The sequence below is a fragment of the Streptomyces kanamyceticus genome (assembly GCF_008704495.1).
In the GTDB taxonomy this organism is placed as follows: Bacteria; Actinomycetota; Actinomycetes; order Streptomycetales; family Streptomycetaceae; genus Streptomyces; species Streptomyces kanamyceticus.
This window is the reverse complement of record NZ_CP023699.1, coordinates 6,448,115-6,505,785: the sequence shown is the minus strand read 5'-3', so window position 1 is coordinate 6,505,785 and position 57,671 is coordinate 6,448,115. Positions and strand designations below refer to the sequence as shown.

The 57,671-nt window shown below is 71.6% G+C and carries 45 protein-coding genes (2 of these 45 running past the window's edge); 20 read left to right on the top strand and 25 right to left on the bottom strand.

All coding sequences use genetic code 11. The annotated features are described in order from the left end of the window. The 8 genes from CP970_RS28035 to iolC all read right to left on the bottom strand — a co-directional run. Window positions 1-1,528 carry the 5' portion of an alpha/beta fold hydrolase gene (locus CP970_RS28035; RefSeq protein WP_055543796.1) on the bottom strand. 1,190 nt of this gene lie to the left of the window's left edge, so the window shows 1,528 of its 2,718 coding nt (coding positions 1-1,528); the start codon lies at window positions 1,526-1,528; its stop codon lies off the left edge, out of view. A 140-nt stretch (window positions 1,529-1,668) separates the two neighbouring features. Then, complete coding sequence (locus tag CP970_RS28030; RefSeq protein ID WP_055543781.1) at window positions 1,669-3,105, bottom strand: APC family permease; 1,437 nt, start codon at window positions 3,103-3,105, stop codon at window positions 1,669-1,671. A gap of 386 nt (window positions 3,106-3,491) precedes the next feature. After that, entirely contained in the window at window positions 3,492-3,836 is a 345-nt protein-coding gene (locus CP970_RS28025) for a 5-carboxymethyl-2-hydroxymuconate Delta-isomerase (protein WP_055543782.1), read from the bottom strand. 135 nt (window positions 3,837-3,971) lie between these two features. Beyond that, entirely contained in the window at window positions 3,972-5,483 is a 1,512-nt protein-coding gene (gene mmsA, locus CP970_RS28020; RefSeq protein WP_055543783.1) for a CoA-acylating methylmalonate-semialdehyde dehydrogenase, read from the bottom strand. Between the two features lie 17 nt (window positions 5,484-5,500). Continuing rightward, the gene (gene iolD, locus CP970_RS28015; RefSeq protein WP_055543784.1) at window positions 5,501-7,399 is read right to left on the bottom strand and encodes a 3D-(3,5/4)-trihydroxycyclohexane-1,2-dione acylhydrolase (decyclizing); all 1,899 of its coding nucleotides are present in this window, start codon (window positions 7,397-7,399) and stop codon (window positions 5,501-5,503) included. Continuing rightward, complete coding sequence (iolB, locus tag CP970_RS28010) at window positions 7,396-8,202, bottom strand: 5-deoxy-glucuronate isomerase (protein ID WP_055543785.1); 807 nt, start codon at window positions 8,200-8,202, stop codon at window positions 7,396-7,398. The genes iolD and iolB overlap by 4 nt, the downstream gene beginning before the upstream one ends. 29 nt (window positions 8,203-8,231) lie before the next feature. Continuing rightward, a complete protein-coding gene (locus tag CP970_RS28005) occupies window positions 8,232-9,089 on the bottom strand; it encodes a Cgl0159 family (beta/alpha)8-fold protein (RefSeq protein ID WP_420855544.1) in 858 nt (285 codons plus the stop codon). 374 nt (window positions 9,090-9,463) lie between these two features. Continuing rightward, window positions 9,464-10,399: a 5-dehydro-2-deoxygluconokinase gene (gene iolC / locus CP970_RS28000; protein ID WP_150494872.1), complete on the bottom strand. Its 936-nt coding sequence runs from the start codon at window positions 10,397-10,399 to the stop codon at window positions 9,464-9,466. Window positions 10,400-10,563: 164 nt separating this feature from the next. Here iolC and CP970_RS27995 point away from each other — a divergent pair, with 164 nt between their 5' ends. The 5 genes from CP970_RS27995 (at window position 10,564) to CP970_RS27975 (ending at window position 16,183) form a co-directional block, all read left to right on the top strand. Then, on the top strand, window positions 10,564-11,463 hold the full coding sequence (locus CP970_RS27995; RefSeq protein WP_055557145.1) for a sugar phosphate isomerase/epimerase family protein: 900 nt from the start codon (window positions 10,564-10,566) through the stop codon (window positions 11,461-11,463). Between the two features lie 119 nt (window positions 11,464-11,582). Beyond that, the gene (locus CP970_RS27990) at window positions 11,583-12,452 is read left to right on the top strand and encodes a helix-turn-helix domain-containing protein (RefSeq protein WP_055557149.1); all 870 of its coding nucleotides are present in this window, start codon (window positions 11,583-11,585) and stop codon (window positions 12,450-12,452) included. A 705-nt stretch (window positions 12,453-13,157) separates the two neighbouring features. Continuing rightward, entirely contained in the window at window positions 13,158-13,355 is a 198-nt protein-coding gene (locus CP970_RS27985) for a helix-turn-helix transcriptional regulator (protein ID WP_098242651.1), read from the top strand. Window positions 13,356-13,499: 144 nt separating this feature from the next. Continuing rightward, the gene (locus CP970_RS27980) at window positions 13,500-13,820 is read left to right on the top strand and encodes a heavy-metal-associated domain-containing protein (protein WP_150494072.1); all 321 of its coding nucleotides are present in this window, start codon (window positions 13,500-13,502) and stop codon (window positions 13,818-13,820) included. Between the two features lie 104 nt (window positions 13,821-13,924). Then, window positions 13,925-16,183, top strand: a complete 2,259-nt coding sequence (locus tag CP970_RS27975; RefSeq protein ID WP_055552438.1) for a heavy metal translocating P-type ATPase — start codon at window positions 13,925-13,927, stop codon at window positions 16,181-16,183. A gap of 486 nt (window positions 16,184-16,669) precedes the next feature. Here the strand turns inward: CP970_RS27975 and CP970_RS27970 are convergent, their stop codons facing one another. Together CP970_RS27970 and recD2 are read right to left on the bottom strand one after the other, a co-directional pair. Further along, the gene (locus CP970_RS27970; protein WP_191094959.1) at window positions 16,670-17,968 is read right to left on the bottom strand and encodes a citrate synthase; all 1,299 of its coding nucleotides are present in this window, start codon (window positions 17,966-17,968) and stop codon (window positions 16,670-16,672) included. A 178-nt stretch (window positions 17,969-18,146) separates the two neighbouring features. Then, window positions 18,147-20,408: an SF1B family DNA helicase RecD2 gene (recD2, locus tag CP970_RS27965; RefSeq protein WP_191094958.1), complete on the bottom strand. Its 2,262-nt coding sequence runs from the start codon at window positions 20,406-20,408 to the stop codon at window positions 18,147-18,149. Between the two features lie 309 nt (window positions 20,409-20,717). On the opposite strand from recD2, the gene CP970_RS27960 reads away from it, so the two are divergent. Beyond that, complete coding sequence (locus CP970_RS27960; protein ID WP_055555443.1) at window positions 20,718-21,257, top strand: DUF937 domain-containing protein; 540 nt, start codon at window positions 20,718-20,720, stop codon at window positions 21,255-21,257. Window positions 21,258-21,281: 24 nt separating this feature from the next. On the opposite strand, the gene CP970_RS27955 is transcribed toward CP970_RS27960, so the two are convergent. From CP970_RS27955 to CP970_RS27945, 3 genes are read right to left on the bottom strand one after another with little or no spacing between them, the layout of a single operon-like run. Next, a complete protein-coding gene (locus CP970_RS27955; RefSeq protein ID WP_055555441.1) occupies window positions 21,282-22,118 on the bottom strand; it encodes a sugar phosphate isomerase/epimerase family protein in 837 nt (278 codons plus the stop codon). Further along, on the bottom strand, window positions 22,115-23,272 hold the full coding sequence (locus CP970_RS27950; RefSeq protein WP_055555438.1) for a dihydrodipicolinate synthase family protein: 1,158 nt from the start codon (window positions 23,270-23,272) through the stop codon (window positions 22,115-22,117). The genes CP970_RS27955 and CP970_RS27950 overlap by 4 nt, the downstream gene beginning before the upstream one ends. Then, complete coding sequence (locus CP970_RS27945; protein ID WP_055555436.1) at window positions 23,269-24,444, bottom strand: Gfo/Idh/MocA family protein; 1,176 nt, start codon at window positions 24,442-24,444, stop codon at window positions 23,269-23,271. The genes CP970_RS27950 and CP970_RS27945 overlap by 4 nt, the downstream gene beginning before the upstream one ends. Before the next feature lie 154 nt (window positions 24,445-24,598). On the opposite strand from CP970_RS27945, the gene CP970_RS27940 reads away from it, so the two are divergent. Continuing rightward, entirely contained in the window at window positions 24,599-25,645 is a 1,047-nt protein-coding gene (locus CP970_RS27940; RefSeq protein ID WP_055555434.1) for a LacI family DNA-binding transcriptional regulator, read from the top strand. A 91-nt stretch (window positions 25,646-25,736) separates the two neighbouring features. On the opposite strand, the gene pdxR is transcribed toward CP970_RS27940, so the two are convergent. After that, the gene (pdxR, locus tag CP970_RS27935; RefSeq protein WP_055555432.1) at window positions 25,737-27,251 is read right to left on the bottom strand and encodes a MocR-like pyridoxine biosynthesis transcription factor PdxR; all 1,515 of its coding nucleotides are present in this window, start codon (window positions 27,249-27,251) and stop codon (window positions 25,737-25,739) included. Between the two features lie 29 nt (window positions 27,252-27,280). Here pdxR and CP970_RS27930 point away from each other — a divergent pair, with 29 nt between their 5' ends. From CP970_RS27930 to CP970_RS27905, 6 genes are all read left to right on the top strand, one after another. After that, a complete protein-coding gene (locus CP970_RS27930) occupies window positions 27,281-27,892 on the top strand; it encodes a LysE family translocator (RefSeq protein ID WP_055555430.1) in 612 nt (203 codons plus the stop codon). A gap of 80 nt (window positions 27,893-27,972) precedes the next feature. Next, window positions 27,973-28,545, top strand: coding sequence for a Uma2 family endonuclease (locus CP970_RS27925; protein WP_055555427.1), 573 nt, complete (start codon window positions 27,973-27,975; stop codon window positions 28,543-28,545). A gap of 87 nt (window positions 28,546-28,632) precedes the next feature. Further along, window positions 28,633-29,643 carry a bifunctional helix-turn-helix transcriptional regulator/GNAT family N-acetyltransferase gene (locus CP970_RS27920; protein ID WP_055555425.1) on the top strand — a complete coding sequence of 337 codons (1,011 nt, stop codon included), beginning with the start codon at window positions 28,633-28,635 and terminating at the stop codon, window positions 29,641-29,643. 31 nt (window positions 29,644-29,674) lie between these two features. Then, window positions 29,675-30,475, top strand: a complete 801-nt coding sequence (locus CP970_RS27915) for a sugar phosphate isomerase/epimerase family protein (protein ID WP_055555423.1) — start codon at window positions 29,675-29,677, stop codon at window positions 30,473-30,475. Window positions 30,476-30,891: 416 nt separating this feature from the next. Beyond that, window positions 30,892-32,769, top strand: a complete 1,878-nt coding sequence (locus CP970_RS27910; protein ID WP_055549384.1) for a glycoside hydrolase family 3 protein — start codon at window positions 30,892-30,894, stop codon at window positions 32,767-32,769. A gap of 162 nt (window positions 32,770-32,931) precedes the next feature. Continuing rightward, window positions 32,932-33,585 (top strand): hypothetical protein, encoded by a 654-nt coding sequence (locus CP970_RS27905; protein WP_055549386.1) that lies wholly within the window; start codon window positions 32,932-32,934, stop codon window positions 33,583-33,585. A 36-nt stretch (window positions 33,586-33,621) separates the two neighbouring features. Here CP970_RS27905 and CP970_RS27900 read toward each other — a convergent pair whose 3' ends face one another. From CP970_RS27900 to CP970_RS27870, 7 genes are all read right to left on the bottom strand, one after another. Then, complete coding sequence (locus tag CP970_RS27900) at window positions 33,622-35,058, bottom strand: alpha/beta hydrolase family protein (protein ID WP_055549388.1); 1,437 nt, start codon at window positions 35,056-35,058, stop codon at window positions 33,622-33,624. Window positions 35,059-35,147: 89 nt separating this feature from the next. Beyond that, on the bottom strand, window positions 35,148-35,555 hold the full coding sequence (locus CP970_RS27895; RefSeq protein ID WP_055549391.1) for a hypothetical protein: 408 nt from the start codon (window positions 35,553-35,555) through the stop codon (window positions 35,148-35,150). Between the two features lie 136 nt (window positions 35,556-35,691). Then, window positions 35,692-39,417 carry an ABC transporter ATP-binding protein gene (locus tag CP970_RS27890; RefSeq protein ID WP_079043640.1) on the bottom strand — a complete coding sequence of 1,242 codons (3,726 nt, stop codon included), beginning with the start codon at window positions 39,415-39,417 and terminating at the stop codon, window positions 35,692-35,694. Between the two features lie 144 nt (window positions 39,418-39,561). Then, window positions 39,562-40,488 carry a serine hydrolase gene (locus CP970_RS27885; RefSeq protein ID WP_055549394.1) on the bottom strand — a complete coding sequence of 309 codons (927 nt, stop codon included), beginning with the start codon at window positions 40,486-40,488 and terminating at the stop codon, window positions 39,562-39,564. A gap of 148 nt (window positions 40,489-40,636) precedes the next feature. Then, window positions 40,637-42,325: a thiamine pyrophosphate-binding protein gene (locus CP970_RS27880; protein ID WP_055549396.1), complete on the bottom strand. Its 1,689-nt coding sequence runs from the start codon at window positions 42,323-42,325 to the stop codon at window positions 40,637-40,639. After that, on the bottom strand, window positions 42,322-43,314 hold the full coding sequence (gene speB / locus CP970_RS27875; RefSeq protein ID WP_055549398.1) for an agmatinase: 993 nt from the start codon (window positions 43,312-43,314) through the stop codon (window positions 42,322-42,324). Before speB ends, CP970_RS27880 begins: the two co-directional genes overlap by 4 nt. 77 nt (window positions 43,315-43,391) lie before the next feature. Next, window positions 43,392-44,858 (bottom strand): sodium:solute symporter, encoded by a 1,467-nt coding sequence (locus CP970_RS27870; RefSeq protein ID WP_055549400.1) that lies wholly within the window; start codon window positions 44,856-44,858, stop codon window positions 43,392-43,394. 178 nt (window positions 44,859-45,036) lie between these two features. On the opposite strand from CP970_RS27870, the gene CP970_RS27865 reads away from it, so the two are divergent. After that, the gene (locus tag CP970_RS27865; RefSeq protein ID WP_224058756.1) at window positions 45,037-46,521 is read left to right on the top strand and encodes a PucR family transcriptional regulator; all 1,485 of its coding nucleotides are present in this window, start codon (window positions 45,037-45,039) and stop codon (window positions 46,519-46,521) included. A 98-nt stretch (window positions 46,522-46,619) separates the two neighbouring features. Continuing rightward, on the top strand, window positions 46,620-47,408 hold the full coding sequence (locus CP970_RS27860) for a phosphatase (protein WP_055551895.1): 789 nt from the start codon (window positions 46,620-46,622) through the stop codon (window positions 47,406-47,408). Here the strand turns inward: CP970_RS27860 and CP970_RS27855 are convergent. The 4 genes from CP970_RS27855 to CP970_RS27840 form a co-directional block, all read right to left on the bottom strand. Next, window positions 47,369-48,361: a cation diffusion facilitator family transporter gene (locus tag CP970_RS27855; RefSeq protein WP_055551892.1), complete on the bottom strand. Its 993-nt coding sequence runs from the start codon at window positions 48,359-48,361 to the stop codon at window positions 47,369-47,371. The genes CP970_RS27860 and CP970_RS27855 overlap by 40 nt on opposite strands. A gap of 20 nt (window positions 48,362-48,381) precedes the next feature. Beyond that, a complete protein-coding gene (locus CP970_RS27850) occupies window positions 48,382-49,242 on the bottom strand; it encodes an acyl-CoA thioesterase (RefSeq protein WP_055551890.1) in 861 nt (286 codons plus the stop codon). 36 nt (window positions 49,243-49,278) lie between these two features. Continuing rightward, the gene (locus CP970_RS27845; protein ID WP_055551888.1) at window positions 49,279-50,436 is read right to left on the bottom strand and encodes an acyl-CoA dehydrogenase family protein; all 1,158 of its coding nucleotides are present in this window, start codon (window positions 50,434-50,436) and stop codon (window positions 49,279-49,281) included. A gap of 85 nt (window positions 50,437-50,521) precedes the next feature. Continuing rightward, window positions 50,522-51,115 carry an SACE_7040 family transcriptional regulator gene (locus tag CP970_RS27840; RefSeq protein WP_055551887.1) on the bottom strand — a complete coding sequence of 198 codons (594 nt, stop codon included), beginning with the start codon at window positions 51,113-51,115 and terminating at the stop codon, window positions 50,522-50,524. Window positions 51,116-51,257: 142 nt separating this feature from the next. Between CP970_RS27840 and CP970_RS27835 the strand changes: the two genes are divergently transcribed. The 5 genes from CP970_RS27835 to CP970_RS27815 all read left to right on the top strand — a co-directional run. Continuing rightward, window positions 51,258-52,874, top strand: a complete 1,617-nt coding sequence (locus CP970_RS27835; protein ID WP_055551886.1) for a carboxyl transferase domain-containing protein — start codon at window positions 51,258-51,260, stop codon at window positions 52,872-52,874. Between the two features lie 41 nt (window positions 52,875-52,915). Next, entirely contained in the window at window positions 52,916-54,871 is a 1,956-nt protein-coding gene (locus CP970_RS27830; RefSeq protein WP_055551884.1) for an acetyl/propionyl/methylcrotonyl-CoA carboxylase subunit alpha, read from the top strand. Then, a complete protein-coding gene (locus CP970_RS27825; RefSeq protein ID WP_055551882.1) occupies window positions 54,868-55,812 on the top strand; it encodes a hydroxymethylglutaryl-CoA lyase in 945 nt (314 codons plus the stop codon). Before CP970_RS27830 ends, CP970_RS27825 begins: the two co-directional genes overlap by 4 nt. A 7-nt stretch (window positions 55,813-55,819) precedes the next feature. Beyond that, on the top strand, window positions 55,820-56,974 hold the full coding sequence (locus CP970_RS27820; RefSeq protein ID WP_055551880.1) for an acyl-CoA dehydrogenase family protein: 1,155 nt from the start codon (window positions 55,820-55,822) through the stop codon (window positions 56,972-56,974). A gap of 177 nt (window positions 56,975-57,151) precedes the next feature. Then, window positions 57,152-57,671, top strand: partial view of an ABC transporter substrate-binding protein gene (locus CP970_RS27815; RefSeq protein WP_055551878.1) — the 5' end (the start) only. It continues 545 nt past the right edge of the window; only the first 520 of its 1,065 coding nucleotides appear in the window; the start codon lies at window positions 57,152-57,154; the stop codon falls past the right edge of the window.

Below are 57,671 nucleotides of genomic sequence, written 5' to 3'. Positions count from 1 at the left end.
CGAGGGCGAGGCGCAGCTTGTGGCCCCTCTGCACCTCGTGGTCGACGGCGGGCAGCGTCAGCTCGACGTCCTTGCCCTGCTTGGTGCCCTCGACCCGGATGGGGGCGACGAGTTGGGAGGGCAGCACCTGCTGCTTGCCGCCGGGCCCGATGTCGTACACCTTCGCGAAGAGCACCGTGTCCTCGCCGGAGGACTTCAGGTGGACCCGCACCGTGGGCGTTCCGGTGATGCGCAGGTCCTTGTCGAGCGTCTTGGAGTCGAACTTGGCGTACTGCCCGGGGAAGTCCAGGGAGACGCCGACGCCGAGCGAGGAGAGCTGGGAGAGGCCGCCGCCACCGAGGCCCGGCAGGGCGGAGATCGCGGGCGGGCTCGCGCCCGCGGGGTTGTCGAAGGTCTGCTCGCGGCCGCCGAGGGCCACCTCGCGCGGTCCACCGGTCAGGCCCGGGTAGCGGTCACCGCTCGCGCCGCGCAGGGTGGCCGCGCCGTCGGTGGAGTCGATGCCGCCGGTGCGCGTGACGCGGAAGGCGGGGCCGGTGTCGGCGCTCTTGTCGTCCTTCAGATAGCGGTCGAACCAGGAGCCGACGCGCTTCTCCACGCGGCCGCGTTCGCTGTCGCCGCCGTCGTGGCCGCCCGCGATCCAGTCGACGGACACGGGCGCGTGGTTGGCGCGGATCGCCTTGGCCATGGCGTCGGCGTGGCCGAGCGGGAAGAGGGAGTCGGTCTGGCCCTGCGCGATGTACGTGGGCACCTTGATGCGGTCGGCGACGGCGGACGGGCTGCGTCCGGCGAGCAGCTCGCGCGCCCGCGCGTCGGGCTTGCCCGCCTCGGCGACCCGGTCGTACATCTCGCACAGCCGCTTCTCGAACTGGTCGCAGCCGCCGCCGGTGTTGACGAAGATCCCGGCCCAGAGCTTCTTGAAGACGCCGTCGGGGAACAGCGCGTCCGCGAGGTTCCAGTAGGTGATCTGCGGGGCGATGGCGTCCACCCGGCGGTCGTGTCCGGCGGCGAGGAGCGAGACCGCGCCGCCGTACGAGGCGCCGGTGACGCCCACGCGCGGATCGCCCTTCCCGTCCAGCTGGATCTCGGGCCGCTTCGCCAGCCAGTCGATCAGCCGGGACACGTCGGCGACCTCGCCCTCGGGGTCGTTCAGCCCGATCTTCCCGGTGGACCTGCCGAAGCCGCGCGCGGACCACGTCAGGACGGCATAGCCCTCGCGGGCCAGGTCCTCCGCCTGCTCGCGCACGTCGGCCTTGCTGCCGCCGAAGCCGTGGCCGATGAGGACGGCGGGGCGCTTGGCGGTGGTGTCGCCCGCCGTGAAGTACGAGGTGTCGATGCGGACGCCGCCCCGGCCGCCGTCGGTGTCGATCATCAGGTCCGAGCGGTGCACGGCGGGGTCCTCGTCCGAGGCGACCGCCGTCCACGTGCCCACACCGGCGAGCACCGCGACGGCGGCCGCCGCGGCGAGCAGCCTGCGCCTGCCGTGCCGTGCGAGGGGCCTGAGCCTGGCCCTGGGCAGTCGTAGATCCATGTCGTCAACCGTACGGGCGGTGACTGACATCCGGGGCAGCCGTCGGTCTGAACCCCCGTGCCTCCCGCGGGAGTAGTCCCAGCGCCCCGCGTACCGCGCTCGTGGTACGCGCTCGTCCGCAAGCGCCGGACGGGCTGGATTCAGCCCAGCTCCTCCTCCGGAATGCTCACCAGCCACCGCGTCTCCCGCCTCGGCCGCAGGTACAGCGCCCAGTACAGGGTGGCCGCCAGCACGATTCCGCCGGTCCACAGGAGGTACGGGACTTCCTGTTGGCTCAGGATGTACGCGAGTACGGCGATGAGCACCACCGGCACCGCGGGCCACAGCGGCATGCGCCAGGCGGAGCGTTCGCCGTGCGAGCCGCGTCGGGCGAGGAGTGCGGCGACGGCCACCAGGAGGTACATGCCGGTCACCGAGACACCGGTCACTCCGTAGAGCGTGTCCAGGTTGACGAAGCAGAGGACGGCTCCGGGGACGCCCACCAGGAGCGTGGCCACCCAGGGCGCGCCGGTCCCGCCGAGCCGCGCGAGCGCCTTGTTGACCGGCGCGGGCCACGCCTTGTCGCGGGCGGACGCGAACAGGACGCGGGAGTTCTGGATGACCATGACGATGCCCGCGTTGATGATCGCGAGGGCCACGCAGAGGCTGACGAACGTGCCGACCGCCGAGTTGGACCAGGCCGTCACCATGCCGCTGATGTCGCCCTCGGTCAGCGCCGTCAGGCTCTGAGCGCCCATGGTGATCGCGATCACCGGGACCAGGATGATCACCGAGGAGATGGCGAGCGTGGTGAGGACGGTGCGCGCGACGTTGCGGCGCGGGTTCTCCAGCTCTTCGGAGAGGTAGACCGCCGTCGAGAAGCCCTGCGTGACGAAGAGCGCGATGGCGAGGCCGGAGACGATCAGCATGGCGGTGACGGTGTCGACCCCGCCGGAGCCTCCGGAGCCCGGTCCCGACGCCACCGTCAGGTCCACCAGGCTGCCCGGGCCCCGCTCGGCGTGCGCGAAGCCGAGTACGGCGACCACTCCGGCCGCGATGACTTCCAGGACCAGGAAGACGCCGGTGATCCAGGCGTTGGCGCGCAGGTCGAGCAGGCCCGCGAGGGTGGCGAGGATCATGACGCCCGCGCCCGCGTAGGACGGGTCGAGGTGGATGACGGGGGCGAGGTAGTCGGCCGTGCCCATCGCGATGACGGGCGGGACGATCATCACGACGAGCAGGGAGAGGACGAAGACCAGCCAGCCCGCCAGGCGCCCCGCCATCGTCGAGACCATCGCGTACTCGCCGCCCGCGCTGGGGATCAGCGTGCCGAGCTCCGAGTAGCAGAACGCGACGCCGACGCAGAGCAGCGAGCCGATGGCGATGGTGAGCGCGGTGGCGGTGCCGAGCGAGGAGAAGAGGTCGGGCACGACCACGAAGAGCGTGGAGGCGGGCGTCACGCAGGACAGCGTGAGGAGGGTGCCTCCCACGACGCCGATGGAACGCTTGAGCTTCTGGGGGCCACCCGGATCGGCCGGTGCCGCCGAGGAGGGGGCCTCGGTGACGGCGGGCGTGGGCGGGCGAAGCGTATCGGTCATGAAGCGCGGTTCCGATCGACTCGTGCGGCAGGTGCTGCGGCGGGAGCGCTATCGCCTCCGAAGGCTGTTGAGCGGTGTGTTCCAGTGACTCCCGGCGCGTCATCGAACCCCGGCGGTATCCGGAACGTCAACGGTCATTTGCCTACGGAATCCGCAGCGGCCCACATGCCCAAGTCGCCTGGCTTTCCCAAGAGTTTGCCCCCTGGTGTTGCAATGGGCATGCGAACACCGAAGATGACCTTGGCTTTACAGGCACGTGAACGCAGAAGCATTAGCTGCCCGAATTGCACCCTGTGCACGGGAACCGCAAAGGAGTCGTTAAAAAAGAAACGGCACCGTCCGGAATTCGGACGGTGCCCTCGCACACTCGGTGACGACCGTATGACTCAGTGCGTCGGATGCAGCCGGTAGGACGGGTCCAGGTCGCGGACCTCCACCGAGTACGTCGCGCCCTCGACGCCCGACAGATGCTTGCCGAGCAGCGCCAGCACGTCCTCGGAGAGCCTCGCCTTCGCCCCGCCCGTACGGCCCGCGAGCAGGCCCACCGTGACGTGTACGAAGGGGGCGCCCGGCGCCCCGTCCACGAAGGCCGCCGAGGGGCGGCAGAACGTCTTGCCGACCCCCACCGAGTCCACCCGCTCCACGACCAGCGGATGCAGCTCCGCCACCAGGGCGGGCAGATCCAGGACGCCGGACAGGGTGTCGGCGTAGTCGATGTCGATGTGCGGCATGCTCACGGCCTCTCATGTAGTGCACACGCATCGTAGAACGGTGAACCAACGGCAGAGCCCCCGGCCGGGGTGGCCGGGGGCTCTGGAGCCGGTGAGGGGGGTGCGGCTCAGTGGTTGCGACTCAGTGGTTGCGACTCAGTGGTTGCGCGGGAAGCCCAGGTCCACCCCGGCCGGCGCGTCCGACGGGTCGGGCCAGCGCGTGGTGACGACCTTGCCGCGGGTGTAGAAGTGCGTGCCGTCGTTGCCGTAGATGTGGTGGTCGCCGAAGAGCGAGTCCTTCCAGCCACCGAAGGAGTGGTAGCCCACCGGCACCGGGATCGGCACGTTCACGCCGACCATGCCCGCCTCGATCTCCAGCTGGAAGCGGCGGGCCGCGCCGCCGTCCCGGGTGAAGATGGCCGTGCCGTTGCCGAACGGCGAGGCGTTCATCAGCGCCACGCCCTCTTCGTAGGTGTCCACGCGCAGGACGCACAGCACCGGGCCGAAGATCTCGTCCTTGTACGCGTCCGCCGTCACCGGCACCCGGTCGAGCAGCGAGAGCCCGATCCAGTGGCCGTTCTCGTGGCCCTCGACGGTGTAGCCGGTGCCGTCCAGGACGACCTCGGCGCCCTGGGCCGCCGCGCCCGTGACGTACGAGGCGACCTTGTCGCGGTGGGCGGCCGTGATCAGCGGGCCCATCTCGGAGGCCGGGTCGTTGCCGGGGCCGATCTTGATCTTCTCGGCGCGCTCCTTGATCTTGGCGACGAGCTCGTCGGCGACCGCGCCGACGGCGACCACGGCAGAGATGGCCATGCAGCGCTCGCCCGCCGAGCCGTAGGCGGCCGAGACCGCGGCGTCGGCGGCCGCGTCCAGGTCGGCGTCCGGCAGGACCAGCATGTGGTTCTTGGCGCCGCCGAGGGCCTGCACGCGCTTGCCGTTGGCGGAGGCGGTGGTGTGGATGTACCGGGCGATGGGCGTCGAGCCGACGAAGGAGACGGCCGAGACGTCCGGGTGCTCCAACAGCCGGTCCACGGCGACCTTGTCACCGTGCACGACGTTGAAGACGCCGTCGGGCAGACCGGCCTCGCTCAGCAGCTCCGCGATCTTCATCGACGCCGACGGGTCCTTCTCCGACGGCTTCAGGACGAAGGTGTTGCCGCACGCGATGGCCAGCGGGAACATCCACATCGGCACCATGGCGGGGAAGTTGAACGGCGTGATGCCCGCGACGACGCCGAGCGGCTGGCGGATGGACGACACGTCCACGCGGCTCGCCACCTCCGTCGACAGCTCGCCCTTCAGCTGCACGGTGATGCCGCAGGCCAGGTCGACGATCTCCAGACCGCGGGCGACCTCGCCGAGCGCGTCCGAGTGCACCTTGCCGTGCTCGGCGACGATCAGCTCGGCGATCGCGTCGCGGTTGGCGTCCAGCAGGGCGCGGAACTTGAAGAGGATCGTGGTGCGCTTGGCGAGCGAGGAGGTGCCCCACGTCGCGAAGGCCTCGCGGGCGGCGGCGACGGCCGCGTCCACCTCGCCCACCGACGCGAAGGCGACCTGCGTCGTGACGGCGCCGGTCGCCGGATCGGTGACCGGGCCGAACGTTCCGGACGCGCCCGCAGCCCCTTCGACGGACTTTCCACCGATCCAGTGATTGACGGTCTTCGTCATGACAAGCATCCCTACTCTCACAGGTGGCGGCGTCGGGCAGTGACGTGCCGGTCGTACTCTTCCCTGGCCTTGACCGCCGACACGCGGGTCGCGGTCTCGGCCACGGGCACATCCCACCACGCCTGTGCCGGGGGCGGGCCCGACACTGTGTCTGCCGTTTCCGTCTCCACATAGACACATGTGGGACGGTCTGCCCCGCGCGCTTCGCGCAGCGCCTCGCGCAGGTCACGGATGGTCTTGGCGCGCAGGACCCACATGCCGAGTGAGGCCGCGTTGGCGGCGAGATCGACGGGCAGGGCGTCCCCCGTGTACGTCCCGTCGGGCGCGCGGAAGCGGTAGTCGGTGCCGAAGCGCTCGCCGCCCACGGACTCCGAGAGCCCGCCGATGGAGGCGTAGCCGTGGTTCTGCAGGATGACGACCTTGATCGGGATGTTCTCCTGGACGGCCGTGACGAGCTCCGTCGGGTTCATCAGGTACGTGCCGTCGCCGACGAGGGCCCACACGGGCCGCCCCGGCGCGGCGAGCGCGACGCCGATCGCCGCCGGGATCTCGTATCCCATGCAGGAGTAGCCGTACTCGACGTGGTACTGCCGTGCCGAGCGCGCCCGCCACAGCTTGTGCAGGTCGCCGGGGAGCGAGCCCGCCGCGTTGATGATCACGTCCTCGTCGGTGACCAACTCGTCGAGCAGACCGAGCACTTGGGGCTGGGTCGGGCGCACGTCCGGCTCGTCCGTCGCGTACGCGGCGTCGACGCGCTGCTCCCAGCGCCCCTTGTCGCCCGTGTACTCCGCGATGTAGCCGGGCTCGACGCGGTGGCCGCGCAGCGTGCCCGTGAGCGCCTGGAGCCCGGCCCGCGCGTCCGCGATCAGGGTGGCGCCCGCCAGCTTGTGGCCGTCGAAGGGCGCGATGTTGAGGTTGAGGAAACGCACCCCAGGACGCTCGAAGAGGGTGCCCGACGCGGTGGTGAAGTCGCTGTAGCGGGTACCGACGCCGATCACCAGGTCGGCGGCGCGGGCCAGTTCGTCGGCGGTCGCCGTGCCGGTGTGACCGACGCCGCCGACGTCCGCGGGGTGGTCGAAGCGCAGCGAGCCCTTGCCCGCCTGGGTGGAGGCCACGGGGATCCCGGTCGCGTCGACGAGCTCCCGCAGGGCGTCCTCGGCCGCGCTGTGGTGCACTCCGCCGCCCGCGATGATCAGCGGCCTGCGCGCCTCGCGCACCGCCCGTACGGCGTCGGCCAGTTCCCGCGGGTCGGGCACGGGCCTGCGCACGGTCCAGGTCCGCTCGGCGAAGAACTCCTCCGGCCAGTCGTACGCCTCCGCCTGGACGTCCTGCGGCAGCGCGAGCGTGACGGCGCCGGTCTCCGCGGGGTCGGTGAGCACGCGAAGCGCGGCGAGCGCGGCGGGGATCAGCGCCTCGGGGCGGGTCACGCGGTCGAAGTAGCGCGACACCGGGCGCAGGCAGTCGTTGACCGACACGTCGCCCGCGTACGGCACTTCGAGCTGCTGGAGCACCGGGTCCGCGGGCCGGGCCGCGAAGGTGTCGCCGGGCAGCAGCAGGACGGGCAGCCGGTTGACGGTGGCGAGCGCGGCGCCGGTGACGAGGTTGGTGGCACCGGGGCCGATGGAGGTGGTGACCGCGTGGGTGGACAGGCGCCCGGACTGCCGGGCGTATCCGACGGCGGCGTGCACCATGGCCTGTTCGTTGCGCCCCTGGTGGAACGGCATCTCGTCGGCGTGCTCCACGAGCGCCTGCCCGATGCCCGCCACGTTGCCGTGCCCGAAGATGCCCCAGGTCGCGCCGATCAGCCGCTGCCTGGTGCCGTCGCGCTCGGTGTACTGACGCGACAGGAAGCGCACGAGCGCCTGCGCGGTGGTCAGCCTGACGGTCCTCGCGGAGCCCTTGGGGGTTGCCGTCATCGATATCCCTCCGTGTGATCGGGGTGGAAGCAGATCCGCCACTCCCTCTCCTCACCGGGTCCCGCCATCACGTTCAGGTAGTACATCGGGTGACCCGGCTGGGCGATGGAGGGCCCGTGCCAGCCGTCGGGCACCAGGACCGCGTCGCCGGAGCGGACCTCGGCGAGGACGTCGGTGCCGCCTTCGCGGGACGGGAACACCCGCTGGTACCCGAAGCCGCCCGCCCCCTCGATCTCGAAGTAGTAGATCTCTTCGAGCTCGGCCTCGACGCCGGGGCGGTGCTCGTCGTGCTTGTGCGGCGGGTACGAGGACCAGTTGCCGCCCGGCGTGACGACCTCGACGGCGATGAGCCGGTCGCAGTCGAAGGCGTCCGCGGACGCGAAGTTGCGCACCTCGCGGGCGCAGCCGCCGCTGCCGCGGCTCTCCACTGGTACCTCCGGCGCGGAGCCGTAGCGGGCGGGGAGTCGACGCTCGCACTTCGCTCCTGCCAGGGCGAAGCGGCCTCCCGCGCCGGAGGCGATCTGGATCTGGGCATCGCGGGGGAGGTAGGCGAAGTCGCTGACTCCGCTGAACACGCTCTCCCGGCCCAGCAGTTCGATGATCTCGTCTTCCGCCCGCACCGTACAGCCGCCGGTCAGCGGCAACACGATCCATTCACTCTCACCGGTGGCGAAGGAGTGCGTCCCGCCGGGCCCGAGCTCCAGGATCCGCAGCCGCGAGTAGGCCAGGGCGGCGGCCCGCTCGGGATCGATGTCGAGGGCGTACGGCCCTGCGGCGGCACTCCCCTTCGGTACGTACGTCATGCGGACCTCACTTGACCCTTCCTACCCGGCTAGAGCAGACCTACGGCGGTGTCGACCGCCCCCGCCACGTCCCCGTCGGGCGGGTAGAGCAGGGACCTGCCCGCGACGAGTCCCCGCACGGTGGGCAGTTGCAGGGCGCCGCGCCACTTCTCGTACGCGGCGTCCTGATCATCCCCAATGTCCCCGCCGAGCAGCACGGCGGGGAGCGTCGAGGTCTCCATGACGTGGGCCATGTCGTCGGGGTTCTCGGTGACGGGGACCTTCAGCCAGGTGTACGCCGATGTGCCGGCCAGGCCGGAGGCGATGGCGATCGACGTGGTGACGGCGGACGCGCTCAGGTCGTTGCGGACGGGGCCCGCGCCGCCCTCGCCCCGCCGGGACATGAACGGCTCCACGAAGACCGGGAGCCGACGCTCCGCCATCGCGTCGACGGCGCGCGCGGCGGAGTGCAGCGTGGTCAGTGACCCCGGGTCGGCGTAGTCGACGCGGAGCAGCAGCTTGCCCGCGTCGAACCCGAGCCGTTCGATGTCCTCGGCCCGGTACCCCGTGAACCGGTCGTCCAGCTCGAAGGAGGCCCCCGCGAGCCCCCCGCGGTTCATCGACCCCATGACGACCTTGCCGTCGAGGGCCCCGAGCAGCAGCAGATCCTCAAGGATGTCGGCCGTCGCGAGCACACCGTCGACCCCGGGCCTGCCGAGCGCGAGACAGAGCCGCTCCAGCAGATCCCCCCGATTGGCCATGGCCAACGGATCCGCCCCGACCCCGAGGGAGCCCCGAGCCGGATGATCAGCAGCAACGATCATCAACCGCCCCCGCTCCCCCACAAGCCCCCGCCGCGCCCGCCGGGCGGCGGCTTCAAGGATGGCTTCGGGGTGACGGGCACGGATCTTGGAGAGCGCACCGACGTCGACGGCGGGGGCGTGCGGCGCACGAGAAGGACTCAGCCCCTCCGCGACACGGGGAGCAGGGCCAGAATTCCGCCCCTCCGCCGCACGGGAAGCGAGGCCAGAATTCCGCCCCTCCGCCACACGGGGAGCGAGGTCAAAATCCAGCCCCTCCGCCACACGAGAAGCAGGGCCAAAATCCAGCCCCTCCGCCGCACGGGAAGCGAGGCCAGAATTCCGCCCCTCCGACGCACGGGGAGCAGGGCCAGAATTCAGCCCCTCCGGCGCACGGGGAGCAGGGCCAGAATTCAGCCCCTCCGGCGTTTGAGGAGCGGGGTCTGGGGCGGAGCCCCAGGAGCCACGTCGCCGACCAGCCGTCACGCCACCACCCCCGCATCCACCACCAAGGCGACCTCGCCAGCAAAAGGCATGGCGGACGAACACTCCAACCGCGAAGCGACAATCGCCCCCGCCGCGTTGGCGTACCGCATCACCCGCTCCAGCTCCCACCCCGCGAGCAGCCCATGGCACAACGCCCCGCCGAAGGCGTCCCCCGCCCCGAGCCCGTTGAGGACCTTGACCGGCAGCGGCGCCACCCGCACGGACTCCCCCGCGCGGTTCATCGCGAGGACTCCCCCGGGCCCCTGCTTCACGACGGCCAGTTCGACCCCCGCGTCGAGCAACGCCCGCGCCGCGGCGACAGGTTCCCGCTCCCCCGTGGCGATCTCGACCTCGTCGAGGTTGCCGACGGCGACAGTGGCATGCGCGAGCGCGGCGGCATAGTGCCCCCGCGCCTCGGCGGGATCGCCGGGATCGGCCCAGAACATGGGCCGCCAGTCGAGGTCGAAGACAGTGATCCCGCCCGACCGCGCCGCGAGCCCCGCCAGCGTCGCGGAGCGGCTCGGCTCCGCGCACAGCCCCGTCCCCGTCATCCAGAAGATCCGCGCCGCCGCGATCGCGTCGAGGTCGAGCTCGTCCTCGTGGATCTCCAGGTCGGGCGCCTTCGGCAGCCGGTAGAAGTACAGCGGGAAGTCGTCCGGCGGGAAGACCTCGCAGAACGTCACCGGCGTGGGCAGCCCCGCGACCCCGCTCACCCAGCGGTCGTCGACGCCGAACTCCCGCAGCGCCTTGTGCAGATAGGCCCCGAAGGGGTCCTCGCCGGTGCGGGTGACGACGGCGACGCGGCGCCCGAGCCTGGCCGCGGCCACCGCGACGTTGCTCGCCGAGCCGCCGAGGAACTTGCCGAACGTACTGACCTCGGCGAGCGGCACCCCGGCCTGCAGCGGATAGAGGTCGACGCCGATCCGGCCCATGGTGATGACGTCGTACGGATCGGTCACCCTGCACGTCCCCTCGTCGGGCCGGTCGCTCGTGTGCCCCCAAGGTCTAATCCCGCCCCGGGGACCCTGTCAACATTTTGTCCTTACATTCGGACCAGTCCTTGACACCTTTCTCCGGCGGCCGGGAGGCTTTCGGCATGACGACGCTGTCACGCATCCGCATCGGTTCGGCTCCCGACTCGTGGGGAGTGTGGTTCCCGGAGGATCCCCGGCAGGTGCCCTGGCGCCGCTTCCTCGACGAAGTCGCCGATTCCGGATACGAGTGGATCGAGCTCGGCCCGTACGGCTATCTGCCCACCGACCCCGCCGTACTGACCGAGGAGACGGCCCGCCGCGGCCTCAAGGTCTCCGCGGGGACGGTCTTCACGGGGCTGCACCACGGCCCCGCCGTCTGGGAGAAGACGTGGGCGCACGTCGCGGACAACGCCGCGCTCGCGCAGGCCATGGGCGCCGAGCACCTGGTGGTCATCCCGTCCTTCTGGCGCGACGACAAGACCGGCGAGGTCCTGGAGGACCGGGTCCTCACCCCCGCGCAATGGCGTGAACTGACCACCCAGACCGAGCGCCTGGCCCACGAGGTGCGCGAGCGGTACGGGCTGCGCGTCGTGGTCCACCCGCACGCGGACACACACATCGACAGCGAGGCGAACGTCACCCGCTTCCTCGACGCCACCGACCCCGACCTCGTCTCGCTCTGCCTGGACACCGGCCACTACGCGTACTGCGGCGGCGACAGCGTCAAGCTCATCGAGACGTACGGCGAACGCATCGGCTATCTGCACCTCAAGCAGGTCGATCCGGCGGTCCTCGCCGAAGTGCGGGCCGACGCGGTGCCGTTCGGGCCCGCGGTGGCGCGCGGCGTGATGTGCGAACCGCCCGCTGGGGTGCCCGCCCTTGAGCCCGTGCTCGCCGCCGCGCAGGGCCTGGGCGTCGAGCTCTTCGCCATCGTGGAGCAGGACATGTACCCGTGCGAGCCCGAGCGGCCGCTGCCGATCGCGCGCCGCACCCGCTCCTTCCTCCGGTCGTGCGGCGCCTAGGGGCCCCGGCAGTCCCTGAGCCCCTCCGCGGGCCCGACGGGCAGTGGGAGGTCGCCCTCGCGCGCCCGCACCCCCGGCTGCGGCCCGGCGTCCACAGCTACCGCGGCTTCCGGCTCGCGATGGACGGGCCCCGGCGCCGCCTGGAGGTGCCGATCGGCGCGGTGACGCTGCTGCTCGGATTCGCCGGGCCCGTACGGATATCCGGGCTCGAGGGACCGGGGCGCACCGGGTCCGTACGGGCGCCGGTGTCCCTCGTCTCGGTGCTCTCCGGGCTCGGCACCACGCCGGTGCTCGGCGAGCACGAGGGGCGGCTCGCGGGCATCGAGGTCCTGCTCAGCCCGTGGGCCGCGTTCACCCTCTTCGGCACCGCGCTGCACGAGCTGGCCGACCTGACGCTCGACCCCGACGCGCTCGGCGTCCGCCCTGGCCCCGGACGCTGGGACAGCGTCGCCGAACTCGCCGACGCGCTCGGCGCGCTGCCCTCCTGGCCCGCCCGGTTCGCCCTCCTGGACGACGCGTTCACCCGCTGGTCCACGGCGGGCCCGCCGTCGTCGGCGCGGACGGTGCGGGCGTGGGGCGAGCTGGTGCGCAGCCGGGGCGCGGCGCCCGTCGCGTACCTCGCCGATGAAGTCGGCTGGAGCGTACGCCAGCTGGAGAACCGCTTCCGGGAGCAGATCGGCATCGGCCCCAAGGCGGCGAGCCGGGTCCTGCGCCTGCAGCGGGCCCGCAGGATGCTGGCGGCCGGGCGCAGCCAGGCGGAGACCGCGGCGGTCTGCGGCTTCTACGACCAGGCGCACCTGAGCGGCGAGTTCAGGGCGATGACGGGGTGTACGCCGCGGCAGTTCGAGGCGGCGCGGCAGACCTCGCCCGTCGCCTGGAGCGGGCCGCCGACCGCCGACCGGGTCGACGGGGAGCCGACCAGCCTGGTACTGCCTGCCGGGTCCGGGGCACGGAGTGCGCTTTTCTCCAAGACCGGCGGGCGCCGCTGAGGGCACGCTGTGGCCCTTGAGCCAACGGGCGACGGGGACCCGCTTGCCTCCCGTGCCGGGAGCCGGGGGGTCGCGGGAAGCCGGTGGGCCGGGCCCGGCGCAGCGGGCCCGGCCCATGCGGGGCGCTCTTTCCGGGTTTCCTGTGCCGCCGCTGCGCGGCGGGGGGCTTCGGGGGGGGCTCACCTCGCTCCCCCCTCGCCAGGGATGGGCACTCCAGACGCCGCTGCGCGGCCCATTCCCCACCCGCCCACCCAAGCCGCGTAGAAGCCACAAGCCGCCCCCGAGACCCACGCCATTGCGAAGGACCCCCGCCGCACCGGGGCCCGAACCGTAACAGGGGCCCCCGCCGCTCCAGAGGTCCGTAAGCCACCCCGGGGAGCCACGCCGCACCGGGACCCGCGCCCCGCCGAGGAGCCCGCGCCGCAGGCAAGCACCGCACCCGCCCCCGCCACCCGCGGTGAACACGCGCCTCTTGCGCGCCGGAGCAACGCGCTCCTGTCATGCGTCGCTTACGTCACAAACACTCTCTTCCTGTCACACATGTCTCGTATACGCGGGTCTTCCGTCACAGGCGGTCGACAGGGGCTCTCCCACTGTCACTCTGCGTCGTTCACCGGGCACAGGCTGAGTGATCGCCGCGCGCAGCGCCCAGCTCCCCCGTCGGCCTTTCCGGCCGCCCTGGGTGCGCGCAGGGAGGTGCCACCGATGACCGACCGCAGGCTTTGGTCGTACAAGGAGATCGCCGCGCACATCCGGGTGCAGCCCGACACCGTGCGCTCCTACCGCAAGCACGGACTGCTGCCCGAGCCCGATCACGTGGAGAGCGGCAAGCCCTACTGGTACGCGGACTCCATCCGCGCCTGGGTCGCCGCCCGCCCGGGCAACCGGGGGCGCAGGGACTGACGCCGCGCGTCCCGCACCTCTTTGAGAAATACCCCCTAGGGGTATAGTGTGACGAGTGTCAGGAGGTCCCCGGGACCCCGGGGTCCCCTCCTGTACCTGCACGTTACGTCGCACACGACCACCCGCCTCCCGGAGGAGAACGACATGAGCGCCCACACCGAGCTCCCGCAGGCCGCGTCCGAGACGACCGGCTCCTGCTGCTCCCCCAGCGGCTCCTGCCACTCGGACGCCGCCGAGGCGCCGCAGGGCGCCGTCACCACCGTGTACGAGGTCAAGGGCATGACCTGCGGCCACTGCGAGGGCGCCGTGTCGAGTGAGATCTCGGAGCTCACCGGGGTCACCTCCGTGACGGCCGTCGCCGCCACCGGCCTGGTCACCGTGGTCTCCGCGGCCCCGCTCGACGAGGCCGCGGTCCGCGACGCCGTCGACGAGGCCGGTTACGAGCTCAGCGGCGTCGCGTCCTGACGCCTGTCCCGCGGCCTGCCGGGTACCCCGGGCCCTGTGGTGTCGGCGCCGACACCACAGGGCCCGCCGCCGTCCCACCACCCCGGACGTAGTACGAAAGAGTCATGACCGAAGTCGAAGTCGAACTCGCCGTCGGCGGGATGACCTGCGCCTCCTGCTCCTCGCGCATCGAGAAGAAGTTGAACCGCATGGAGGGCGTGAGCGCCGCCTCGGTCAATCTCGCCACGGAGAAGGCGAAGGTCTCGTACGACGAGGGCGGCGGCGTCGAGGTCGCCCAGCTGATCGCGCTGGTCGAGAAGCTCGGTTACACGGCCCAGGAGATCGTGCCCGCCCCGCCGGAGCCGGTCGGAGGCGGGGACTCGCCGCCGCCGACCACCGCCGACATCACCGAGCCCGACACCCTCCGGCAGCGCCTGGTCGTCTCCGCGGCCCTCGCGCTGCCCGTCGTGCTGCTCGCGATGGTCCCCGCCCTGCAGTTCGACAACTGGCAGTGGCTCTCGCTGACCCTGGCCGCGCCCGTCGTCGTCTGGGGCGGCCTCCCCTTCCACCGCGCGGCCCTCACCAACCTGCGGCACGGCGCGGCGACCATGGACACGCTCGTCTCCGTCGGCACGCTCGCCGCCTTCGGCTGGTCGCTGTGGGCGCTGTTCTTCGGGGACGCCGGGATGCCGGGGATGCGGCACGGCTTCGACTTCACGGCATCGCCGGGCGACGGCGCATCGACCGTCTACCTGGAGGTCGCCGCGGGCGTCGTCACCTTCATCCTCCTCGGCCGCTGGCTGGAGGCCCGCTCCAAGCGGAAGGCGGGCGCCGCGCTGCGCGCCCTGCTCGAACTGGGCGCGAAGGACGTGGCCGTGCTGCGGGACGGGGCGGAGACCCGGATTCCGGTCGGCCGCCTCGCCGTCGGCGACCACTTCGTCGTACGCCCGGGAGAGACCGTCGCCACCGACGGAACCGTCGTCGAGGGATCGTCCGCCGTCGACGCATCGATGCTGACCGGCGAGTCCGTGCCCGTGGACGTGGGCGTCGGCGGTGCCGTCACCGGGGCGACCGTGAACACCTCGGGGCGCCTGGTCGTCGAGGCGACCCGGGTCGGCGCCGACACGCAGCTGGCGCGGATGGCGCGGCTCGTCGAGGACGCGCAGACCGGCAAGGCCCAGGTGCAGCGCCTCGCCGACCGCATCGCCGGGGTCTTCGTGCCCGTGGTCCTGCTCATCGCGACCGGCACGCTGGGCGGCTGGCTCGGCGCCACGGGCGACGCCACCGCCGCGTTCACCGCCGCCGTCGCCGTCCTGATCATCGCCTGCCCCTGCGCGCTCGGCCTGGCGACGCCGACCGCCCTGATGGTCGGCACCGGGCGCGGCGCGCAGCTCGGCATCCTCATCAAGGGCCCCGAGGTCCTGGAGTCCACGCGCCGCGTCGACACCGTCGTCCTGGACAAGACCGGGACGGTGACGACGGGGCACATGGAACTGACCGATGTGTACGTCGCGGGAGACACGGAGGAGAAGCAGCTCCTGCGCCTCGCGGGCGCCCTGGAGCACGCCTCCGAGCACCCGGTGGCCCGGGCCGTCGCGGCGGGCGCCACCGAGCACCTGGGGGCCGCGCCGCCCGCGCCGGAGCGGTTCGAGAACGTCGCCGGATTCGGGGTGCGCGGCACGGTCGAGGGGCACGAGGTACTCGTCGGCCGCGCCCGGCTCCTCGCGGACGCGGGCGTCACCGGCCTCGACGAGGTGGGCGCGCTGCGGGACACCGCCGAGGCCGCCGGGCGCACGGCGGTCCTCGTCGCCTGGGACGGCGTCGCACGCGGCGTTCTGGCGGTCGCGGACACCGTGAAGGAGAGCAGCCCCCGCGCGGTGCGCGAACTGCGCGCGCTCGGCCTGTCACCGGTACTCCTGACCGGTGACAACAAGGCCGTCGCCGACGCCGTGGCGCGGGAAGTGGGGATCGGTCCTGACGCCGTGTACGCGGAGGTGCTGCCCGAGGACAAGGTCGAGGTCGTGCGGCGCCTTCAGGGCGAGGGCCGGGTCGTGGCGATGGTCGGGGACGGCGTGAACGACGCGGCCGCGCTCGCCACCGCCGATCTGGGCCTGGCGATGGGCACGGGCACGGACGCCGCGATCGAGGCGGGCGACCTGACACTCGTGCGCGGGGACTTGCGGGTGGCCGCCGACGCCATCAGGCTCTCCCGCAAGACGCTCGCCACCATCAAGGGCAACCTCTTCTGGGCCTTCGGCTACAACGTCGCCGCGCTGCCGCTCGCCGCGGCCGGGCTCCTGAACCCGATGATCGCGGGCGCCGCGATGGCGTTCTCCTCCGTCTTCGTGGTGACGAACAGTCTGCGTCTGAGGACCTTCACATAAGCCCTTCACAGGGCCGTTTCAACATCCTCACGAGAGAGCCCCGATCCCCATATCGGGGCTCTTGCGCATGTACAGGACATATGCAAGAGACGCAGATCACAGTGATCCGAACGTAACCATTGAGGGGGGTCGCGAGTCTAATGGGGCGATGCAGGAAGATGTCTTGGGGGACGTCTTCTGGCATTTGGGGACATCTTGGGGGATGTTCCTTGAATTGCGTTGCCGGGGCACGTGCACCGGGGAGCTTTGAGCGGCCCTCCCGTACGTACGCGTCCCGGCAGACCGCAGGGCACGACCACAGACGCCCGGCCGGATCCCGTGGGGGGAATCCGCACCGGGAAAAAGGGAAGCGCCCCGACCGTCGACCCGTGGGGGGATCGATGGCGGGGCGCTTTCCGCTTTACGTGCCGAGGACGAGGGGCGCCCCGTAAAGGGCGCGGGGAACTGCGCGGCCAGCCACAGCGGGCCCGCAGATGCCCGAGAAGGTCAGCGACCCTCGACCGGGACGAAGTCCCGAAGAACCTCACCGGTGTAAATCTGCCGCGGACGGCCGATGCGCGAACCCGGCTCCTTGATCATCTCGTGCCACTGGGCGATCCAGCCCGGCAGCCGGCCGAGGGCGAAGAGGACCGTGAACATCTCGGTCGGGAAGCCCATCGCGCGGTAGATGAGACCCGTGTAGAAGTCGACGTTCGGGTACAGCTTGCGCTCGACGAAGTAGTCGTCGGCCAGCGCGTGCTCTTCCAGCTTCAGCGCGATGTCGAGCAGCTCGTCGGACTTGCCGAGGGCCGAGAGGACGTCGTGCGCCGCCGCCTTGATGATCTTCGCCCGGGGGTCGAAGTTCTTGTAGACGCGGTGCCCGAAGCCCATGAGCTTCACGCCGTCTTCCTTGTTCTTCACCTTGCGGATGAAGGTGTCGACGTCGCCGCCGGAGGCCTGGATGCCCTCGAGCATCTCCAGGACCGACTGGTTGGCGCCACCGTGCAGCGGACCCCACAGGGCCGAGATGCCGGCCGAGATCGAGGCGAACATGTTCGCCTGCGAGGAGCCGACCAGACGCACGGTGGAGGTCGAACAGTTCTGCTCGTGGTCCGCGTGCAGGATCAGGAGCTTGTCGAGCGCGTTGACCACGACCGGGTCCAGCTCGTACTCGGCGGCGGGCACCGAGAAGGTCATGCGCAGGAAGTTCTCGACGTAGCCGAGGTCGTTGCGCGGGTAGACGACCGGGTGGCCCTGCGACTTCTTGTACGCGTAGGCCGCGATCGTCGGAAGCTTGGCGAGAAGGCGGATCGTCGAGAGGTGACGCTGCTTCTCGTCGAAGGGGTTGTGGCTGTCCTGGTAGAACGTCGACAGCGCGCTGACCACGGACGACAGCATCGCCATCGGGTGGGCGTCACGCGGGAAGCCGTCGTAGAACCGCTTGACGTCCTCGTGCAGCAGGGTGTGCTGCGTGATCTCGTTCTTGAAGGTGGCCAGCTCGTCGACCTTCGGCAGTTCGCCGTTGATCAGGAGGTACGCCACCTCGGTGAAGGTGGAGCGCTCGGCCAGCTGCTCGATCGGGTAGCCGCGGTACCGGAGGATGCCCTGTTCACCGTCGAGATAGGTGATGGCGGATTTATAGGCGGCGGTGTTTCCGTAGCCGCTGTCCAGGGTCACCAGACCGGTCTGGGCGCGGAGCTTCCCGATGTCGAAGCCCTTGTCGCCCACGGTCGACTCGATCACCGGGTAGGTGTACTCGCCGTCGCCGTACCGCAGTACTACACCGTTGTTAGCGTTCTCGCTCACGTCATCCCTCACCGACGTTGTGCCTCTTCTTCGAGGTGCCCTGACTGTCTCTACCATCCCCCATTTGGCCCTGGAGAGTGCACTCGGGGTCGACCATTGGGCCTAATGGCGGCACTCAGTGCCGCCAACCTGCTCATCCTGCCCCCTTCGCCCCGGTTCCGGAAGTGCTCTGTGACCTTTACGACTCGTTTGATCGATCAAAACGTCCAGGGCCCTCCCCGCGGCGCCCCGAGAGCCTGAAATCCAGGGCCGTACAGCGCTTGCCCGCGGAGACCGTGCGTACCGCCTGGCCCAGAGCCTTGCGTGAACCGACAAGGACCACCAGCCTCTTGGCGCGTGTCACCGCGGTGTAGAGCAGATTGCGCTGCAGCATCATCCACGCGCCCGTGGTGACGGGTATCACCACGGCCGGGTACTCGCTGCCCTGCGAGCGGTGGATCGTCACCGCGTACGCATGGGAGAGCTCGTCCAGTTCGTCGAAGTCGTACGGGATTTCCTCGTCCTCGTCGGTCAGGACGGTCAGCCGCTGGTCGTCCGTGCTGAGCGAGGTGACCACTCCCACGGTGCCGTTGAAGACGCCGTTCTGCCCCTTCTCGTAGTTGTTGCGGATCTGGGTGACCTTGTCGCCGACGCGGAAGACGCGGCCGCCGAAGCGCTTCTCGGGCAGGTCGGGCCTGGCGGGCGTGATGGCCTGCTGGAGGAGGCCGTTGAGGTTCCCCGCGCCCGCGGGGCCGCGGTGCATGGGGGCGAGGACCTGGACGTCGCGGCGCGGGTCGAGGCCGAACTTCTTGGGGATGCGGTGCGCGGCGACGTCCACCGTGACGCGGCCCGCGTCCTCGGTCTCCTCCTCGACGAAGAGGAAGAAGTCCTTCATGCCCTGGGTGAGCGGCGGGACACCGGAGTTGATGCGGTGGGCGTTGGTGACCACGCCCGACTCCTGGGCCTGCCGGAAGATGCGGGTGAGGCGGACGGCGGGGACGGGGCTGCCGTCGGCGAGCATGTCCCGCAGGACCTCGCCCGCGCCGACGCTGGGCAGTTGGTCCACATCGCCGACGAAGAGCAGGTGGGCGCCCGGCGGGACGGCCTTGACCAGTTTGTTGGCGAGGAGCAGGTCCAGCATCGAGGCCTCGTCGACCACCACCAGGTCGGCGTCGAGCGGCCGCTCCTTGTCGTACGCCGCGTCGCCGCCCGGCCTCAGTTCGAGCAGGCGGTGGACGGTGGACGCCTCGGCGCCCGTCAGCTCGGCGAGGCGCTTGGCCGCCCGACCGGTGGGGGCGGCGAGGACGACCTTGGCCTTCTTGGCGCGGGCCAGCTCGACGACGGAGCGGACCGTGAAGGACTTGCCGCAGCCGGGGCCGCCGGTCAGGACGGCGACCTTCCGGGTCAGCGCGAGCTTGACCGCCTCCTCCTGCTCGGGCGCGAGCTCGGCTCCCGTGCGCTTGGCGAGCCAGCCGAGGGCCTTGTCCCAGGCCACGTCGCGGAAGCCGGGCATGCGGTCCTCGTCGGTCCTCAGGAGGCGCGACAGCTGGGCGGCCAGGGAGATTTCGGCGCGGTGGAAGGGCACCAGATAGACGGCGGTGACGTCCTCTCCGCCGTCCGGGCCCGGCACCCTCTCCTTGACGACCCCCTCCTCCTCGCCCGCCAGTTCGGCGAGGCAGTCGATGACCAGGCCCGTGTCGACCTGGAGGAGCTTGACGGCGTCGGCGATCAGGCGCTCCTCGGGCAGGAAGCAGTTGCCCTGGTCGGTGGATTGCGAAAGGGCGTACTGCAGACCGGCCTTGACGCGCTCCGGGCTGTCGTGCGGGATGCCGACCGACTGGGCGATGCGGTCGGCGGTGAGGAAGCCGATGCCCCAGACGTCGGCGGCGAGGCGATAGGGCTCGTTCTTCACGACGGAGATCGACGCGTCCCCGTACTTCTTGTAGATGCGTACAGCGATGGAGGTGGAGACGCCGACTCCCTGGAGGAAGACCATGACCTCCTTGATGGCCTTCTGCTCCTCCCAGGCGGCGGCGATCATCTTCGTCCGCTTGGGGCCCAGCCCCGGCACTTCCACCAGGCGCTTGGGCTCGGTCTCGATGATGTCGAGGGTGTCCACGCCGAAGTGCGTGGTGATCCGGTCGGCCATCACCGGGCCGATGCCCTTGATGAGGCCGGAGCCGAGATAGCGGCGGATGCCCTGGATGGTGGCGGGCAGCACCGTCGTGTAGTTCTCCACCGTGAACTGCTTGCCGTACTGCGGGTGGGAGCCCCAGCGGCCCTGCATCCGCAGCGACTCCCCGGCCTGGGCGCCGAGCAGCGCGCCGACGACCGTGAGCAGATCGCTCGCGCCGCGTCCGGTGTCGACGCGCGCGACCGTGTACCCGGTCTCTTCATTGGCGTACGTGATGCGCTCGAGGACCCCCTCGAGCACCGACATCGCCGGTGCCTGACTCGACATGATCCGACGCTACCGCCCGGCACCGACAGCGCGGGAAGCCTGTGGATAACTTTTGAAGGGCCCGGACAAGGGGCCCGAACTTTGAAGGGGCCCGGTCCAAAGACCGGGCCCCTTCGGGTTTCCCTCCCCTGTCAGAACCTCGCGATCCCCCCGGATCCCCCGGATCCCCCCAGATCCTGGTTCCCCCCTCAGAAGGCCTGACGCCAAGTACGACACGCGTGGTGGCCGAAGGGTTGCACGGAGTCGTCGAAGAGTTTTCGGGACGGTTTCCAGATGCTGACGAAGCGGGGCAGAAGTAGCGTTTGGCGCATGAGCGATTCCCAGTCCTTCGAGCAGGACGTGCTGAACGAGCTCGGCGACGACAAGCTCCAGGAGATCGCGGGCCTGCTCGGCACGGACGCGGCAGGGGCCCAGGACGTCGTGGGCACCACGGTGTCCGCGCTCTCCGGAGACCTCCAGGACAAGGCGGCCGCGGCGGACCCCGCGGAGGCCGACGAGGTGCGCCAGGCGTTCGCCGAGGTCGAGTCCGCCGAGCAGCCCCCCGCCTCCGGCGAGCAGCCCCTCCAAGGAGTGGCCGCCTTCGGCGGGTTGGGCGGGCTCGCCGCCGGCGGGATGATGTCCGGCGTCCTCGCCAGGATGAGCAAACCGGTCGCCAACGCGGTCTCCAAGAAGACCGGCATCCCCGCGCCGACGGTCTCCCGCGTCATCGAGATGCTCATCCCCGTGGTGCTCGCCGTGCTCACCAAGCGGGCGGCGAGCACGAAGGCCGACGGCGCGGCCCCGAAGGCGTCGGCATCCTCCGGTGGCCTCGGTGACCTGCTCGGTCAGATCCTGGGCGGCAAGAAGTAGCCGTACGGCCGGACGCTCGACGCCTCACACGTGCGTGCGGAAGCGTTCCGCCGTCTCCCGCAGGACCTCGCCGCCGTCGCGCGCCCACAGCTCCTCGTTGAAGATCTCGACCTCGATCCGCCCCGCGTACCCCGCGGCGTCGACCAGGGCGCGGAACGCCTTGAAGTCGACGCTGCCGTCGCCCAGCTGTCCCCGGCCGAGCAGCACGCCCGCGGGCAACGGCGTGATCCAGTCGGCCAGTTGGAAGGCGTGGATCCGGCCGCCGCGGCCCGCCCGTGCGATCTGCGCGGGCGCCTGGTCGTCCCACCAGAGGTGGTAGGTGTCCACGACGACGCCCACCTGCTCCGCGGGGAAGCGCTCGGCGAGGTCGAGGGCCTGACTCAGGGTGGAGACCACACAGCGGTCCGCGGCGAACATCGGGTGCAGCGGTTCGATGGCGAGCCGTACGCCCCGCTCGCGCGCGTAGGGGCCGAGCTCGGCCAGGGCGTCCGCGATGTGCTCCCTGGCCCCCACCAGGTCCCTGCTGCCGGGCGGCAGGCCGCCGGAGACCAGGACCAGCGTGTCGGTGCCGAGCGTGACCGCCTCGTCGATCGCCGCGCGGTTGTCGTCGAGGGCACGCGCGCGTGCGGCAGGTTCGGGGTCGGTGAAGAACCCGCCGCGGCACAGACTCGTGACGGCGAGGCCACTCTCGCGCAGGAGCCGTGCGGTGCGCTCGACGCCGTACTCCTGGACCGGGGAGCGCCACAGGCCGACGGCGGTGATGCCCTCCTTGACGCAGCCCGCGGCGAGGTCGGGGAGCGAGAGCTGCCTGACGGTCTCCTGGTTGACGCTCAGCCGGGACAGCGGGACCGGTGCGGTCATTGGGGCACTCCGTGGACGGCGAGCAGGGATCGCATGCGGGAGGCGGCGAGGGCGGGGTCGGGGAACAGGCCGAGCCCGTCGGCGAGTTCGTAGGCGCGGGCCAGATGCGGCAGCGAGCGCGCCGACTGCAGGCCGCCGACCATGGTGAAGTGCGACTGGTGGCCCGCGAGCCAGGCGAGCAGGACCACACCCGTCTTGTAGTAGCGGGTCGGCGTCTGGAAGAGGTGGCGCGACAACTCGACGGTGGGGTCGAGGAGTTCGCGGAAACCCTTGACGTCGCCCGTGTCCAGGACCCGTACCGCGTCGGCGGCCAGCGGTCCCAGCGGGTCGAAGATGCCGAGCAGCGCGTGGCTGAAGCCGTGGTCGTCGCCCGCGATGAGCTCGGGGTAGTGGAAGTCGTCGCCGGTGTAGCAGCGCACTCCCCGGGGCAGGCGGCGGCGCAGGGCGATCTCGCGGTCGGCGTCCAGGAGCGAGACCTTGATGCCGTCGACCTTGTCGGGGTGGGCGGCGATGACGTCGAGGAAGGTGTCCGTCGCCGCGTCCAGGTCGGCCGAGCCCCAGTAGCCCTCCAGGGCGGGGTCGAACATCGGGCCGAGCCAGTGCAGGATGACCGGTTCGGCGGCCTGGCGCAGGAGATGGCCGTACGTCTCCAGGTAGTCGTCCGGCGACGCGGCCGCCGCCGCCAGTGCGCGCGAGGCCATCAGGATCGGCTGGGCGCCGCTCGATTCGACGAGCTCCAGCTGCTCCTCGTACGCCGTACGGACGGTCAGAAGGTCCGCTCGGCCGCTGAGTTGGTCGGTCCCGACGCCGCACGCGATGCGGCCGCCGACCGCCTTCGCCTCGGCGGCCGAGCGGCGGATCAGCTCGGCGGCGCCCGCCCAGTCCAGGCCCATGCCGCGCTGGGCGGTGTCCATGGCCTCCGCGACACCGAGGCCGTGCGACCACAGGTGGCGGCGGAAGGCGAGGGTGGCGTCCCAGTCGACCGCGGCGGGCCCTTCCGGGGAGACGTCGGCGTACGGGTCGGCGACCACGTGGGCGGCGGAGAAGACGGTGCGGGAGGTGAGCGGGGAGCCGCCGTCCGTCGTGCGGGGCTCGGTGCGCGGGGTGTACGCGCGCGTGCCGCCGCCCTCGGCGGGAAGCAGGACGGTGCTCACAGCCCGATCTCCGATGCGCCGATCTCCGGTACGTCGATGCGGCGGCCCTCCGCCGACGAGCGCAGACCCAGTTCGGCAAGCTGCACGCCGCGCGCGGCCGCGAGGAGGTCCCAGCGGTAGGGCGCGTCCGCGTACACGTGCTTGAGGAAGAGCTCCCACTGCGCCTTGAAGCCGTTGTCGAACCCCTCGGGCCCCTGGTTGTCGGGGACCTCCTGCCACTGGTCGCGGAAGGAGTGGGTGGCGGGCAGGTCCGGGTTCCAGACGGGCTTGGGTGTCGTACTCCTGTGCTGTACGCGGCAGTTGCGCAGGCCCGCGACGGCCGAACCCTCCGTGCCGTCGACCTGGAACTCGACGAGTTCGTCGCGGTTGACGCGCACCGCCCAGGAGGAGTTGATCTGCGCGATCGTGCCGCCGTCCAGCTCGAAGATGCCGTACGCGGCGTCGTCGGCGGTGGCGTCGTAGGGCTTGCCGCCCTCGTCCCAGCGCTGCGGGACGTGGGTGGCGGTGAGCGCCTGGACACTGCGCACCCGGCCGAACAGCTCGTGCAGGACGTACTCCCAGTGCGGGAACATGTCGACGACGATGCCGCCGCCGTCCGCGGCGCGGTAGTTCCAGGAAGGCCGCTGGGCGGGTTGCCAGTCACCCTCGAAGACCCAGTAGCCGAACTCGCCCCTGACCGACAGGATCCGGCCGAAGAAGCCGCCGTCGATGAGGCGCTTCAGCTTGAGCAGGCCCGGCAGAAAGAGCTTGTCCTGGACGACGCCGTGCTTGATGCCCGCGTCCGTGGCGAGGCGGGCCAGGCCGAGGGCGCCCGCGAGACCGGTGGCGCTCGGCTTCTCCGTGTAGATGTGCTTGCCCGCGGCGATGGCCTTCTTGAGGGCCTCCTCGCGCGCGGAGGTGACCTGGGCGTCGAAGTAGATGTCGACGGACGGGTCGGCGAGGACCGCGTCGAGGTCGGTCGAGAAGTGCTCCAGGCCGTGCTGTTCGGCCAGCGCGCGCAGCGCGTGCTCCCTGCGGCCGATCAGGACCGGCTCGGGCCAGAGCACGGTGCCTTCGCCCAGATCGAGGCCGCCCTGCTCGCGGAGGGCGAGGATCGAGCGGACCAGGTGCTGGTGGTGGCCCATGCGTCCGGTGACGCCGTTCATGGCGATGCGCACGGTCTTCCGTGTCACGAAAGTCCCTCCGTAGGAGCGTAGCAAGCGCTTTCTATCTAGGGGCAAGCTAGCCTGCCGGACAAGGTTCGGACAAGGGCTTCGGACTTTCCGCCCGCAGCGGTGACCCTCGGGGCGGAGCAGTGACCAGAGCAGTGACCGGAGGACGACGAGAATGACCGTGACCCTGGCGGACGTGGCGGCCCGCGCGCAGGTCTCCCCCGCCACCGTCTCCCGCGTGCTGAACGGCAATTACCCCGTGGCGGCCGCGACGCGCGAGCGGGTGCTGCGCGCCGTCGACGACCTCGACTACGTCCTCAACGGGCCCGCGAGCGCGCTCGCCGCGGCCACCTCCGACCTGGTCGGGGTCCTCGTCAACGACATCGCCGACCCCTTCTTCGGGATCATGGCGGGCGCCGTGCAGTCCGAGATCGGCGGTCCCGGCGGGCGGGCGGGCGGCGAGCGGATGGCGGTGGTGTGCAACACCGGCGGCTCCCCCGAGCGCGAACTGACCTACCTCACCCTCCTCCAGCGCCAGCGCGCCGCCGCGGTCGTCCTCACCGGCGGCGCCATCGAGGACGCCGAGCACGCCGCCGCGATCGCCGGGAAGCTGCGGCGGCTCGCGGAGGCGGGGTCACGGGTGGTGCTGTGCGGGCGCCCGCCGTCGCCCGACACCGACGCGGTGGCGGCGCTCACCTTCGACAACCGGGGCGGCGGCCGCCAGATCACGGAGCACCTGCTGGGCCTCGGACACCGGCGCGTCGGCTACATCGCGGGCCCCGAGGAGCGCACCACGACGCGGCACCGCCTGGAGGGCCACCGGGCCGCGCTCGCCGCGCGCGGCATCGAGGACGACCCCGCGCTGACGGTGCACGGTCCCTACGACCGCCGCTCCGGGTACGACGCCACGGTCGAACTCCTGCGCCGCGCGCCCGACTTGACGGCGGTCGTCGCCGCGAACGACACGGTGGCGCTCGGCGCGTGCGCGGCCCTGCGCGACAAGGGCCTGCGCATCCCGGACGACGTGTCGGTGGCGGGCTTCGACGACCTCCCCTTCAGCATCGACGTGGTCCCCGCCCTGACGACGGTACGGCTGCCGCTGCACGAGGCGGGGGCGCGAGCGGGCCGCATCGCCATGGGCAAGGAGAAGCCGCCGCCGGGTGGGGTGGCGACGGTGCACGGGGAGTTGATGGTGCGGGGGTCCACGGCGGGGCCTCGATAGGGGTCGCGGGGGCCTGACCTCGACAGGAGGCCTTGGCGGGAGGCCTCGGCAGGAGGCCTTGGCGGGCCGGGCCTCACATTAGCCGCCGTCCTCACATCAGCCGTCCCAGCGCCGCCACCCCCTCCGCGATCTCCGCCGTGCCGGTCGCCGCGTAGCCGAGTACCAGGCCCGGAGCGTGCGGGAGTTGGGTGTGCCAGGAGAGGGGGTGGACCTTGACTCCGTGGGCGAGGGCGGCCGTGGCCAGGGCCGTGTCGGGGGCGTCGTACGCCGACGCGTCGAAGGTGATCGTCAAGTGCAGGCCCGCCGCCGCGCCGTGCACCTTCGCGCCCGGCAGGTGCGTCCCGATCGCCTGGATCATCGCGTCCCTGCGCCTGCGGTGGTGCTTGCGGATGAGGCGCAAGTGGCGTTCCAGGTCGCCCGATTCCATCAGGTGGGCGAGGACGAGCTGGGGCAGCGCCGCGTTGCCGAGGTCCACGAGGCGCTTGGCGTCCGCGAGGGCGTCCCGGTACGCGGGCGGGGCGAGCAGCCAGCCCAGCCGCAGCGCGGGCGCGAGCAGCTTGGACACGCTGCCCGCGTAGCAGACGTGCGCCGGGAGCAGGGCGTGCAGCGCGGGGACGGCGGGGCGGTCGTAGCGGTGCTCCGCGTCGTAGTCGTCCTCGATGACGAGGCCGCCTTCGCGGGCCCAGTCCATCAGTTCGCGGCGCCGTTCCCCGCCGAGCACGGCGCCGGTCGGGAACTGGTGGGCCGGTGTGAGCAGCACGGCGGGCGCCCCGGTGGCCCGCAGCGCGTCGACGCGGACGCCCTGCGCGTCCACCGGTACGGGCGGCGTGCCGAGCGGCCGCAGATGCTGGCGTACGCCGAGGGAGCCCGGTTCCTCGACAGCCACCTGGGAGATCCCTTCGGCGCGCAGTACGTCGACGAGCAGGCGCAGCGCCTGGGCCGTGCCGTTGACGATCATCACGTCGGCCGGGTCCGCGACGATCCCTCGGTTCCGGGAGAGCCAGCGCGCGACGGCGCCCCGCAGGGCGGGGGCGCCGCGCGGATCCCCGTACCCGAAGTCCGCGGGGGCGAGTCCGGCGAGCACGGCCCGCTCGGCGCGCAGCCAGGCCGCGCGCGGGAACGCCGACAGGTCGGGCAGGCCGGGTGACAGGTCGATGCGGGCGGGCGCGGCGCGGATGGCGTCGAAGACGCCGAGGTCGTCAGGGGGTGCGGTGAAGAGGCCATCGGAAGCAGATGACGGGCCGTCAACCACCCTGCGTGGGACGGGAGTCGGTCGCGTACGGGCCGGTGTCGCGAGGACCACCGTGCCGCCCCTGCCCCGGCCCGCCACGTGCCCGTCCTCCGTCAGGCGCCGGTACGCCTCGGTCACCACGCCACGGGAGACGCGCAGTTCGTCGGCGAGGGCGCGGGTGGCGGGGAGCCTGCTGCCGGTGGCGAGGCGCCCGTCCGCGATCGCGCCCCTGATCTGCCGCGCCAGCCAGTCGGCGATGCCGCCCCTTGGCGCGTCGCCGGTGTCGAGCTGGAGGAAGTCGGAGGTGGCGGGTGCGCCCCCGGGCCGCTCCGGCGTTATGGACCTGTCGGAAGCCGATCCATTGGACCTGTTCATGGAGCCATTGTGGCGCCAGGGTCGGGGACATGGAATTTCTGCTCACCTCCCTCGTCGTCTGTGTGACACCCGGTACCGGTGTCCTCTTCACGATCTCGGCCGGTCTCTCCCGGGGCACCCGCGCCGCGGTGATCGCCGCCGTCGGCTGCACGCTCGGTGTCGTACCGCACATGATCGCCGCGATCACCGGTCTCGCGGCACTCCTGAACGCCAGCGCGGTCGCCTTCGAGACGCTCAAGTACCTGGGCGTGGCCTACCTCTTGTACATGGCGTGGAGCACGCTGCGGGACAAGAGCGAGCTGACCGCGGAGCGCGGGGGCGAGGGCGCGGACGAGCCGCGCTCCGCGGGCCGCACCATCCTCACCGGCGTACTGATCAACATCCTCAACCCGAAGCTCACGCTGTTCTTCCTCGCGTTCCTGCCGCAGTTCGTGGCCGCGGACGAGCCCTACGCCTTCCTGCGCATGACCGAGCTCAGCGCGTACTTCATGCTGATCACGTTCGTGGTCTTCGCGGCGTACGGCCGGTTCGCGGCGGCGATGCGCAGTCATGTCATCTCGCGTCCGCACGTGGTGAGTTGGATGCGGCGCACGTTCGCGGTGGCGTTCGCGGCGCTGGGCGCGCGGCTGGCGTTTCTCTGAGACGCCGACCGCGCCCCGTGCGCGACGCCGTGTCCGCGACCTCCCGATATCGTTGACATCACCGGGAAAAGGAGGCTCATATGGCAGTCATGGTCATGAATGCACCCAGCGCCTGGGACGCGCTCGACGGCGTCAATCTTCCCCGCGGTTACCGCGTCGAGATCACGGAGGGGAAGATCATCATGACGCCTCAAGGCGAGTACCAGTGGAAGGTCATCCTCAAGGCCGCCCCTCAGATCGAGCAGCAACTCGCCGCCCACGGCGACATCCTCTCGGACGTCATGATCGACTTCCCGTCCAGCGAGTACGGCTACGCCCCCGACCTCGCGATCGTCGCCCCGGGCGCCGAGCGCAACAACCGGGGCCGCTTCGAGTGGCACAGCCTCGAAGCGGTACTCGAAGTCGTCTCGAAGAGCAGCAGGGACAACGGCTTCAACAAGAAGTTCCGTCTGTACGCCGAGTGCGGCATTCCGGTCTACGTGGTGATCGACCCCGAGGTCGGCGCTTGCACCGTTCACCGCGGTCCGACCAGGACGGGAACGTACGACGACGCCACGGACATCGCGTTCGGGCAGGATCTGGTCCTGCCGCTCCAGGGGCGGGAGATCACGGTCAGGACCGACGGGTTCCCCAAGTCCGGCGACCTCGACTGACGCCCAGCCCTCCAAGGGCTTCCCCACCGCCCCACTCCGTCATATCGTTGACTCAGTCAAAGGTGACCCCGGAGTGAGTGATCCCTCATGGCGAATCCGTCCCGCGCGGTCCGCACGCCGATTCATGAGATCCGTGCGTTCAACCGCTTCTACACGAACCTGATCGGCGCGCTCGACTACAGCCGTCACCTGTACGTGCCCTACACGCTCACCGAGTCGCGCGTGCTGTACGAGCTCGCCCATGCGCCGCACCTCGACGCGGCCGACCTGCGGTCGGAACTCTCCCTCGACGCCGGGTACTTGAGCAGGCTGCTCGGCAAGTTCGAGCGGGCCGGTCTTGTCGAGCGCGCGCCGTCCGCGCCCGATCCGCGGCGGCAGCGGATCACGCTGACCGCGCGGGGCAGGGACGCCGCCGATCTGCTCGACGAGCGGTCACGGGAGGCCGTCGGGTCGCTGGTCGCCGATGTGCCCGCCGCCGAGCGCGAGCGGCTCGCCGCGGCGATGCGCACGGTCAGGGGGATCCTGGAGGGGGCGGCAGCGGGTTCGGTTGCGGACTCGGCTGCGGACTCGGTTCGGCCGTCGTCCCGACCTCGGCAGGCAGACCTGCTGCTCAGGGAGCCAGGGCCGGGCGATCTGGGATGGATCGTGCAGCGCAACGCCGCCGTCTACGCGGCCGAGTTCGGCTGGAACGCCGACTACGAAGGGCTCGTCGCCCGGCTCGTCGCCGACTTCGCCCAGGACCACGACCCCCATCTGGAGCGGGTGTGGATCGCCGAGCTCGACGGGCGGCCCGTGGGGTGCGTGATGTGCGTGCGGGACGAGGCACCGGGGACGGCGCGGCTGCGGCTGCTGCTCGTCGAGCGGGACGCGCGGGGCCTCGGACTCGGCGATCAACTCATCGGCGCCTGCGTGGAGTTCGCCCGAGGCGTCGGCTACCGGGACCTCGTCCTGTGGACCAACGACGTACTCGAAGCGGCCCGCACGCTCTACCAGCGGCACGGCTTCGTGCTCGTCGCCGAGAAGCCGCACCGCTCCTTCGGCGCCGATCTCGTGGGCCAGGACTGGCGGCTTCCGCTGCACGAACGGCGGCGGGGTTGACCCCCGACCAGTGCCGCCTACTGTCGTGGCCATGAAACTCGCCTTCTCCACTCTCGGCGTCCCCGGACTCCCCCTGCCCGACGTGCTGCGCCTGGCCACCGCCCACGGCTACCACGGCGTGGAGCTCCGCGCGCACCCCGAGGAGCCGGTCCACCAAGGGCTCGGTCTGGTCGAACGCGCCGATGTGGCCGCCTCGTTCAAGTCGGCGGGCATCGAGATCCTCGGCATCGCGGGGTACGCGCAGGTGGCCGCGCCCGGCGAGGACGAGCCCGTCCTCGACGAGATCCGTTCCCTCGTCGCGCTCGCCCGCGACCTGGGCGCGCCCTTCGTCCGCGTGTTCCCCGGCGGCGGCACGGAGCAGAGCGCGGACGAGGCCGACGCGACGGCCGCCCGGCGCCTTGGCACCGCCGCGCGCCACGCCGCCGACGCGGGCGTACGCATCCTCCTGGAGACGCACGACTCGCACCGCACCGGCGCCGACGTCACCCGCGTCGTCGGCACGGTCGGGCACCGGCAGGTCGGCGCGCTGTGGGACCTGATGCACACCTGGCTCGGCGGCGAGCCGGTCACCGACACGTTCGCCGCGCTCTCGCCCTACCTCGGCTACGTCCAGGTGAAGGACATCGCGTCGGCCGACGACACGACACCGCTCCCCCTCGGCACCGGCACCCTGCCGCTCGCCGAGTGCGTGGCCCTCCTCAACCAGGAGAACTGGGACGGCTGGCTGTGCTGGGAGTACGAGAAGCGCTGGTACGAAGGGGCGGCGCCCCTGCCGGAGGCACTCGGTCCGGGCCGCGAACTCCTGACGCGCCTGGTCACGCGGACAGGCTGATGGGCAGCCGCCCCGGGTCCACGCCCCGTAAGGGGCGCGGGGAACTGCGCGACCGGCCACAACGAACCCGTGGACGACGCACCCCGCCCACCACCCCCACACAGTTTTCCGGAAAATCACCGCCCCGACGGGAACCCACGAGCCGGTCCCTCCGTCAAAGCGGCACGCTGTCGGTGAGTCTCCGCAAGGCGGTGTCGGCATCGCTGCTGGCTGCGAACGCTGACCACCCTCTCCGCCGCCTGCGGCCGGCAGCTCGCCGTCACCGGTGCGCCCCCCTCCAGACAGCGCCGGTGACGGCCCCTCCGCGTCCCCTCCGCACCGGCCCCCCTCGTGCCCCCGCCCTCCCTTGACCGGCAGAAATCTTCGGGATATCCGTAGGGCCTGAAAGAAACTTCCACCGGCCCGCAGGAGCGCACGTGTCCCAGACCGACGACCTCGACCACCGCCTGCGCGGGATCATCTCCGGCCTGACCCTGGAGGAGAAGGTCGGCCAGCTCTTCGTGATGCACGTGTACGGCGAGAGCGCCGTCGATCCGGACCCGGCGGACGTCGAGACCAACCTCCGGGAGCTGGGGGTGCGCGACGCCGCCGAGCTGATCGCCACGTACCGCCTCGGCGGCGTCATCTACTTCGGCTGGGCCCACAACACCCGCTCCCCGCAGCAGATCGCGGAGCTCTCCAACGGCATCCAGAAGGTCGCGGCGGAACAGCCGTCCGGCATCCCCGTGCTGATCTCGGTGGACCAGGAGCACGGCATCGTCGCCCGCGTCGGCGCCCCCGCGACCCTGCTGCCCGGCGCGATGGCGATCGGCGCGTCGGGGTCGCACGACATGGCCCGCGAGGCCGCCCGCATCGCGGGCGCCGAGCTGCGCGCCCTCGGCATCCGCCAGGACCACGCCCCGGACGCCGACGTGAACGTCGACCCCGCCAATCCCGTCATCGGCGTACGGTCCTTCGGCTCGGAGCCCGACGCCGTCGCCGGATTCGTCACCGCGCAGATCGAGGGGTACCGGAGCGCGGGCATCGCGACGGCGGCCAAGCACTTCCCCGGGCACGGCGACACCATGGACGACAGCCACACCGAGCTGCCGCGCATCCACCACACCCGCGAGGAGTGGGACCGCGTCGACGCCCCGCCGTTCCGCGCGGCCGTCGCGGCGGGCGTCGACTCGGTGATGACCGCGCACATCGTGGTGCCCGCGCTCGATCCGGCCGGGGACCCCGCCACCCTGTCACGGCCGATCCTGACCGGCGTGCTCCGCGAGGAGCTCGGCTACGACGGCGTGATCTCCACGGACTCGCTCGCGATGCGCGGCGTACGCACGAAGTACGGCGACGACCGCGTGGCCGTGCTCGCGCTCAAGGCGGGCGTCGACCAGCTCCTGAACCCGCCGAACCCCGAGGCCGCGTGGAACGCGGTGCTCCAGGCCGTCGCCGACGGCGAGTTGACCGAGGGGCGCATCGAGGAGTCGGTGCTGCGCGTCCTGCGCATGAAGGCGAAGGTGGGGCTCCTCGACGGCCTCGTGACCGGTGACGGACCCGTGACCGGTGAAGGAATCGCACCCAGTGACGGCACCGACGCAGGCACCACGGCCGACGCCGTCGACACCACCGTCGGCACCCCCGCCCACCTCGCCGCCGCCGACCGCATCGCCGAGGCGACCACGACCCTGCTGCGCGACGACCACGCCCTGCTGCCGCTGTCCCCGCGCACGCACCCCGAGATCCTGGTGGTCGGGGTGGACCCCGGTTCGCCGTCCGGCACGACGGGCCCGCCGACCTCGGTGCTCGCCGACACCCTGACCGGCCTCGGCTTCACCGCGACGGCCCGCTCCACGGGAACGGCCCCCGACGACGCGGCCGTCGCGGAGGCGGTGGCGGCGGCGAAGGGCAAGGACGCGGTCCTCGTGGCGACCTACAACGTGGCGGCGCGCACCACGGCGCGGGACAACACCCAGGCGGCCAACGCCGCGCTGGACAGGGCGGCCCGGCCCGGCAGGGCCGGGAACTACGCCGCGCCTTCGACCGACGGGCAGGCCGTCCTGGTCGCCGCGCTCAAGGCCACCGGCGTCCCCGTGATCGCCCTCGCCGTCCGCAACCCCCACGACATCGCGCACCTGCCCGACGTGGATGCCTCACTCGCCTCGTACTCCTGGACGGACGTCGAACTGCGCGCCGCGGCACGGGTGATCGCGGGCCGCGCCGCGCCCCGGGGCCGACTGCCCGTGCCGGTGCGGCGGGCGGACGATCCGGCGCAGGTGCTGTACCCGGTCGGCCACGGCCTGACGTACTGATGCATACCGATACGCACTGACTGATACGTACTGGCTGATACGTACCGAGGGGTACGACGCACTACCGGCGCACCACCCCCGAACGACCCAAAGCGCCCTGTGCACCTGGCGTGCGCCCGCACCCGCGGGTCACGCTGGGTACACATATCGGGGGGACTGCCCATGCTCGTCTGCACCGCGGCGCGGCCTCGTGCGGCCTGGGGGACGGTCTGCGCGCTGCTGCTCGTCACCGCGGTCGCGCTCACGGGCTGTCAGAAGTCCGGCGGCTCGGGATCCACCGCGTCCGGCCGGACCGACGGGCCGACGCCCGCCGCGTCGCGCCCCGCCGGGTTCGGCGCGGTGTTCCTCGCCGTCGACGAGTGCAGCTCGCGCGGGCGCGGGGCGTTCACCGAAGTGCCGTGCACCAGCGAGCGGGCCGCCGCGCGGGTCATCGCGCGGCACGACGGCGGGGGCAAGGGCGGCCCGGCGTGCCCCGCCCGTACGGACTTCGTCCTGCACATCAGCGAGAGCAGGCCCGCGGTCGACGAGGACGGCGACGGCGAGGTCCCGAAGGGCTACGCGTGCATGCGGAACCTGGAACCGCCGCACCCCGGCGATCCGGGGCGCGGCGGCGGGCCGCGGACCGTCGTCGGAGACTGTGTCTACGGCGCGGGCCGCGGCGAGGTGCGGGAGACCGCCTGCGACGGCTCCGGCAAGCGCGACCCGGAGTACCGGATCACGAGGGCGGTGGCGGAACGGGCCGCGTGCCCGCCCGCCACGCAGCTCTACGTGTCACTGGGCGGGGAACGCCCGGTCGGGTGTGCCGTACGGATCTGAGCAGGACCCGACCGGACGTACGCCCGGTCCGACGGCCTAAGGCCGCAGCGTCAGCTCCTTGCGCACGTCGCGCTTGTCGAGCTTCTTGTCGTACGGAGCGAGCGGCTTGCCCGCCTCCGACGCGACCCCGGCCCAGGCCTGGATCCGCTGCGTCGCCTTCGCCTTCTCGTCCGCGACGAGCTGCGAGACCGTCGCGCCGTGGTTGGCGCCGGGCGCCGTGAAGACGTACGAGTCGTGCTTGGCGCCCTTGGCGGGACGGAACTGCTCGGCGCCCCACGGGTCGAACTCGCCGTACACGTACATCATCTGGTGCGCGTTGTGCCGCACCCACCGGTCCACGTCGCGCATGGCGTGCGGCTTGAACTTCATGGGGATCTCACGGGGCACGAAGTTCCGCGGCGGCTGGTAGCCGTAGCGGCTCAGGTTGCCGAGCCAGGGCTGCTTGATGGAGGGCGAGCCGAGCTCGGTGCCCGCCTGGTAGTAGTACGGCGTGTAGGTCTCAAGACCCTGGTCGGCGTAGGAGGACCAGCCGCCCACCGACTCGACGTAGTCGAAGATCTGCTGGTCGCTCGCGGTCGCCGCGTCCGGGATCTTTCCGCAGGCGGTGGCGGCGGGCTGGTACTGCCAGAAGCCCCAGACCAGGTCGAGCACGACGGCCTCGAAGGCCTTGTCGAGCGTGCCGACGGTCTTGAAGGTGTAGCCCTCCGCCTCGGCGTAGGCCGCGAACTTCTTCGACAGCGCCTCCCTGCGCACCAGCGCCTCGCGCTGCACGTCCTGGAGCCTCGTGCGGCACTCCGCGGGCCCGACACCGGCGAGGAACGCGTCGTACGCCGAGTCCTCCTTGTCGACCACGTCGTTGGGCGCGACGTAGGAGACGATGCCGTCCATGTCACGCGGGTAGAAGCGCTCGAAGTACGTGGCGGTCATGCCGCCCTTGGAGGCGCCGGTGGCCAGCCACTTCTTGCCGTAGATCGGCTTCAGCGCCTTGAAGATGCGGTGCTGGTCGCTCGCGCCCTGCCAGATGTCGAGCTTGGTCCAGTCGGCCGGGTCGGGGCGCGACGGGTTGAAGAAGCGGTACTCCATGGAGATCTGGTTGCCGTCGACGATCTGCGTCGGCTCGCGCCGGCTGGGGGTCGTCGAGACGTTGTAGCCGCCGGTGTAGAAGACCGTCGGGCGGCTGGTGTCCTTGTGCAGCACGGTGATCCGCTGCTTGAACGTGCCCTTGGACGGGTGCCGGTGGTCCACCGGCTGGGTGTAGTTCAGGACGAAGAAGCGGTACCCGGGGTACGGCTTCTCCTCGATCAGGCTCATGCCGGGTATCGCCAGCAGCCTGTCTTTTATGTCCGCGGTGGCGGATGTATCTGAGACTCCCGGTTCCGCGGCGGTGGCCGCTCCGGTCGTCGTCGCTCCGGCCGCGCTCATCGTGCCTATCAGCACCACGAGCGACAGCAGCCATCTGAGCGCCTTGCGCATGCACCCTCCCCTGTCGACACAGCAATGCCCCGGAACCTAACGGAGCAACTGGGTCCGCACCAGAGGAGACTGAGTGGACCTGCGGGAACTCAGCAGAGGATCCAGCCCGAACTGACGCCGCCGCGGCCGATCTTGCCGGTCACGCGGACGCAGCGGTGGCCCGCGTGGACCGTCACCGGGCCCGCGTGGTGGGTGTAGTTGCCCTTGTCGCGCGCGGGGCGGCTGCCGCGCGCCTGGATGCTGACCGACATCGACTTGCGGGCGCCGGGACGCTTGTCGAAGGCGATGGCGCAGAGGTAGCCGCGCGACTTGAAGACCTCGACCCTGCCGGTGCTGAAGGGCAGCGTGCGCACCTTGTGTCCCGCGCAGGCGGCCTTGGCGGTCTTCTTGACGGGCTTCGCCGAGGCGACGCCGGAGCCCGCGAGGACGAGCAGCACGGCCGAGGCCAGCACGGCGACGCCGAGCGCCGCTTGCCGTCGTATCCGGCTACCGCTCACGAATGTCCCTCCCACCCCAGTGGCATCAGCGTACTGATGTACGGACGCCGCCCACAGCCCGCGCGGTTGCGGGCCGTGGGGCATTTTTGCCGCGGAAGTGATACCCCCGAGTAACCCTCACGTCACCCCGAACACCTCACGTCGACGCGCTGAGCTCCGGCTCGTCCTCCCCCACGAACGTCCGCCACAGCCGCGCGTACCGCCCGTCCAGGGCGAGCAGCTCCTCGTGCGTGCCGTCCTCCGCGACCTGCCCGTGGTCCATCACGACCACCCGGTCGGCGCGGGCCGCCGTGGTCAGGCGGTGGGCGACCACGAGCGTGGTGCGCTTGCCCGCGATGCGGTCGGTGGCCTGGTTGACCTGCGCCTCGGTGGCGAGGTCGAGCGCCGCGGTCGCCTCGTCGAGGAGCAGGATGTCCGGGTCGACCAGCTCGGCCCTGGCAAGCGCGATCAGCTGGCGCTGTCCGGCCGACAGGTTGCGGCCGCGCTCGCTGACCTCGTGCAGATAGCCGCCGTCCAGGGTGGCGATCATGTCGTGCGCGCCGACCGCGCGGGCCGCGGCCTCGACCTGGGCGTCGGTGGCGTCCGGACGTCCGTAGGCGATCGCGTCCCTGACCGTGCCCGCGAAGAGGTACGCCTCCTGCGGCACGACGCCGAGGCGGTGCCGGTAGGAGGTCATGTCGAGATCCCGCAGATCGGTGCCGTCGACGGTGACGCGGCCGCCCGTGGGGTCGTAGAACCGGGCGACGAGCTTGACGAGCGTCGACTTGCCCGCGCCGGTCTCGCCGACGAAGGCGACGGTCTGGCCCGCGGGAATCCGCAGGCGTACGCCGGTGAGGGCGTCCTCGTCGTCCGCGTACGCGAAGTTCACGTCCTCGAAGGCGATGTCGCCGCGGAGCGAGAGGACTTCGAGCGGCTCGTCGGCGGCCTTCGTCGAGGTCGGCTCCTGGAGCAGTTCCTGGATGCGGCCGAGCGAGACCGTGGCCTGCTGGTATCCGTCGAAGACCTGCGAGAGCTGCTGCACCGGCGCGAAGAACAGGTCGATGTAGAGCAGGTACGCGACGAGCGCACCGGTCGTCAGGGTGCCCGCCTCGACCCGTCCCGCGCCCACGATGAGGACCGCGACGACGGCCACCGACGACAGGAACTGCACGAACGGGAAGTACACGGAGATCAGCCACTGCCCCCGGATGCGGGCCGCGCGGTAGCTGTCGCTGCCCGCGGCGAACCGCTCCCGGCCCGCCCGCTCGCGCCGGAAGGCCTGCACGATGCGCAGGCCCGCGACGGACTCCTGGAGGTCGGCGTTGACCACGGACACGCGCTCACGGGCCAGTTCGTACGCCTTCACGCTGGACTTGCGGAAGAAGTACGTGCCGACGATCAGCAGCGGCAGCGTCGCGAAGACCACGAGCGCCAGCTGCACGTCGATGACGAGCAGCGCGGCCATGATGCCGAAGAAGGTGACGACGGAGACGAACGCGGTGACGAGGCCGGTCTGCAGGAACGTCGACAGGGCGTCCACGTCGGTGGTCATCCGGGTCATGATGCGCCCGGTCAACTCACGCTCGTAGTAGTCGAGTCCGAGCCGCTGGAGCTGCGAGAAGATCTTCAGGCGGAGCGAGTAGAGGACGCGCTCGCCGGTACGTCCGGTCATGCGCAACTCACCGGTCTGGGCGACCCACTGGACGGCGACGGCGGCGAGCGCGAGGCCCGAAGCGGCCCACACCGCGCCGAGCGCGAGCTGGTTGACGCCCTCGTCGATGCCGTGCCGGATCAGGACGGGAAGCAGCAGCCCCATCCCCGCGTCCACGGCGACGAGCAGCAGACTCAGGATCAGCGCCGTGCCGAACCCGGCCAGCAGCCTGCGCAGTCCGTACGACTCCTCGGGCGTGACGGCCCGCGCCTCGTCGATGTCCGGGGTGTCGATCGCCGGGGGCAGCGCGTCGACCTGGGCGAGGAGTTCGGGCGTCGACGGCATCCCGGAGAGGGCGACGTCCTTGGGCTCGCGGTCGCCAATCCACAGCGCGGGCGTGATGCCGCGCTCGGCGTCGAACTCGGCGTCGAGCTCCGCGCGTACGGAGGTGTCCTCGGGCAGGTCCGCGGGGAGCGTGTGGCCCGGGGAGACCCCGCCGAGCTCGTCGGGGTCGGTCAGCAGGCGCCGGTAGAGCGCGGAGCGTTCCTGGAGCTCCTCGTGCGTGCCGATGTCGGCGAGGCGTCCCTCGTCCAGGACGGCGATGCGGTCGGCGAGGCCGAGAGTGGAGCGGCGGTGCGCGATGAGGAGGGTGGTGCGGCCCGCCATGACCTGCTTGAGGGCCTCGTGGATCTCGTGTTCGACGCGGGCGTCCACGGCGGAGGTCGCGTCGTCCAGGACGAGGAGGCGGGGGTCGGTGAGGATGGCGCGGGCGAGCGCGATGCGCTGGCGCTGGCCGCCGGAGAGGGTCAGGCCCTGCTCGCCGACCGTGGTGTCGTACCCCTCGGGCAGCTCGGCTATGAACCGGTCGGCCTGCGCGGCGCGCGCGGCGGTCTCGATCTGCTCCCTGGTCGCCTCGGGGTGGCCGTACGCGATGTTCGCGCTGATGGTGTCGGAGAAGAGGAAGGAGTCCTCGGGCACCAGGCCGATGGCGGAGCGCAGCGAGTCAAGGGTCAGCTCGCGCACGTCCCGGCCCGCGATCAGGACGGCGCCGTGCGACACGTCGTAGAAGCGGGGAAGCAGCAGCGAGACCGTCGACTTGCCGCTGCCCGAGGAGCCGACGACGGCGAGGGTCTCGCCGGGGGCTATCTGGAAGGAGAGGCCGTCGAGGACCGGCCTGTCCGCCTCGTACGCGAAGGAGACCTCGTCGAACTCGACGGTGGCGGGGGCGTCGGCGGGCAGCTCCTTGGTGCCGTCCGTCATGCTCGGCTCGGTGTCGATGAGTTCGAGGACGCGCTCGACACCGGCGCGGGCCTGCTGGCCCACGGTGAGCACCATGGCGAGCATCCGCACGGGCCCGACGAGCTGCGCGAGGTAGGTCGAGAAGGCGACGAACGTGCCGAGCGTGATCTCCCCGCGCACCGCGAGCCAGCCGCCGAGGGCCAGCATGGCGACCTGGCCGAGCATCGGGACGGCTTGCAGGGCGGGCGTGTAGCGGGAGTTGAGCCGGATGGTGCGCAGGCGCCCCGCGAAGAGCTTGCGCCCGACCTCCCTGAGCTTCCCGGTCTCCTGCTCCTCCTGCCCGAAGCCCTTCACCACGCGGACGCCGCTCACCGAGCCGTCGACCACACCGGCGACCGCGGCGGCCTGGGCCTGCGCGTACCAGGTGGCGGGGTGCAGGCGGGAGCGGGAGCGGCGGGCGATGACCCAGAGGGCGGGGGCGACGGCGAGGGCGACGAGGGTGAGCGGCAGCGAGAGCCACGCCATGATCACGAGCGAGATCACGAAGAGCAGGATGTTGCCGATGGTCATCGGCAACATGAAGAGCAGGCCCTGGATCAGCTGCAGGTCGCTCGTCGCCCGGCCCACGACCTGCCCGGTGGACAGCTCGTCCTGGCGCCGCCCGTCGAGCTTGGTGATCGTCCCGTACATCTCGGTGCGCAGGTCGTGCTGGACGTCGAGGGCGAGGCGGCCGCCGTAGTAGCGGCGTATGTAGGTGAGCACGTAGACGATCACGGCGGCGCCGATCAGCGCGCCCGCCCAGGGCCCCATGGACCGGCCGCCGCCCTGCCCGTCCTGCCCGATCACGTCGTCGATGATCACCTTGGTGATCAGCGGCACGAGGGCCATGACGGCCATGCCTGCCAGCGAGGACCCGAGCGAGAGCACGACGTCCTTCGGGTACCGCCAGGCGTACCCGATCAGCCGTCCCGCCCATCCCCGTTGCTCTGTCACTCGGTGCCTCCCGTCGACCTGACCTGCCGAGAGGCCCAACGCGGCGGGACGCGGATTTCATCCCGCCGCAACAAACGGCGCTCTTTTAAGGGGCGCGGGGAACTGCGCGACAAGCCACAACGGCGCCGCCGCTACCCGAGAGGCTCAGGCGCTGGGCACCGCCACGAACGCCTCCTGAGGCGCGTTCGTCGGCGCGTAACGCGCCGTAGTGCGGGGCGCCAGGTCCTTGTGGATGGCCTTGGCCACCCCCTGAATCGTGGCGACGCCATAGTTCATCGTGCTGTTGCCGTGCGTGAGCACGGAGATCGTGTAGTCGTGGCCGCCGCCCTTGAACGCGCCGACGCTGTGCACCCGCCAGCCGTGCGTGGAGCGCTGCAGCCAGCCGTTCTTCACGTGGATCTTGACGGCGGACGGGGCGCCCGCCGGGGTGCCCCAGCGCTGCGCGGAGACGACCTTGTTCATCAGCTTGAGGATGTAGGCGCGCGCGTTGTCGCTCAGGACGGAGTTCTTGGCGGTGATCAGCCCGAGGAGCTTCTGCTCGTCGGTGGCGTTGATCCGGGTCAGACCCCAGTAGCCGCCGGATCCCGGCACGGTCTTCGTCATCTTGGCGGCCTTGAGGAAGGCCTTGACCTTGCCCGCGCCGAGCTGGCGCCAGAGCTTGCTGGTGGCCGCGTTGTCCGACTTGGTGATCATGGCGTACGCGAGGTCCGACTCGCGGGCCGACAGCTTCCGCTCGGTCTTCTTCGCGTCCCAGAGGAGCGTCGCGAGGACGGTCACCTTGACGACGCTGGCCGAGTCGAAGGAGGTGCCCGCGCGCAGGGTGCAGCTGGTCTTCGTGGTGCGGTCGTACAGACCGACGGCGACCGTGCCCTTGCGGTTCTTCAGGGCGGCCGTGATGTCCTTCTTGAGCTTGCCCGCCAGGCCCGCCTGCGCGGAGCTGCAGCTGACCTGCGGCGCCGTGGCCGCGGCGGCGGGCGTGGCGGCCGCGGCGAGCGGCACGAGCAGCCCGGCGGCGAGACCCGCCGAGAGCACGCGGGCACGCCTGGATATACCGGATGTCCGGTGAGTCATGGAGCTTCCCATCCCCTGTGTGCGAAACGAGTGCGCCCCCGGCGCACTCGCCCCACATGACTCACCAGTAGTGGTGAAAGGTTGCACGAAAACAGAGAAGTTGTACGAAACCTCTCAGCGGCTCAGTTCACCGGCTCAATCCAGCGGCTCAATCCAGATGCGTCGGCGCGAACATCCGAAGGAGCGCCGGAAGCACCACCACGGAAGGCCCCGGCTCGGCCAGCGCCTTCGCGAGGTCGGCCCCGAGGGTCTCCGGGGTCGTCCGTACGCCCGGTACCCCGAAGGACTCCGCGAGCGCCACGAAGTCGGGGCGGGCCAGCTCCGTGGCCGTCGCCTCGCCGAAGGCGTCGGACATGTACTCGCGCAGGATTCCGTAGCCGCCGTCGTCGACGATCAGCCAGGTCACGTCGAGCCCGTACTGCTTCGCCGTGGCCAGTTCCGCGATCGAGTACATCGCGCCGCCGTCGCCCGAGACCGCGAGGACCGGGTGCGAGGGGTCGGCGACCGCCGCGCCGAGCGCCGCGGGGAAGCCGTAGCCGAGGCCGCCCGCGCCCTGCGCCGAGTGCATCGTGTTCGGATGCCGCGCGTCGAAGGCCGACCACGCCCAGTACGCCAGGATCGTCATGTCCCAGAAGGACGGCGACGCGTCCGGCAGGGCCTCGCGGACGGCCGCGAGCACCTGCCGCTCCAGGGTGAGGTCCTGGGCGTCGATGCGCTCGCTCACCTTGGCGAGCAGGCCCGCCACGCGCGCGTGGGCACCCTCGTCGGGACGCTCGGCTTCGATCGTCTCCAGGAGGGCCGAGAGCGCGAGGCGCGCGTCCGCGTGGATGCCGAGCGCGGGGTGGTTGGACTCCAGCTTCCCCGCGTCCGCCTCGATCTGGATGACCCGGCCGCGCGGCGTGAACGTGTGGTAGTTCGAGGACAGTTCGCCGAGGCCCGAGCCGACGACGAGCAGGACGTCCGCGTCCTCCAGGAAGTCCGTGGTGTGCCGGTCCTCCAGCCACGACTGGAGCGAGAGCGGGTGCTCCCAGGGGAAGGCGCCCTTGCCGCCGAAGGTCGTGACGACGGGGGCGTTCACCAGCTCGGCGAGCGCGAGCAGCTTGCCGCTCGCGTCCGACCGCACCACGCCGCCGCCCGCGATGATCGCGGGGCGCTCGGCGCGCGAGAGCAGGTCGGCCGCCACCGCGGTCAGTTCGGGGCGCGGCACGACCTCGTCGGGGGTCGCGTCCATCGCCGTGACCACCGGCAGCGTCGTCTCGGCGAGGAGTACGTCCTGGGGGATCTCGACCCAGACCGGGCCGTGCGGCGCGGTGAGGGCGGACTCCCAGGCCGCGGCGATCGCGGAGGGGATCTGCGAGGGCGTCCTGACCGTGTGCACGGACTTGACCACGTCCCTGAACGAGGCCTGCTGGTCGCGCAGTTCGTGCAGGTAGCCGTGGCGTCCGCCGCCGAGTCCGGCCACCGGGACCTGGCTGCCGATCGCGAGGACGGGAGAGGACCCCGCGGCCGCCTCCTGGAGCGCGGCGAGCGAGGTCAGCGCGCCGGGCCCGGTGGACAGGAGCAGCGGGGCGACCTCGCCGGTGACGCGGCCGTACGCGTCGGCCGCGAAGCCCGTGTTGTTCTCCACGCGGAACCCGACGTACGACAGCGAGGAGCGGCGCAGCGCGTCGAACATGCCGAGCGCGTGCTGCCCCGGCAGGCCGAAGACGGTGGTCGCGCCGAGCCCTGCCAGGGTCTCGACGACGAGGTCGCCGCCGTTGCGCCCCGGGGGCAGGTTCAGGGCGGCCTCGGTCTGCGCGGCGGTGGGCTTCAGTACGACGTCGTGGTCGTGCGTCACTGGGCGCTCCCCGTCCCGCGGGCCTCCGCGATCTGGCGGGACATGATCGTCGTCAGCTCGTACGCGGTGTGGGAGGCGGCGACGGCGGTGATCTCCGCGTGGTCGTACGCGGGGGCGACCTCGACGACGTCGGCGGAGACGAGGTTGCAGGAGGCGAGGCCCCGCAGGATCTCCAGGAGCTCGCGGGACGTCATGCCGCCCGCCTCGGGGGTGCCGGTGCCGGGCGCGTGCGCCGGGTCGAGGCAGTCGATGTCGATGGAGATGTACAGCGGGCGGTCGCCGATGCGCTGGCGCAGCTGGTCGGCGACCTCGTCGGCGCCGCGGCGGTAGACATCCGCCGAGGTGACGATGCCGAAGCCCATCTTCTCGTCGTCGGTGAGGTCCTTCTTGCCGTACAGGGGGCCGCGGATGCCGACGTGGGAGAGCGCCTCGGTGTCGAGGATGCCCTCCTCGACGGCGCGGCGGAACGGGGTGCCGTGCGTGTACTCGGCGCCGAAGTACGTGTCCCAGGTGTCCAGGTGGGCGTCGAAGTGGAGCAGCGCGACCGGGCCGTGCTTCTTGGCGACGGAGCGGAGCAGCGGGAGCGCGATGGTGTGGTCGCCGCCGAGCGTCATCATGCGGGCGCCGGAGCCGAGCAGGTCGTCGGCGGCGGCCTCGATGGTCTCCACCGCCTCGTTGATGTTGAACGGGTTGGCGGCGATGTCGCCCGCGTCCGCGACCTGCGCGAGCGCGAACGGCGAGGCGTCCTGCGCCGGGTTGTAGGGGCGCAGGAGGCGGGAGGCCTCGCGGATGGCGTTGCCGCCGAAGCGGGCGCCGGGGCGGTAGGAGACGCCGGTGTCGAAGGGCACGCCGACCACGGCGACGTCCGTCTTGCCGCCGACCTCGTCGAGGCGGGGCAGGCGGGCGTACGTCGCCGGGCCCGCGTACCTCGGGATGCGGGAGGAGTCGACGGGGCCGCGGGGGGTCGTCGGGGTCTCGGCGCTGCTCATGGTCGGTTTCCTCCTGTTGATGCGGGTGCTGCGATTCAAGTGTCGCGCGGCCCACTGACAGCGGGCCGCGCAAGGGTCTAGACGGCCACCGGGGCCTCCGGCTCCGGTTCCTCGGCGCCCCGCCCTGCCAGGCGCTCGCGCCAGGCGGCGAGGACCGCCGCGTCGGTCGGCCGCGTGGCGAGGGAGACGACGACGTACACGGCCAGCGAGGTCAACAGGCCGTAGTAGACGGGCTCGTTGGCGAGGATGCCGTACCACCACATGAGCCCGATGACGGACAGACCACCGGCGGCGACCGCCGCGAGCGCGCCCGCCGCCGTGCCGCGGCGCCACAGCAGGCCGCCGAGGATCGGCACGAGCAGCCCGGCGACGAGCAGGTTGTACGCGACGGTGAGCGCCTGGACGACGTCGTTGAGGGCGATGGCGATGGCGATCACGCCGACGCCCATGACGAGGATGAAGACGCGGTTGCCCTTGACCTCGTCGTGCGCCTCGTCCGCTTCCTTCGGGGCGACGACGCCACGCAGCCGCGACCAGATGTCGTTGTTGGCGACGGTCGCGCAGGCGATGAGCGCTCCGGAGGACGTCGACATCACGGCGGCGAGCGCGGCGGCGAGGACCAACCCGCGCACTCCCATGGGCAGTTCGTCCTTGACGATGGTCGCGAAGGCCGCGTCGGCGCTCGGCAGCTTCGGGTACATGACCTTGGCGGCGGTGCCGATGACGGCGCCCGCGATCGCGTAGACCAGGCAGTACGTGCCCGCGACGGTGCCTCCGTAGCGGGCGACCTTGTCGCTGCGGGCGGTGAAGACGCGCTGCCAGATGTCCTGCCCGATGAGCATGCCGAACGTATAGATCAGCACATAGGTGAAGATCGTCTCGCCGCCGATGCCGAGCGGGTCGAAGTACTCCGTGGGCAGCTTGGCCTTCATCTCGCTGAAGCCACCGGCCTTGACGACGGCGATGGGCAGCAGGAGCAGCAGCACGCCGATCGTCTTCACCACGAACTGCACCATGTCGGTGAGCGTGATCGACCACATGCCGCCGAGCGTGGAGTACGCGACGACGATCGAGCCGCCGATGATGATCGCCACGGTGCGGTGCAGGTCGAAGAGGACGTCGAAGATCGTGGCGTACGCGATGGTCGAGGTGACCGCGAGCATCAGCGTGTACGCCCACATGACCACTCCGGAGATGACGCCCGCGCGCCCTCCGTAGCGCAGGTCGAGCATCTCGGAGACGGTGTAGACCTTCAGGCGCGCGATGCGGGCCGAGAAGAAGACGCTCAGGGCGAGCAGTCCGAGGCCGATGGTGAAGACCATCCAGGCGCCGGAGAGCCCGTACTGGTAGCCGAGGCCGACGCCGCCGATGGTGGAGGCGCCGCCGAGCACGATGGCGGCCATGGTCCCGGAGTACATCCAGGGCCCGAGGCGGCGTCCCGCGACCAGGAACTCACTCTTGGACTTGGCGCGGCGCATGCCCCACCAGCCCATGGCCAGCATCCCTGCGAGATAGACGACGATCACTGTGTAGTCGACGGCCATGGGGGGCCTCCTTCGCGCACCTCGGTGGCGTGTCGTGCAGATGGGGGTGAGGACCGGCCCTGGGGACATCCGCCCGTACCCACGGCCTCTGGTCGGCACGACCTTAGGTGGCCGGAAAGCAACGCTGAAGTGTACGTTTCCTCCACTCTCCACGACCGAGATGGATGGAACGTCCACCATGGCCGACATCGCCGCCCCGTCCACCCCTCCCGCCCCTGCTGTCCCTCCCACCCCGCCCGTCCCGCTCGCCGCGCTGCTCGCCCGCGAGGACCTCGGCCTTCGGCAGATCGCGGGCCCGGACGCGCGGACGGCGGGGACGGCCGTGCAGTGGGTGCACACCTCGGAGATGACCGACCCCTACCCCTACCTCCTGGGCGGCGAGCTGCTCCTCACGGCGGGCGTGCACATCACCGGACCGGCGGGTGCGGACGGCTACCTCGACGACTACGTGGCCCGCATCGTCGCGGCGGGCGGCGCGGCGCTCGGCTTCGGCGTCGCCCCCGTGCACGACACCGTGCCGCGCGCCCTCGTCGACGCCTGCGACCACTACGGCCTGCCGCTCCTCGAAGTCCCGCCGCGCACCACGTTCAGCGGGGTCGCCCGCGCGGTGTGGCGGCTGATGGCCGAGGCCAGGCACACCGAGCTGCGCCGGGTCACCGAGGCGCAGCAGGGCCTCGCCACGGCCGCCGCGAGGACCGACCCGATCCCGGCCGTCCTGCGCCAGCTCGCCGCGCGCCTGGGCGGCCTCACGGTCCTGTACGGGCCCGACGGGGCGGAGCTGCAGTCGGCGGGGCGGACCCGCGACGCGGCACGGGACGCCCTGCGGGAACTGACCGGTGTCGTACGCCGCGGCACGCCAGCAGCGCCCGCGTCAGCGGCCGACACCGCGGGCACCGCCCACCTGGCCGCCTACGCCCTCGGCGGCGGCCGCGGCTTCGCGCTCGGCATCGCCACGGAGCGCCGCGAACCGGGCGACCACACCATCGCGGGAGCCGCCGTCGTGCTGCTCTCGCTCCTCACGGGCGAACACCAGAGCACCTCCGAGGCGGCCCGCTCCGCCGCCCTCGTACGACTCCTCCTCGGGGCCTCCCCCACGGACATCGGCCCTCTCCTAGGAGGCGGCCTGTGGACCGTGGTGCACGCGCGCGGGGAGCACACCCCGCTGGCGGCTTCCGCGCTCGCCGCGGCCCTGGGCAGCGGCCTCGTCGACCCGCGCGACGACGTCGTACGCCTCCTCGTCCCCGCCGACCGCGAGATCACCCCCACCGACGGCTGGACCCTCGGCGTCGCCGCGCCCGCGCCTGCCGCCGACCTGGCGGCCGCCGACACCCAGGCGGCCCGCGCCCTGCGCCGCGCGGAGGCCACCCGCGTCCCCCTGGTCCACCACCACGCGAACGGCCTCGCCGCCCTGGTGGCCCCCGAGGAGGCCGAGGCCCACGCGCGCGTGCTCCTGGCCCCGCTCGCCGACAGCGAGCCCCTGACGACGACCCTGCGCACCTGGCTCTCCCTGCACGGCAGTTGGGACCGCACGGCGGTGGCCCTCTCCGTACACCGCAACACGGTCCGCCAACGCATCACCCGCTGCGCGGCACTCCTGGCCGCGGACCTGGACGACGCGGACGTACGCATGGAGCTGTGGTTCGCACTGGGCCGGGCCCCGTAAGGGGCGCGGGGAACCGCGCGCTCGGCCACATGCGGCCCGCAGGCGAAGCAGACCAATACCCGCCCAGCGCAGAGCACTCGTCCCGCACAATGGGGACCATGTCCATACCCAGCCGTCCCGCACTCGTCGACCACCTCGTCCGCACCCGCATCGCGGGCGACGTCGCCACACCGCGCGAGAACAACCTCAGCCACTACAGGAAGCTCGCGAACGGCGACCGTCACTACTGGCTCGGTCTGGAGCTCGGCGACCGCTGGACCGACGAGCAGGACGTCCTCGCGGTGATGGCAGAGCGGTGCGGCGTGATCGACGACCCGCAGTTCCGGCACGGGCAGGACACCATCGATCCGGAGCTGACGGTCGACGCCCTGGAGCGGATGGCGGCCCGCCTCCGCAAGGCGGCCGCGGGCAAGGAGAGCGTGCTCTTCGCCACCGGCCACCCCGGAGGGCTGCTCGACGTGCACCGTGCGACGGCCGCCGCCCTGCGCTCGGCGGGCTGCGAGATCGTCGTGATCCCCGAGGGTCTGACGGCCGACGAGGGCATGGTCTTCCAGTTCGCCGACGTGGCGGTGCTCGAGCGCGGCGCGACCCTGTGGCACACGCACTCCCCCGAGCCGATGAACGCGATCCTGGACGGCCTGGAGCGCGATGGGCGCCCGCAGCCCGACCTGGTCGTCGCCGACCACGGCTGGGCGGGCCGGGCGGGCCAGCGCGGCCTGGACTCCGTCGGCTACGCGGACTGCAACGACCCGGCGCTGTTCATCGGCGAGGCCGAGGGCACCGTGCAGGTGACGGTCCCGCTGGACGACCACGTCACGAGCCCCCGGCACTACGACCCGATGACGGCCTACCTGCTCGACGCGGCGGGGCTCTCCGGCGACTCCTGAGCCGGTCCCGGCGTCGGGTCCAGGTACACGCGGCGCACCGCGGGGAAACGCCCCTGGATGCGCTGCGCCATCCGGTCGCAGGCCCGCTCGATGTCCGCGGCGCTCGACATGTCCCGGAAGTCGACCTTCGCCGCGACCAGGGCCTCCTTGGGGCCCTGGAGCAGCGTGGTCAGCTCCAGTACGTCGACGACGTGCGGATCGGCGAGCAGCTCGGCGCGGACCGCCGCCCGCATCTCCGGAGGCAGCGGACGGCCGATGAGCAGCTCGGAGTTGGCGTGCCCGAGGACCCAGGCGACGTACACGAGGAGCACGCCGATGCAGAGCGAGGCGACGCCGTCCCACACGCCGGACCCGGTGAGCTGCCCGCCGAGCAGCCCCGCCGCGGCGAGCACGAGGCCCACGAGCGCCGCCGAGTCCTCCATCACGACGGCCTTGACGGCGGTGTCGGGCGTGCGGCGCAGATAGCGCTTGAGGGGCACTCCGAAGCGGTTCGCCTCGTCGCGGGCCTGCTTGAGCCCGGTGCGCAGCGAGTAGCCCTCCAGGAGGAAGGCGATGGCGAGCACGACGTACGAGATGAGCGGGTCGCCAGGGTCCTCGCCGTGCGTGAGGGTGTGGATGCCGTCGTACACGGCGAAGACGCCACCGCCGACGAAGGTGGCGACGGAGGCGAGCAGCGCCCAGATGTAACGGGCCCCTCCGTAGCCGAGCGGATGTTCCTCGTCGGCAGGCTTGGCACCGGCCTTCAGGGAGACGAGCAGCATCAGTTCCGTGACGGTGTCCGCTACGGAGTGGGCCGCTTCGGAGAGCATCGCGCTGGATCCGCTGAGGACACCGGCGACGGCCTTGGCCACCGCGATCCCGAGGTTCGCCACGGCGGCGACGATCACCGTGAAGGTGCTCTCGCCGTTCTCGTGCTGTACCGCTTGCTCCGCCTGCTCCGCCCGCTCCGACATGTATCGGACGGTATGTCCGATCAGCGGGGAACGCGAACGACACCCTCCTGGATGACCGTCACCGCGAGCCGCCCGTCCTGCGTCCAGATCCGCGCCTGCCCGAGGCCGCGCCCGCCGGAGGCCGAGGGCGACTCCTGGTCGTAGAGCAGCCATTCGTCGGCCCTGAAGGGCCGGTGGAACCACATGGCGTGGTCGAGGGACGCGCCGACCACGTCGCCGACCGCCCAGCCGCCCCTGCCGTGCGCGAGGAGCACCGAGTCCAGGAGCGTCATGTCGGAGACGTACGTGGCGAGGCAGACGTGCAGCAAGGAGTCGTCCGCCAGCTTGCCGTTGGCGCGGAACCACACCTGGGAGCGCGGCTCGCGGGGCTGTCCCACGGTGCCCCACGGCGGCACGTCCGCATAGCGCAGGTCGACGGCGGCGCGGGCCGCCACGAGCCGCTCGGCGACGTGCGCGGGCAGATGGCGCGGCAGCATCTCGGCGGCCGTGGGCAGCGTCTCCGGGTCGGGCGCCGCGGGCATGCCGGTCTGGTGCTCCAGGCCTTCCTCGTACGTCTGGAAGGACGCGGAGAGGTGGAAGATCGGCTGCCCGTGCTGGACGGCGACGACGCGGCGCGTGGTGAAGGAGCGGCCGTCCCTGATCCGGTCGACCGTGTACACGATGGGCGCGCCGGGGTCCCCGGGGCGCAGGAAGTACGCGTGCAGGGAGTGGGCGGGCCGGTCGCCGGGGACGGTGCGTCCGGCGGCGACCAGGGCCTGCGCGGCGACCTGGCCGCCGAAGACGCGGGGCACGATGGCCGAGCGGCTCACGCCCCGGAAGATGTCCTCCTCGATCTGCTCCAGGTCGAGCAGATCGAGGAGGGCTTCAAGTGCCTGGTTCATGAGGGCAGTTCTACAGGGCTGTCTTTACGGGCCCGGTTACAGGCCCATGTCCTTGGCGATGATCATCTTCATGACCTCGCTGGTGCCTCCGTAGATGCGGTTCACGCGGTTGTCCGCGTACAGGCGGGCGATCGGGTACTCGTTCATGAAGCCGTAGCCGCCGTGCAGCTGGAGGCACTTGTCGATGACGCGGTGCGCCACCTCGGTGTTGAACAGCTTCGCGGACGCGGCCTCGGCGGCGGTCAGCTCGCCCGCGTCCAGGGCCTCCAGGGCGCGGTCGGCGACGGCCTCGGCGGCGTCCACCTCGGCCTGGCAGGCGGCCAGTTCGAACTTGGTGTTCTGGAAGGAGGCGACCGTCTTGCCGAAGACCGTGCGGTCCTGGACGTACTCCTTGGCGAACCGGACGGCGGCCTTGGCCTGCGCGTACGCCCCGTAGGCGATGCCCCAGCGCTCGGAGGGGAGGTTGCTTCCGAGGTAGTAGAAGCCCTTGTTCTCCTCGCCGAGGAGGTCCTCGACGGGGACCTTCACGTCGACGAACGCCAGCTCGGCGGTGTCGGAGGTGCGCAGGCCCAGCTTGTCGAGCTTGCGGCCGATGGAGTAGCCCTCGGACTTGGTGTCGACCGCGAAGAGCGAGATGCCGAAGCGGCGGTCCTCGGCGGTCGGCGCGGAGGTGCGGGCGCAGACGATCACGCGGTCGGCGTGCACGCCGCCGGTGATGAAGGTCTTGGAGCCGTTGAGGACGTAGTGCGTGCCGTCCTCGGAGAGCTTGGCGGTGGTCTTCATGCCCGCGAGGTCGGAGCCGGTGCCCGGCTCGGTCATCGCCAGGGCCCACATCTCCTCGGCGGAGACGAACTTCTCCAGGTAGCGCTTCTTCTGCTCGTCGGTGCCGAGCGCCTTGATGTACGGCAGGGCGAGCAGGACGTGCACCCCGGAGCCGCCGAAGCTGACGCCCGCGCGCGCGGTCTCCTCGTACTGGACGGCCTCGAACTTGTGCGAGTCGATGCCCGCGCCGCCGAACTCCTCGGGGACGCTGATGCCGAAGAGGCCGAGCTCGGCCAGCTTGTAGTAGAACTCGCGCGGCACCTGGCCCGCGGCGAACCACTCGTCGTGGACCGGGACGACCTCGGCCTCGATGAAGGCGCGCAGGGTCTCCCGGAACGCCTCGTGGTCCTCATTGAAAACGGTACGGCGCACGGAGAACTCCCTCTGCCCACGACGACTAAGCGCTTGCTCAGTCAACAGGTTACCCGGGAGTCACCAGAGCGTCCAGAGATGCGCGTCACTCCCCGGCGGCCGCCGCGAACGCCCCGCGCGCCAGCCGGTGCAGGAGCTCCGCCATCGCCTGACGGCTCGGAATCGCGTCGCGCCTGCTCAGGTGCGGCGTGGAGTTGAGCAGCCCGAAGACCGCGTGCACGGACACCCGGGCCGCGTTCTCGGCGAGGTCCGGATACACCTCGCGCACCACGTCGACCCAGATCTCGACGTACTGCCGCTGGAGCTGGCGCACCAGCTTGCGGTCGCTGTCCCGCAGGCGGTCCAGCTCGCGGTCGTGCAGGGTGATCAGGGAGCGGTCGTCCAGGGCGAAGTCGATGTGCCCCTCGATGAGCGAGTCGAGCACCCGCCCCGGCGCCCCGTCGGCGTCGGCGAGGCATCGCTTGCCGCCCGTCAGGAGCTGTCCGCTGATGCCGACGAGCAGCTCGGCGAGCATCGCGTCCTTGCCCGCGAAGTGCCGGTAGAGCCCGGGACCGCTGATGCCCACGGCGGCCCCTATCTCGTCCACGCCGACCCCGTGGAAGCCGCGCTCGGCGAAGAGCCGGGCGGCTTCTCTGAGGATCTGCTCACGGCGGGTGGGGGCGTCGGTTCTCGTGGCCATGGAATTGATTCTAGACAGGGGGGTTAGCGCTCGTTAACCTGGACGAAACGCGTTAACGCTCATTAACCGATCCGGGGCGATCCAGTGCTCCGGCGATCGGCCGGGCGGACCGGGCAGTGGACCGAGCAAGGGGGCTCGACTGATGCGGCAGGCACCAGTGCTGGCGAGCGCGGCTGATCCCGCGTCCGAGGCATGGCGGGTGAACGAGGCGGCGCACACCGCCCTCGCCGAGGAGCTGCGGGCCAAGCTCGCGGCGGCTCGCCTCGGCGGCGGGGAGCGGGCGCGGGCCCGCCATGTGGCGCGCGGCAAGCTGCTGCCACGGGACCGCGTGGACACCCTCCTCGACCCGGGCTCGCCCTTCCTCGAGCTGGCACCGCTCGCGGCGGACGGGCTCTATGGCGGGGACGCTCCGGCGGCCGGGGTCATCGCGGGCATCGGCATGGTCTCGGGCCGCGCCTGCGTGATCGTCGCCAACGACGCCACCGTCAAGGGCGGCACGTACTACCCGATGACCGTGAAGAAGCACCTGCGCGCCCAGGAGGTGGCCCTGGAGAACCACCTCCCGTGCCTCTACCTGGTGGACTCGGGCGGCGCCTTCCTGCCGATGCAGGACGACGTCTTCCCCGACCGCGAGCACTTCGGGCGGATCTTCTACAACCAGGCGCGGATGTCGGGCGCCGGTATCCCGCAGATCGCCGCCGTCCTCGGCTCCTGCACGGCGGGCGGCGCCTACGTCCCCGCGATGAGCGACGAGGCGGTGATCGTGCGCAACCAGGGCACGATCTTCCTCGGCGGACCGCCCCTGGTGAAGGCCGCCACCGGCGAGGTCGTCACGGCCGAGGAGCTGGGCGGCGGCGAGGTCCACTCGCGCGTCTCCGGAGTGACCGACCACCTCGCCGAGGACGACGCGCACGCGCTGCGGATCGTGCGCACCATCGTCTCCACGCTCCCCGAGCGCGGCGAGCTGCCGTGGTCGGTCAGGCCGGTGGAGGAGCCGAAGGTCGACCCCCTGGGTCTGTACGGCGCGGTGCCGACGGATTCGCGCACCCCCTATGACGTACGCGAGGTCATCGCGCGCGTGGTCGACGGCTCGCGCTTCGCCGAGTTCAAGTCCGAGTTCGGCCAGACCCTGGTGACGGGCTTCGCGCACATCCACGGCCACCCGGTCGGCATCGTCGCGAACAACGGCATCCTGTTCTCCGAGTCCGCCCAGAAGGGCGCCCACTTCATCGAGCTGTGCGACCAGCGCGGCATCCCGCTGGTGTTCCTGCAGAACATCTCCGGATTCATGGTCGGCAGGGACTACGAGGCGGGTGGCATCGCCAAGCACGGCGCCAAGATGGTGACGGCCGTGGCCTGCACGCGCGTGCCGAAGCTGACGGTCGTGGTCGGCGGTTCGTACGGCGCGGGCAACTACTCGATGTGCGGCCGGGCCTACAGCCCCCGCTTCCTGTGGATGTGGCCGAACGCCAAGATCTCCGTGATGGGCGGCGAGCAGGCCGCGTCCGTCCTCGCGACCGTCAAGCGCGACCAGTTGGAGTCGCGCGGCGAGCAGTGGGCAGCCGAGGACGAAGAGGCGTTCAAGGACCCGATCCGCGCGCAGTACGAGCAGCAGGGCAGCGCCTACTACGCCACGGCCAGGCTCTGGGACGACGGCGTGATCGACCCCCTGGAGACCCGGCAGGTCCTCGGCCTCGCCCTGACCGCGTGCGCCGAGGCCCCGCTGGGCGAGCCCGGCTTCGGCGTCTTCCGGATGTGAGGCGGGCCATGACGGACATCCACAGCGTCGAAAGAGGGACCATGTTCGACACCGTTCTTGTCGCCAACCGCGGCGAGATCGCCGTCCGCGTCATCCGCACCCTGCGGGCGCTCGGCGTCCGCTCCGTCGCCGTCTTCAGCGACGCGGACGCGGACGCCCGGCACGTGCGCGAGGCGGACACGGCCGTGCGGATCGGCCCCGCACCGGCCACCGAGAGCTATCTGTCCGTCGAGCGCCTCCTGGAGGCGGCGGCGAAGTCCGGCGCCCAGGCGGTCCACCCGGGCTACGGCTTCCTCGCGGAGAACGCCGAGTTCGCGCACGCCTGCGCGCGGGCCGGTCTCACCTTCATCGGCCCGCCCGCCGACGCCATCTCCCTGATGGGCGACAAGATCCGCGCCAAGGAGACGGTGCAGAAGGCCGGTGTCCCGGTCGTCCCCGGCTCCTCGGGCAGCGGCCTGACCGATGCCCAACTGGCTGAGGCGGCACGGGAGATCGGCATGCCCGTACTGCTCAAGCCGAGCGCGGGCGGCGGCGGCAAGGGCATGCGCCTGGTGCGCGACGAGGCGCTGATCGACGAGGAGATCGCGGCGGCCCGCCGTGAGGCCAGGGCCTCCTTCGGCGACGACACGCTGCTCGTGGAGCGGTGGATCGACCGCCCGCGGCACATCGAGATCCAGGTCCTCGCCGACGGCCACGGGAACGTGGTGCACCTCGGCGAGCGCGAGTGCTCCCTCCAGCGCCGCCACCAGAAGATCATCGAGGAGGCGCCGAGCGTCCTGCTCGACGAGGCCACGCGCGCGGCGATGGGCGAGGCCGCGGTCCAGGCGGCCCGCTCGTGCGGGTACGCGGGCGCGGGCACGGTGGAGTTCATCGTGCCGGGCAAGGACCCCTCGTCGTACTACTTCATGGAGATGAACACCCGCCTCCAGGTGGAGCACCCGGTCACCGAGCTCATCACCGGGCTCGACCTGGTGGAGTGGCAGCTGCGCGTGGCCGCGGGCGAACAACTGCCCTTCGGGCAGCAGGACATCACCCTCACCGGCCACGCGATCGAGGCCCGCGTCTGCGCCGAGGACCCCTCCCGCGGCTTCCTCCCCTCCGGCGGCACGGTCCTCTCCCTGCACGAGCCGCAGGGCGACGGCGTGCGCACCGACTCGGGGCTGAGCGAGGGCACGGAGGTCGGCAGCCTCTACGACCCGATGCTGTCGAAGGTCATCGCGTACGGCCCCGACCGCGCGACGGCCCTGCGCAAGCTGCGCGCCGCCCTCGCCGACACCGTCACCCTCGGCGTGCCGACGAACGCGGGCTTCCTGCGCAGGCTGCTCGCCCACCCGGCCGTGGTCGCGGGCGACCTCGACACCGGCCTGGTGGAGCGCGAGGCGGACGCCCTGGTGCCCGACGGGGTGCCGGACGAGGTCTACGAAGCGGCGGCGGCGGTACGGGAAGCGGCACTCGCCCCGGCCGGTGACGGCTGGACGGACCCCTTCTCCGTACCCAGCGGCTGGCGGCTCGGCGGCGCGCCCGCGCCCCTGACCCACTGGCTGCGCGTGCCAGGGCTCGAACCCGTCGCCCACCGGCTCGGCGCGGGCTCCCGCACCGTGGCGGCCGACCGCGTGTCCGTCACCGTCGACGGCACCCTGCACACCTTCCGCCGCGCGGGCGACTGGCTCGGCCGCGACGGCGACGCGTGGCACGTGATGGACCACGACCCGGTGGCCGCGTCCCTCACCGGCGCCGCGCACGTGGGGGCCGACGCGCTCACCGCCCCCATGCCGGGCACCGTCACGGTCGTGAAGGTCTCCACCGGAGACCAAGTGACGGCCGGGCAGAGCCTGTTGGTGGTCGAGGCGATGAAGATGGAGCACGTCATCGCCGCCCCGCACGCGGGCACCGTCACCGAACTCGACGTCACCCCCGGCACCACGGTCGCCATGGACCAGATCCTCGCCGTGGTCGAGCCCCACGAAACCGAGGCCGCCCCCCAGGAGGCGTCATGACCGCCGCCGGACTCCCCATGGCCGTCCCCGCCCAGGGCCTGCCGCCCCGCGTCCGCATCCACGAGGTGGGCGCGCGCGACGGCCTGCAGAACGAGAAGGGGGTCGTCCCCACCGAGATCAAGGCGGAGTTCGTCCACCGCCTCGCCGACGCGGGCCTCGCCACCATCGAGGCGACCAGCTTCGTGCACCCCAAGTGGGTGCCCCAACTGGCCGACGCCGAGCAGCTGTTCCCGCTGCTCGGCGACCTCCAGGGCGTGCACCTTCCGGTCCTCGTGCCGAACGAACGCGGCCTGGACCGCGCCCTCGCGCTCGGCGCGCACCGCGTCGCCGTCTTCGCCAGCGCCACCGAGTCCTTCGCCAAGGCCAACCTGAACCGCACGGTGGACGAGGCGCTCGCGATGTTCGACCCGGTGGTCTCCCGCGCGCGGGAGAGCGAGCTGCACGTCCGCGGCTACCTCTCCATGTGCTTCGGCGACCCCTGGGAGGGCCCGGTGCCCGTCGCCCAGGTCGTCCGCGTCTGCCGCGCCCTGCTCGACATGGGCTGCGACGAGCTGAGCCTCGGCGACACGATCGGCGTGGCCACACCGGGCCATGTGCAGTCCCTGCTCGCCGAGTTGAACGAGGAGGGCGTGCCGACCGACCGCATCGGCGTGCACTTCCACGACACGTACGGCCAGGCACTCGCCAACACCCTCGCCGCGCTGCAGCACGGCGTGACGACGGTGGACGCCTCGGCGGGCGGCCTCGGCGGCTGCCCGTACGCGAAGAGCGCCACCGGCAACCTCGCCACCGAAGACCTCGTGTGGATGCTGCAAGGACTCGGCATCGACACCGGGGTCGACCTCGGCCGTCTCAGCGCCACCAGCGCCTGGATGGCAGACCAGTTGGGCCGACCCAGCCCGTCCCGCACCGTCCGCGCCCTGACCCACCAGGAGCAGTGAAACAACGATGGACCACCGTCTGAGCCCCGAGCACGAGGAACTGCGCCGCACCGTCGAGGCGTTCGCGCACGACGTGATCGCGCCGAAGATCGGCGACCTCTACGAGAGGCACGAGTTCCCGTACGAGATCGTCCGCGAGATGGGCCGCATGGGCCTGTTCGGGCTGCCCTTCCCCGAGGAGTTCGGCGGGATGGGCGGCGACTACCTCGCGCTCGGCATCGCCCTCGAAGAGCTCGCCCGCGTCGACTCGTCGGTGGCGATCACCCTGGAGGCGGGCGTCTCCCTCGGTGCGATGCCGATCCACCTCTTCGGCACCGAGGAGCAGAAGCGCGAGTGGCTGCCGAAGCTGTGCTCGGGCGAGGTCCTCGGCGCGTTCGGCCTGACCGAGCCGGACGGCGGCTCGGACGCGGGCGGCACCCGCACGACGGCGGTGCGCGACGGCGACGAGTGGGTGATCAACGGCTCCAAGTGCTTCATCACCAACTCGGGGACGGACATCACGGGCCTGGTCACGGTCACCGCCGTCACCGGCCGCAAGGAGGACGGGCGGCCGCTGATCTCCGCGATCATCGTCCCGTCGGGGACGCCGGGCTTCACGGTCGCCGCGCCGTACTCGAAGGTCGGCTGGAACGCGTCGGACACCCGCGAGCTCTCCTTCTCCGACGTCCGGGTCCCGGCGGCGAACCTGCTCGGCACGGAGGGCCGCGGGTACGCCCAGTTCCTGCGCATCCTCGACGAGGGCCGCGTGGCCATCTCCGCGCTCGCCACCGGGCTCGCCCAGGGCTGTGTGGACGAGTCCGTGAAGTACGCCAAGGAGCGGCACGCCTTCGGGAAGCCGATCGGTGCGAATCAAGCCATCCAGTTCAAGATCGCCGACATGGAGATGCGGGCGCACATGGCCCGCGTCGGCTGGCACGACGCGGCATCGCGGCTGGTCGCCGGTGAGCCGTTCAAGAAGGAGGCGGCCATCGCCAAGCTGTACTCGTCGACGGTCGCGGTGGACAACGCCCGCGAGGCCACGCAGATCCACGGCGGGTACGGCTTCATGAACGAATACCCCGTGGCCAGGATGTGGCGCGACTCCAAGATCCTGGAGATCGGCGAGGGCACGAGCGAGGTGCAGCGCATGCTGATCGCGCGGGAGCTGGGTTTCGCGGGCTGAGGTCCCCGCACGGCGTTTCGCGGGCCGCGCGGTCCCGGCAAGGCGTTTCGCGGGCCGCGGTCCCGGCAAGGCGCGGGTGACGTGAGGGGCCACTGACCCCGGAGTCAGCTTAGGCTAGCCTAAGCTCTACTTCCGGCCAGTGGCCCCGCCGCCGTACCGTCACGAAAGCAGAGATCCATGCCCCAGCTCCGCCGCCCGTCCGCCACCTCCGCGCCGTCCCGTCGCGGCATCCTCACCGCAGGCGGCGCCCTCGGCCTCACCGCCGTCCTGGCAGCCTGCGGCAGCGAGAAGAAGGACAGCGGCGGCACGAGCAAGGAGGCGCCGGGCAAGTCCGGGCCCTGGAGCTTCAAGGACGACCGCGGCGAGACCGCCAAGAAGGACGCGACGCCGAAGAACATCGTCGCCTTCACCGGCGTCGCCGCCGCCCTGTTCGACTACGGCATCGAGGTCAAGGGCGTCTTCGGCCCGACGAAGACCAAGGACGGCAAGGCCGACGTCCAGGCCGGCGACATGGACATCAGCAAGCTGACGATCATCGGCAACGAATGGGGCCAGTTCAACATCGAGAAGTACGCGGGCCTCGCCCCGGACGTGCTGATCTCCACGATGTTCGACGACAAGGGCACCCTCTGGTACGTCCCCGAGGAGAGCGAGGACAAGGTCCTCAAGCTCGCCCCGAGCGTCGGCATCAGCGTCT

Bases quoted from the DNA above. Each gene is read 5' to 3' on its own strand.
- CP970_RS27900 (WP_055549388.1), bottom strand. From the start codon at position 35,058: ATGCGCAAGGCGCTCAGATGGCTGCTGTCGCTCGTGGTGCTGATAGGC.
- CP970_RS27825 (WP_055551882.1), top strand. From the start codon at position 54,868: ATGACCGCCGCCGGACTCCCCATGGCCGTCCCCGCCCAGGGCCTGCCG.
- mmsA (WP_055543783.1), bottom strand. From the start codon at position 5,483: ATGACGAAGACCGTCAATCACTGGATCGGTGGAAAGTCCGTCGAAGGG.
- CP970_RS27830 (WP_055551884.1), top strand. From the start codon at position 52,916: ATGTTCGACACCGTTCTTGTCGCCAACCGCGGCGAGATCGCCGTCCGC.
- CP970_RS27820 (WP_055551880.1), top strand. From the start codon at position 55,820: ATGGACCACCGTCTGAGCCCCGAGCACGAGGAACTGCGCCGCACCGTC.
- CP970_RS27930 (WP_055555430.1), top strand. From the start codon at position 27,281: ATGGAATTTCTGCTCACCTCCCTCGTCGTCTGTGTGACACCCGGTACC.
- CP970_RS27850 (WP_055551890.1), bottom strand. From the start codon at position 49,242: ATGAACCAGGCACTTGAAGCCCTCCTCGATCTGCTCGACCTGGAGCAG.
- CP970_RS27840 (WP_055551887.1), bottom strand. From the start codon at position 51,115: ATGGCCACGAGAACCGACGCCCCCACCCGCCGTGAGCAGATCCTCAGA.
- CP970_RS27940 (WP_055555434.1), top strand. From the start codon at position 24,599: ATGACCGTGACCCTGGCGGACGTGGCGGCCCGCGCGCAGGTCTCCCCC.
- CP970_RS27920 (WP_055555425.1), top strand. From the start codon at position 28,633: ATGGCGAATCCGTCCCGCGCGGTCCGCACGCCGATTCATGAGATCCGT.
- CP970_RS27915 (WP_055555423.1), top strand. From the start codon at position 29,675: ATGAAACTCGCCTTCTCCACTCTCGGCGTCCCCGGACTCCCCCTGCCC.
- pdxR (WP_055555432.1), bottom strand. From the start codon at position 27,251: ATGAACAGGTCCAATGGATCGGCTTCCGACAGGTCCATAACGCCGGAG.
- recD2 (WP_191094958.1), bottom strand. From the start codon at position 20,408: ATGTCGAGTCAGGCACCGGCGATGTCGGTGCTCGAGGGGGTCCTCGAG.
- CP970_RS27835 (WP_055551886.1), top strand. From the start codon at position 51,258: ATGCGGCAGGCACCAGTGCTGGCGAGCGCGGCTGATCCCGCGTCCGAG.
- CP970_RS27955 (WP_055555441.1), bottom strand. From the start codon at position 22,118: ATGACCGCACCGGTCCCGCTGTCCCGGCTGAGCGTCAACCAGGAGACC.
- iolC (WP_150494872.1), bottom strand. From the start codon at position 10,399: ATGGGCCGGATCGGCGTCGACCTCTATCCGCTGCAGGCCGGGGTGCCG.
- CP970_RS27870 (WP_055549400.1), bottom strand. From the start codon at position 44,858: ATGGCCGTCGACTACACAGTGATCGTCGTCTATCTCGCAGGGATGCTG.
- CP970_RS27985 (WP_098242651.1), top strand. From the start codon at position 13,158: ATGACCGACCGCAGGCTTTGGTCGTACAAGGAGATCGCCGCGCACATC.
- iolD (WP_055543784.1), bottom strand. From the start codon at position 7,399: ATGACGGCAACCCCCAAGGGCTCCGCGAGGACCGTCAGGCTGACCACC.
- iolB (WP_055543785.1), bottom strand. From the start codon at position 8,202: ATGACGTACGTACCGAAGGGGAGTGCCGCCGCAGGGCCGTACGCCCTC.
- CP970_RS27925 (WP_055555427.1), top strand. From the start codon at position 27,973: ATGGCAGTCATGGTCATGAATGCACCCAGCGCCTGGGACGCGCTCGAC.
- CP970_RS27980 (WP_150494072.1), top strand. From the start codon at position 13,500: ATGAGCGCCCACACCGAGCTCCCGCAGGCCGCGTCCGAGACGACCGGC.
- CP970_RS27960 (WP_055555443.1), top strand. From the start codon at position 20,718: ATGAGCGATTCCCAGTCCTTCGAGCAGGACGTGCTGAACGAGCTCGGC.
- CP970_RS27995 (WP_055557145.1), top strand. From the start codon at position 10,564: ATGACGACGCTGTCACGCATCCGCATCGGTTCGGCTCCCGACTCGTGG.
- CP970_RS27860 (WP_055551895.1), top strand. From the start codon at position 46,620: ATGTCCATACCCAGCCGTCCCGCACTCGTCGACCACCTCGTCCGCACC.
- CP970_RS27865 (WP_224058756.1), top strand. From the start codon at position 45,037: ATGGCCGACATCGCCGCCCCGTCCACCCCTCCCGCCCCTGCTGTCCCT.
- CP970_RS28025 (WP_055543782.1), bottom strand. From the start codon at position 3,836: ATGCCGCACATCGACATCGACTACGCCGACACCCTGTCCGGCGTCCTG.
- speB (WP_055549398.1), bottom strand. From the start codon at position 43,314: ATGAGCAGCGCCGAGACCCCGACGACCCCCCGCGGCCCCGTCGACTCC.
- CP970_RS27990 (WP_055557149.1), top strand. From the start codon at position 11,583: ATGGACGGGCCCCGGCGCCGCCTGGAGGTGCCGATCGGCGCGGTGACG.
- CP970_RS27975 (WP_055552438.1), top strand. From the start codon at position 13,925: ATGACCGAAGTCGAAGTCGAACTCGCCGTCGGCGGGATGACCTGCGCC.
- CP970_RS27885 (WP_055549394.1), bottom strand. From the start codon at position 40,488: ATGACTCACCGGACATCCGGTATATCCAGGCGTGCCCGCGTGCTCTCG.
- CP970_RS27855 (WP_055551892.1), bottom strand. From the start codon at position 48,361: ATGTCGGAGCGGGCGGAGCAGGCGGAGCAAGCGGTACAGCACGAGAAC.
- CP970_RS28030 (WP_055543781.1), bottom strand. From the start codon at position 3,105: ATGACCGATACGCTTCGCCCGCCCACGCCCGCCGTCACCGAGGCCCCC.
- CP970_RS27905 (WP_055549386.1), top strand. From the start codon at position 32,932: ATGCTCGTCTGCACCGCGGCGCGGCCTCGTGCGGCCTGGGGGACGGTC.